Annotated in this window: 56 protein-coding genes (2 of these 56 running past the window's edge); 27 read left to right on the forward strand and 29 right to left on the reverse strand. The window is 53.9% G+C overall.

Translation table 11 applies throughout. From position 1 onward, the window contains the following. Both GO984_RS06775 and GO984_RS06780 read left to right on the forward strand, forming a co-directional pair. Positions 1-1315, forward strand: partial view of an aldehyde dehydrogenase family protein gene (locus GO984_RS06775; protein WP_157021764.1) — the 3' portion only. Its footprint begins 143 nt before the window's first position; only the last 1315 of its 1458 coding nucleotides appear in the window; its start codon lies beyond the left edge, outside the window; the stop codon is at positions 1313-1315. A gap of 3 nt (positions 1316-1318) precedes the next feature. After that, a complete protein-coding gene (locus GO984_RS06780; protein ID WP_245231016.1) occupies positions 1319-2260 on the forward strand; it encodes a DMT family transporter in 942 nt (313 codons plus the stop codon). Here the strand turns inward: GO984_RS06780 and pncB are convergent. The 3 genes from pncB to pncA form a co-directional block, all read right to left on the reverse strand. Beyond that, on the reverse strand, positions 2257-3546 hold the full coding sequence (gene pncB / locus GO984_RS06785; RefSeq protein ID WP_167740245.1) for a nicotinate phosphoribosyltransferase: 1290 nt from the start codon (positions 3544-3546) through the stop codon (positions 2257-2259). The genes GO984_RS06780 and pncB overlap by 4 nt on opposite strands. Positions 3547-3607: 61 nt before the next feature. Then, positions 3608-5854 carry an ATP-binding protein gene (locus GO984_RS06790; RefSeq protein ID WP_157021766.1) on the reverse strand — a complete coding sequence of 749 codons (2247 nt, stop codon included), beginning with the start codon at positions 5852-5854 and terminating at the stop codon, positions 3608-3610. Positions 5855-5919: 65 nt separating this feature from the next. After that, positions 5920-6519, reverse strand: a complete 600-nt coding sequence (gene pncA, locus GO984_RS06795; protein WP_167740246.1) for a bifunctional nicotinamidase/pyrazinamidase — start codon at positions 6517-6519, stop codon at positions 5920-5922. Positions 6520-6617: 98 nt separating this feature from the next. Here pncA and trhO point away from each other — a divergent pair, with 98 nt between their 5' ends. Further along, positions 6618-7529: an oxygen-dependent tRNA uridine(34) hydroxylase TrhO gene (gene trhO, locus GO984_RS06800; protein ID WP_157021768.1), complete on the forward strand. Its 912-nt coding sequence runs from the start codon at positions 6618-6620 to the stop codon at positions 7527-7529. 52 nt (positions 7530-7581) lie between these two features. On the opposite strand, the gene gyrB is transcribed toward trhO, so the two are convergent. Together gyrB and GO984_RS06810 are read right to left on the reverse strand one after the other, a co-directional pair. Next, on the reverse strand, positions 7582-9999 hold the full coding sequence (gyrB, locus tag GO984_RS06805) for a DNA topoisomerase (ATP-hydrolyzing) subunit B (protein ID WP_157021769.1): 2418 nt from the start codon (positions 9997-9999) through the stop codon (positions 7582-7584). Between the two features lie 84 nt (positions 10000-10083). Continuing rightward, positions 10084-10677 carry an NAD(P)H-dependent oxidoreductase gene (locus GO984_RS06810; protein ID WP_157021770.1) on the reverse strand — a complete coding sequence of 198 codons (594 nt, stop codon included), beginning with the start codon at positions 10675-10677 and terminating at the stop codon, positions 10084-10086. Positions 10678-10763: 86 nt separating this feature from the next. Between GO984_RS06810 and GO984_RS06815 the strand changes: the two genes are divergently transcribed. After that, complete coding sequence (locus GO984_RS06815; RefSeq protein ID WP_167740247.1) at positions 10764-11360, forward strand: TetR family transcriptional regulator; 597 nt, start codon at positions 10764-10766, stop codon at positions 11358-11360. On the opposite strand, the gene GO984_RS06820 is transcribed toward GO984_RS06815, so the two are convergent. From GO984_RS06820 to mutM, 7 genes are all read right to left on the reverse strand, one after another. Then, entirely contained in the window at positions 11357-11977 is a 621-nt protein-coding gene (locus GO984_RS06820; RefSeq protein WP_157021771.1) for a LysE family translocator, read from the reverse strand. The two genes, GO984_RS06815 and GO984_RS06820, sit on opposite strands and share 4 nt — an antisense overlap. Further along, positions 11974-13071, reverse strand: a complete 1098-nt coding sequence (gene recF, locus GO984_RS06825; protein WP_157021772.1) for a DNA replication/repair protein RecF — start codon at positions 13069-13071, stop codon at positions 11974-11976. The genes GO984_RS06820 and recF overlap by 4 nt, the downstream gene beginning before the upstream one ends. Positions 13072-13131: 60 nt before the next feature. Beyond that, complete coding sequence (dnaN, locus tag GO984_RS06830) at positions 13132-14250, reverse strand: DNA polymerase III subunit beta (RefSeq protein WP_157021773.1); 1119 nt, start codon at positions 14248-14250, stop codon at positions 13132-13134. A 206-nt stretch (positions 14251-14456) separates the two neighbouring features. Next, positions 14457-15884, reverse strand: a complete 1428-nt coding sequence (dnaA, locus tag GO984_RS06835; protein WP_157021774.1) for a chromosomal replication initiator protein DnaA — start codon at positions 15882-15884, stop codon at positions 14457-14459. A 557-nt stretch (positions 15885-16441) separates the two neighbouring features. Continuing rightward, positions 16442-16705, reverse strand: coding sequence for a 30S ribosomal protein S20 (gene rpsT / locus GO984_RS06840; protein ID WP_138160972.1), 264 nt, complete (start codon positions 16703-16705; stop codon positions 16442-16444). Between the two features lie 222 nt (positions 16706-16927). Further along, entirely contained in the window at positions 16928-17704 is a 777-nt protein-coding gene (locus GO984_RS06845; RefSeq protein ID WP_157021876.1) for an enoyl-CoA hydratase, read from the reverse strand. 62 nt (positions 17705-17766) lie between these two features. Continuing rightward, positions 17767-18618, reverse strand: a complete 852-nt coding sequence (mutM, locus tag GO984_RS06850; protein ID WP_157021775.1) for a bifunctional DNA-formamidopyrimidine glycosylase/DNA-(apurinic or apyrimidinic site) lyase — start codon at positions 18616-18618, stop codon at positions 17767-17769. Between the two features lie 84 nt (positions 18619-18702). Here mutM and ubiE point away from each other — a divergent pair, with 84 nt between their 5' ends. Continuing rightward, positions 18703-19455, forward strand: a complete 753-nt coding sequence (gene ubiE / locus GO984_RS06855; RefSeq protein WP_138160969.1) for a bifunctional demethylmenaquinone methyltransferase/2-methoxy-6-polyprenyl-1,4-benzoquinol methylase UbiE — start codon at positions 18703-18705, stop codon at positions 19453-19455. A 3-nt stretch (positions 19456-19458) separates the two neighbouring features. After that, positions 19459-20988 (forward strand): 2-polyprenylphenol 6-hydroxylase, encoded by a 1530-nt coding sequence (ubiB, locus tag GO984_RS06860; protein ID WP_157021776.1) that lies wholly within the window; start codon positions 19459-19461, stop codon positions 20986-20988. A 113-nt stretch (positions 20989-21101) separates the two neighbouring features. On the opposite strand, the gene GO984_RS06865 is transcribed toward ubiB, so the two are convergent. After that, entirely contained in the window at positions 21102-22277 is a 1176-nt protein-coding gene (locus tag GO984_RS06865) for an acetyl-CoA C-acyltransferase family protein (protein WP_157021777.1), read from the reverse strand. Positions 22278-22388: 111 nt separating this feature from the next. Here GO984_RS06865 and GO984_RS06870 point away from each other — a divergent pair, with 111 nt between their 5' ends. Beyond that, positions 22389-22955, forward strand: coding sequence for a helix-turn-helix domain-containing protein (locus GO984_RS06870; protein WP_157021778.1), 567 nt, complete (start codon positions 22389-22391; stop codon positions 22953-22955). Between the two features lie 22 nt (positions 22956-22977). On the opposite strand, the gene GO984_RS23905 is transcribed toward GO984_RS06870, so the two are convergent. From GO984_RS23905 to GO984_RS06880, 3 genes are read right to left on the reverse strand one after another with little or no spacing between them, the layout of a single operon-like run. Next, the gene (locus GO984_RS23905; protein WP_425339642.1) at positions 22978-23217 is read right to left on the reverse strand and encodes an AAA family ATPase; all 240 of its coding nucleotides are present in this window, start codon (positions 23215-23217) and stop codon (positions 22978-22980) included. Continuing rightward, entirely contained in the window at positions 23123-23530 is a 408-nt protein-coding gene (locus tag GO984_RS23910; RefSeq protein WP_342448062.1) for an AAA family ATPase, read from the reverse strand. Before GO984_RS23910 ends, GO984_RS23905 begins: the two co-directional genes overlap by 95 nt. A gap of 56 nt (positions 23531-23586) precedes the next feature. Further along, positions 23587-24081 (reverse strand): GAF domain-containing protein, encoded by a 495-nt coding sequence (locus GO984_RS06880; protein ID WP_157021779.1) that lies wholly within the window; start codon positions 24079-24081, stop codon positions 23587-23589. Between the two features lie 181 nt (positions 24082-24262). On the opposite strand from GO984_RS06880, the gene GO984_RS06885 reads away from it, so the two are divergent. Next, positions 24263-25450 carry a glycine C-acetyltransferase gene (locus GO984_RS06885; protein ID WP_157021780.1) on the forward strand — a complete coding sequence of 396 codons (1188 nt, stop codon included), beginning with the start codon at positions 24263-24265 and terminating at the stop codon, positions 25448-25450. Continuing rightward, a complete protein-coding gene (tdh, locus tag GO984_RS06890) occupies positions 25447-26505 on the forward strand; it encodes an L-threonine 3-dehydrogenase (RefSeq protein ID WP_157021781.1) in 1059 nt (352 codons plus the stop codon). The genes GO984_RS06885 and tdh overlap by 4 nt, the downstream gene beginning before the upstream one ends. 167 nt (positions 26506-26672) lie before the next feature. On the opposite strand, the gene GO984_RS06895 is transcribed toward tdh, so the two are convergent. The 4 genes from GO984_RS06895 to GO984_RS06910 form a co-directional block, all read right to left on the reverse strand. Further along, positions 26673-27425, reverse strand: a complete 753-nt coding sequence (locus tag GO984_RS06895) for a metallophosphoesterase family protein (RefSeq protein ID WP_157021782.1) — start codon at positions 27423-27425, stop codon at positions 26673-26675. 98 nt (positions 27426-27523) lie between these two features. Continuing rightward, positions 27524-28117, reverse strand: a complete 594-nt coding sequence (locus tag GO984_RS06900; protein ID WP_245231017.1) for an ATP-dependent Clp protease proteolytic subunit — start codon at positions 28115-28117, stop codon at positions 27524-27526. Positions 28118-28267: 150 nt separating this feature from the next. Continuing rightward, a complete protein-coding gene (gene serA, locus GO984_RS06905) occupies positions 28268-29863 on the reverse strand; it encodes a phosphoglycerate dehydrogenase (RefSeq protein WP_157021783.1) in 1596 nt (531 codons plus the stop codon). A gap of 138 nt (positions 29864-30001) precedes the next feature. Then, positions 30002-31147, reverse strand: coding sequence for a phosphoserine transaminase (locus tag GO984_RS06910; RefSeq protein WP_157021784.1), 1146 nt, complete (start codon positions 31145-31147; stop codon positions 30002-30004). 225 nt (positions 31148-31372) lie between these two features. Between GO984_RS06910 and GO984_RS06915 the strand changes: the two genes are divergently transcribed. The 6 genes from GO984_RS06915 (at position 31373) to GO984_RS06940 (ending at position 35316) form a co-directional block, all read left to right on the forward strand. Continuing rightward, a complete protein-coding gene (locus tag GO984_RS06915) occupies positions 31373-32413 on the forward strand; it encodes an AI-2E family transporter (RefSeq protein WP_167740248.1) in 1041 nt (346 codons plus the stop codon). 93 nt (positions 32414-32506) lie between these two features. Next, positions 32507-33382, forward strand: a complete 876-nt coding sequence (gene serB, locus GO984_RS06920; RefSeq protein WP_157021786.1) for a phosphoserine phosphatase SerB — start codon at positions 32507-32509, stop codon at positions 33380-33382. A gap of 5 nt (positions 33383-33387) precedes the next feature. Next, positions 33388-34146, forward strand: a complete 759-nt coding sequence (locus GO984_RS06925; protein WP_157021787.1) for a TSUP family transporter — start codon at positions 33388-33390, stop codon at positions 34144-34146. Positions 34147-34209: 63 nt separating this feature from the next. Beyond that, positions 34210-34530, forward strand: coding sequence for an ArsR/SmtB family transcription factor (locus GO984_RS06930; RefSeq protein WP_157021788.1), 321 nt, complete (start codon positions 34210-34212; stop codon positions 34528-34530). Then, a complete protein-coding gene (locus GO984_RS06935) occupies positions 34527-34955 on the forward strand; it encodes an SRPBCC family protein (RefSeq protein ID WP_157021789.1) in 429 nt (142 codons plus the stop codon). Before GO984_RS06930 ends, GO984_RS06935 begins: the two co-directional genes overlap by 4 nt. A 46-nt stretch (positions 34956-35001) precedes the next feature. Continuing rightward, on the forward strand, positions 35002-35316 hold the full coding sequence (locus tag GO984_RS06940; protein WP_157021790.1) for a YciI family protein: 315 nt from the start codon (positions 35002-35004) through the stop codon (positions 35314-35316). Between the two features lie 35 nt (positions 35317-35351). On the opposite strand, the gene GO984_RS06945 is transcribed toward GO984_RS06940, so the two are convergent. Next, positions 35352-36350 carry an asparaginase gene (locus GO984_RS06945; protein WP_157021791.1) on the reverse strand — a complete coding sequence of 333 codons (999 nt, stop codon included), beginning with the start codon at positions 36348-36350 and terminating at the stop codon, positions 35352-35354. Positions 36351-36519: 169 nt separating this feature from the next. On the opposite strand from GO984_RS06945, the gene GO984_RS06950 reads away from it, so the two are divergent. The 3 genes from GO984_RS06950 to GO984_RS06960 all read left to right on the forward strand — a co-directional run bounded on the left by GO984_RS06950 (position 36520) and on the right by GO984_RS06960 (position 38855). After that, entirely contained in the window at positions 36520-37056 is a 537-nt protein-coding gene (locus GO984_RS06950) for an invasion associated locus B family protein (protein ID WP_157021792.1), read from the forward strand. 150 nt (positions 37057-37206) lie between these two features. Further along, positions 37207-38394, forward strand: coding sequence for a dual-specificity RNA methyltransferase RlmN (gene rlmN / locus GO984_RS06955; protein ID WP_157021793.1), 1188 nt, complete (start codon positions 37207-37209; stop codon positions 38392-38394). A 251-nt stretch (positions 38395-38645) separates the two neighbouring features. After that, the gene (locus GO984_RS06960) at positions 38646-38855 is read left to right on the forward strand and encodes a hypothetical protein (protein ID WP_138160931.1); all 210 of its coding nucleotides are present in this window, start codon (positions 38646-38648) and stop codon (positions 38853-38855) included. A gap of 42 nt (positions 38856-38897) precedes the next feature. Here the strand turns inward: GO984_RS06960 and GO984_RS06965 are convergent, their stop codons facing one another. After that, on the reverse strand, positions 38898-39746 hold the full coding sequence (locus tag GO984_RS06965) for an LOG family protein (protein WP_157021794.1): 849 nt from the start codon (positions 39744-39746) through the stop codon (positions 38898-38900). 75 nt (positions 39747-39821) lie between these two features. On the opposite strand from GO984_RS06965, the gene GO984_RS06970 reads away from it, so the two are divergent. The 3 genes from GO984_RS06970 to dapD all read left to right on the forward strand — a co-directional run bounded on the left by GO984_RS06970 (position 39822) and on the right by dapD (position 42469). Continuing rightward, entirely contained in the window at positions 39822-40742 is a 921-nt protein-coding gene (locus GO984_RS06970) for a threonine/serine dehydratase (protein WP_157021878.1), read from the forward strand. A 38-nt stretch (positions 40743-40780) separates the two neighbouring features. Further along, the gene (locus GO984_RS06975; protein WP_157021795.1) at positions 40781-41380 is read left to right on the forward strand and encodes a GntR family transcriptional regulator; all 600 of its coding nucleotides are present in this window, start codon (positions 40781-40783) and stop codon (positions 41378-41380) included. 261 nt (positions 41381-41641) lie between these two features. Beyond that, a complete protein-coding gene (gene dapD / locus GO984_RS06980) occupies positions 41642-42469 on the forward strand; it encodes a 2,3,4,5-tetrahydropyridine-2,6-dicarboxylate N-succinyltransferase (protein ID WP_157021796.1) in 828 nt (275 codons plus the stop codon). Between the two features lie 136 nt (positions 42470-42605). Here dapD and hutU read toward each other — a convergent pair whose 3' ends face one another. From hutU to hutI, 4 genes are read right to left on the reverse strand one after another with little or no spacing between them, the layout of a single operon-like run. Next, positions 42606-44273, reverse strand: a complete 1668-nt coding sequence (hutU, locus tag GO984_RS06985; protein ID WP_157021797.1) for a urocanate hydratase — start codon at positions 44271-44273, stop codon at positions 42606-42608. Further along, complete coding sequence (hutG, locus tag GO984_RS06990) at positions 44270-45052, reverse strand: N-formylglutamate deformylase (RefSeq protein WP_157021798.1); 783 nt, start codon at positions 45050-45052, stop codon at positions 44270-44272. Before hutG ends, hutU begins: the two co-directional genes overlap by 4 nt. Continuing rightward, positions 45049-46572, reverse strand: coding sequence for a histidine ammonia-lyase (hutH, locus tag GO984_RS06995; RefSeq protein WP_157021799.1), 1524 nt, complete (start codon positions 46570-46572; stop codon positions 45049-45051). The genes hutG and hutH overlap by 4 nt, the downstream gene beginning before the upstream one ends. Continuing rightward, positions 46569-47783, reverse strand: coding sequence for an imidazolonepropionase (hutI, locus tag GO984_RS07000; RefSeq protein ID WP_157021800.1), 1215 nt, complete (start codon positions 47781-47783; stop codon positions 46569-46571). The genes hutH and hutI overlap by 4 nt, the downstream gene beginning before the upstream one ends. A 74-nt stretch (positions 47784-47857) precedes the next feature. Between hutI and GO984_RS07005 the strand changes: the two genes are divergently transcribed. Beyond that, the gene (locus tag GO984_RS07005; RefSeq protein ID WP_157021801.1) at positions 47858-49225 is read left to right on the forward strand and encodes a formimidoylglutamate deiminase; all 1368 of its coding nucleotides are present in this window, start codon (positions 47858-47860) and stop codon (positions 49223-49225) included. On the opposite strand, the gene GO984_RS07010 is transcribed toward GO984_RS07005, so the two are convergent. Then, complete coding sequence (locus GO984_RS07010; RefSeq protein WP_157021802.1) at positions 49222-49755, reverse strand: HutD/Ves family protein; 534 nt, start codon at positions 49753-49755, stop codon at positions 49222-49224. The two genes, GO984_RS07005 and GO984_RS07010, sit on opposite strands and share 4 nt — an antisense overlap. A 78-nt stretch (positions 49756-49833) precedes the next feature. On the opposite strand from GO984_RS07010, the gene GO984_RS07015 reads away from it, so the two are divergent. Beyond that, entirely contained in the window at positions 49834-50535 is a 702-nt protein-coding gene (locus GO984_RS07015; RefSeq protein ID WP_167740249.1) for a histidine utilization transcriptional repressor HutC, read from the forward strand. A 4-nt stretch (positions 50536-50539) separates the two neighbouring features. Here the strand turns inward: GO984_RS07015 and GO984_RS07020 are convergent, their stop codons facing one another. Further along, the gene (locus GO984_RS07020) at positions 50540-52114 is read right to left on the reverse strand and encodes a choice-of-anchor L domain-containing protein (RefSeq protein ID WP_157021803.1); all 1575 of its coding nucleotides are present in this window, start codon (positions 52112-52114) and stop codon (positions 50540-50542) included. Positions 52115-52270: 156 nt separating this feature from the next. Between GO984_RS07020 and GO984_RS07025 the strand changes: the two genes are divergently transcribed. After that, positions 52271-52618, forward strand: a complete 348-nt coding sequence (locus GO984_RS07025) for a hypothetical protein (protein ID WP_157021880.1) — start codon at positions 52271-52273, stop codon at positions 52616-52618. A gap of 15 nt (positions 52619-52633) precedes the next feature. Here the strand turns inward: GO984_RS07025 and GO984_RS07030 are convergent, their stop codons facing one another. Next, complete coding sequence (locus tag GO984_RS07030) at positions 52634-53689, reverse strand: transporter substrate-binding domain-containing protein (RefSeq protein WP_157021804.1); 1056 nt, start codon at positions 53687-53689, stop codon at positions 52634-52636. A gap of 288 nt (positions 53690-53977) precedes the next feature. On the opposite strand from GO984_RS07030, the gene dapE reads away from it, so the two are divergent. The 3 genes in view from dapE to rnr are tightly spaced (at most 45 nt apart) and all read left to right on the forward strand, a layout consistent with a single transcriptional unit that may run on beyond the window. Further along, positions 53978-55123, forward strand: a complete 1146-nt coding sequence (gene dapE / locus GO984_RS07035) for a succinyl-diaminopimelate desuccinylase (protein ID WP_157021805.1) — start codon at positions 53978-53980, stop codon at positions 55121-55123. Positions 55124-55134: 11 nt separating this feature from the next. Continuing rightward, positions 55135-55725: a TIGR04282 family arsenosugar biosynthesis glycosyltransferase gene (locus GO984_RS07040; protein ID WP_157021806.1), complete on the forward strand. Its 591-nt coding sequence runs from the start codon at positions 55135-55137 to the stop codon at positions 55723-55725. A gap of 45 nt (positions 55726-55770) precedes the next feature. Then, a protein-coding gene (rnr, locus tag GO984_RS07045; RefSeq protein ID WP_157021807.1) for a ribonuclease R crosses the window boundary here: on the forward strand, positions 55771-57671 show its 5' portion. The gene runs 361 nt beyond the window's last position; the window shows 1901 of its 2262 coding nt (coding positions 1-1901); the start codon lies at positions 55771-55773; the stop codon falls past the right edge of the window.

Raw genomic sequence — 57671 nt, forward strand, 5'->3', positions numbered from 1 at the left:
AAGTGACATTGACGCCGCAGTGCAAGCCGCAGAGGCAGCCTTGGGTGGCGACTGGGGCCGGATGACCGCACTGGAGCGCGGCCGTATTCTGACCCGCATCGGTCAATTGGTGCTAGAGCGTGTTGATGAACTGGCAGCGCTTGAAGCGATGGATGTTGGCAAGCCGCTGACCCAGGCACGGGCAGACGCTGTTGCTCTGGCACGGTACTGCGAATTTTACGGCGGTGCCGCTGATAAGGTGCACGGAGAAACCATTCCCTATCTGGATGGCTATACCGTCTACACCCTACGCGAACCGCATGGGGTGACCGGCCATATTGTCCCTTGGAACTATCCGATGCAGATCATCGGTCGCTCCGTTGGAGCGGCTTTGGCTATGGGAAATGCCTGTGTGTTGAAACCTGCCGAGGAAGCTTGCCTGACAGCGCTGGCTTTTGCCCACATTGCAGTAGAAGCAGGATTGCCCGCTGGCGCCTTGAACGTGGTGCCAGGACTGGGGGCAGAAGCTGGCGCCGCGCTATCATCACATCCAGGCGTGCATCATATTTCATTCACCGGTTCTGTGGCTACAGGTGCATTGATCCAGCAGGCGGCTGGTAAAAACGTTATCCCCGTGACGTTGGAGCTGGGCGGCAAATCCCCCCAACTGGTGTTTGATGACGCAGATCTGGATGCAGCGCTGCCGTTTCTAGTCAACGCTGGATGTCAGAATGCCGGCCAGACCTGCTCAGCCTCCTCTCGTATTCTGGTGCAGCGTGGTGTCTACGACGAGGTCGTCACACGTATGAGTGCGGCATATGGCGAATTGACCGTTGGGCCAGCCACAGATGATTTGCGCGTCGGGCCACTGATTTCAAATCGACAAAAGCAGATCGTTGAGGGGTTCCTTGAAAAAGGATCGGATCTAACTGTGGCAGCACACGGGGTTATCGTAGACGGGGCGCCAGACACCGGGGCCTATGTACGCCCGACGTTATTTAAAGATGTCCCCTCTGATCACTCCCTAGCGCGGGATGAAATCTTTGGTCCAGTGCAGGTCATCATCGTCTTTGACACCGAAGAAGAAGCTCTTGAGATTGCCAATTCCACCGACTACGGCCTTGTCGCCAGCGTATGGAGCCGTGATGGCGCCCGGCAAATGCGGTTGGCGAAAAAACTGCGTGCCGGACAGGTATTCCTGAACAACTATGGGGCCGGAGGTGGTGTTGAACTGCCATTTGGTGGTGTTGGAAAATCCGGCCACGGCCGCGAAAAAGGGTTTGAGGCGCTGTATGGGTTTTCACAGCTGAAAACCGTCGCAGCGCACCATGGCTAAGCCTTGAAGGCCTCGGTTGGACTTGCCATCACGCTGGCCCTGACAGCGGTGATCCTGTTCGATGTTATGGGGCTAATTATCAAGCACCTGTCGCTCCGTTATGGTGCGGCAGAACTATCTGCCTATCGCAACTTCTTTGGCATTTTCCCTTCGGTCCTTGCCCTTTGGTCATCACGCCAGTGGCACGCATCTGGTTGCCCCTTGCGATTGCGACAATGGAAACTTGGATTGATGCGCGGGCTTTACGTCACGGTGGCGCAGTTCCTGTTTTATTACTCACTGGGCGTCCTGCCTTTTGCCACCGCGTCAACCATCACCTATGCCAATGCTATATTTGTCACTGCCCTTGCCGTTCCCCTACTGAGTGAACGCGTGGGTTGGATACGCTGGGCAGCGGTCTTGATGGGGTTTGGCGGTGTCATCATGGTCATGCAGCCCGGCAGTGACAGCTTCACCTATGTTGCAGTTGCGCCGCTGGGGGCAGCGTTTCTGTACGCCCTTGCTGGCGTAACCGCGCGGTTAATGGACACGGACGTCCCCAGCCCGCTAATCAACCTGTATTCTACGATTGCCGCCCTGATAGGATCTTTGTGCCTTGCTCTGGCGATTGGAAATTTCACCCCAATTGCAAGCCTGTCCGATTTGTTCTGGATTTTTGCCATGGGCGCGGTAGGTGGCACGGCTGTGTTGTGCATGGTGGTGTCATACAGAATGACCGAGCAAAGTAACCTGGCACCCTTCAGCTATTTCGGCATTCCAATCGCCTTTGTCCTCGGGTGGATCTTCTTTGACGAGACCCCTTACAATGCTCTGTTTCCCGGCGTATTTCTGATAATTGGCGGTGGGTTACTGGTCATCTGGCGCGAACGACGACTGCGCGCCGCCTCTGCCCCAGCACAGCTAGGAGACAAATCCCAAACGTCAGCCAAGCTGGGTGACGTTTAGACTACCACTTTAATCCGTTCTTGCTCACCAACACCAAACACCCGTTTGTACCGGTCAATCTCGTCCTGCGGGCCCATTGCTTTTTCCGGGTTATCCGACAGTTTGACCGTTGGACGCCCGTTGGCCGACACAGCTTTGCAGACCACAGAGAACGGCGCCAAGCCATCGTTTGGCACCAAGCCGCGGAAATCGTTGGTCAACAGGGTGCCCCAGCCAAAGGATACATTTACCCGGCTCGCAAATTTTTTCTGCAGCTCGGCAACTTTTTCCACATCCAAGCCATCCGAGAAAATCACCCGTTTTTGACTGGGGTCTTCACCGCGCTGCTGCCACCACTTGATCGCTGCCTCTGCCGCACTAGCAGGATCACCACTATCGATACGAATGCCTGTCCAGCCCGCCAGCCAGTCAGGTGCACGATCCAAAAATCCTTGGGTGCCATAGGTGTCTGGCAAGATGATACGCAGGTTACCATCATGTTCTTCGTGCCAATCCGAAAGCACATCATAGGGTGCCTGCGCCAATGCGGCATCGTTCTGGGCTAGCGCAGAATAGACCATCGGCAGTTCATGTGCGTTCGTGCCAATCGCCTCTAGCTCTCGGCGCATAGCAATTTTACAGTTGGAAGTACCCGTAAACTTGTCGCCCAGCCCTTCGCTCATCGCCTGTACACACCAATCCTGCCACAAGAATGAGTGACGTCGACGGGTACCGAAATCAGCAATCGACAATCCATCGATTTGACGCAAGCGTTCGATTTTTTCCCAAACTTTGGTCATACCGCGGGCATAGAGCACCTGAAGTTCAAACCGATCCATATTGTTCAGGACCGCTCGACTGCGCAGTTCCATCAGGACTGCAAGAGCGGGAATTTCCCACATCATCACCTCGGGCCAACTGCCCTCAAAGGTCAGCTCGTACTGGTCGCCCTTGCGCTCCAAATGGTAGGCCGGCAAACGCAGGTTTTCAAACCACTCCATAAAGTCTGGGCGGAACATTTGCCGTTTGCCGTAAAAGGTATTACCCCGCAGCCAAGTACTTTCGCCACGCGACAACGACAGGGTCCGAATGTGATCTAATTGCTCCCGCAATTCACTCTCGTCGATTAGATGGGCCAGCGGCACATGCACCGAACGGTTAATCAGTGAAAACGTCACCTGAGTGTCGGGCTTATTGCGGAACACCGACTGGCACATCAAGAGTTTATAGAAATCGGTATCGATCAACGATCGCACGATCGGATCAATCTTCCATTTATGATTATAGACCCGGGTAGCAATATCCACAGGCGACCTCATGCGTTGGTTCACTGTTTGATAGGACAGCACCGCGCCGGGAGCAAGAGAATCAGCTACCTGTCAGAACCTGGTCGCTATTGTCGTGACGCCGAAGCACTGCCAGAACCTCGCTGCGGTTCAATGGCTTGCGCAGAAACTCATCCATCCCCGCCTGCAAGCAGGCCGTACGATCACTATCAAACGCATTCGCGGTCAATGCCACAATGACAGGCTGTTCCTTGCCATTCCCGCGAATAGCTAAAGTTGCATCTATCCCGTTCATCAGCGGCATAGACATATCCATAAAGACCAGATCCGGCTTCATCGTCTCAACCATTGCAACAGCATCTTTGCCGTTGTGAGCGAACTCCAACTCAACTGGTACATCACGCAAAAACTTGCGCATTACCAGCCTGTTCACTTTGTTGTCTTCTGCAACTAAAATCCGCATTCCGGCGCGGGGGAGAGCTATTGGCATTTCGGTTTCAGCTGGAACTTTTTGGGGAATTTTTTGTTCCTGCACTGTCCCCAGCTCAAGAGTTACAAAAAAACTGGACCCCTTACCCTGTTTGGAACTGACGGTGATTTCCCCGCCCATTGCGTTGGCCAACTTGCGAGAAATAGTCAGTCCAAGGCCTGTACCGCCAAACCGACGGGTGGTGGCAGATTCAGCTTGGGAGAATCGTTCAAACACGTGGTCAAGCTTGTCTGCTGGAATACCAATGCCTGTGTCTTTTACCGCGAACACTAGCAGTAGGCCATTCCGGTCTTCCTTGACGCTCAGTGTCACCCGGACCTCGCCGAGTTCAGTAAACTTTATAGCGTTACCGACAAGGTTCAGCAAAATCTGGCGAATTCTGACGTCATCCCCATGAACCAACTGTGGGACCTCACCCAGTATATCTAAGACGAGTAGGATATCTTTTTGCCGGGCTTGAACCTGTAAAAGATGAAGCGTCTCCTCGAAACATGTGCGGATGTCGAAATCAACAAGTGAGAAGGACACTTTATCAGCGTCCAGCTTTGACAGATCCAGCACGTCATTGATCAAGGCGAGCAGCGTCCGAGATGAACTCAGGATTGTATCGGTGTACAACCGCTGATCGGTGTCCAGTGTTGTACTTTCAAGCAATTGGGCCATGCCGATCACACCATTCATAGGGGTGCGGATTTCATGGCTCATCGTTGCGAGGAATTCAGTTTTGGTCCGCTCTCCTTCTTCAGCAGAACGGCGAGCGTCTTCCAGTTCTTGTGCATGTTCACGCGCTTTGGTGATGTCACGCTCAATCACAACAACGGTGCCAACTTCACCGTTTATGCCACGAACCGGAACCTGGCTTGTCTCTAGCCAAATGTATTGGCCATCCTTACGCTGGACGTAGATTTCTGTCCGACAAGCGACACCTTTGATACGGTCTTCCAAAAGTTTTTTGGCCGTCTCGGGGTCCGTTGTCATGCTGTTAAACAGATCGCGTGGGCGGCGTCCTACTGCTTCAGAGAAGCTATATCCAGTTATCCGGGTGAAGGCATCATTGGCCCAGGTAATGTGCTCATCCACCCCCATCAAGAACACACTATCATTGGCGTGTTCTGCCACCATGGCCAACCTTTGGGCTTGTTGCTGCTGTTCTAACAGCAGTGCGTTGTTCACTTCCAATTGTTGCCGTTGATCAACTTGTGCAAGCACATGATCCTTATTTCGACCAAAGCTCATTGAGACAAAGTTCATAAACCACATCAACGAGGAATACAGCATGATCAGCCCGGCTAGATCCATCCGGACTTCGTGTGCTGCATGTTGATTGGTCCAGAATTGCACACCGATCATAGCCAAGGGAACCAGACCATAGATTGACAGCTTGGCTACCGCTGCATAGCGGTGGAATGGCAAAACAAGCCCGGCATTGATCGCAGCACTCGTCAGTACTCCAATAGCAAACAGAGGCTCTCCGTGATCAGGACGCAAAGCCCAAGTCAGCCCTGCACAGATCGCAATTGGCATCGCCTGCAGTAGTGCAGTCAGTACACTAACAAACTTCAACCAGTGCAATGATCGCCCTTGCTGAAGCATCTTGGGTGCTTGGCGAAGGAAGAGACAATCAACAATTTCTCCAAGTATGATGAATGAAACTGACAATAGGCCTGCCCCGAGCGGCACCAGCCCCAACAAGAGTAATCCTGCCGCCAGGATGAAAGCCAAACGAGCAAAAAAATACTTCACCCGCCCCTTGGCGTAGCGAAGGAATAGTCCCTCAGGACTATAGATCTGGCTATAGTCAGCCAGATTTCCAGATGAGGTTGCCCCCGTTTTGGTCATCGTCTTGCCTTGGATTTTTGCCACTACACCCCATTGCTAGACTAACGATCTTAACAATTGGAGACTCAAAGCTGACCTATAATAATCCCAGCATTTTGCATTTTTTCTAATGCCGCTTTCAACGATCCCTCCATATCGATGGCACGGCAGGCGTCCAACTCAACCTTAACGGAAAACCCCAAGCGCACTGCATCAAGCGCTGAGAATGCAACGCAGAAATCTGTTGCCAGACCAACAAGAGTTAGATCCTTGATATTTCGCTCTTTCAGATATCCAAACAACCCGGTGGGAGTGGATTGGTCGTTCTCAAAAAACGCAGAATAGCTATCAATCTGGGGGCGAAACCCTTTGCGTATAATCAAGTCAGCATCGGTTCGTAAGTCGGCATGAAACGCTGCCCCGTTTGTCCCCTGAACACAATGATCAGGCCATAGAACCTGAACCCCATATGGCATGGGGGTGGTGTCAAACGGTGATTTGTCCGAATGTGAGGACGCGAAAGACGAATGCCCCTGGGGGTGCCAATCCTGAGTGAGAATCACCGTCTCATAGTGCGCCATCATCTGGTTGATCACGGGTACGATTGCGTCGCCACCTGGTACAGCCAAGGCACCACCAGGGCAAAAGTCGTTCTGAACATCGACAACGAGTAAGGCTTTGGTCACTTGAATCTCCCGCTTTATCTGCACAGGCCTAGGCAATGACTCCCCTCAGGTCAACGTGGGCCTTGATCCCAGGGATGCCGAGGACTAACTGCTGAACCATGTATGTTATTTGCGCCCTATACCACTTCGCCCACGTTCCCGACCCAGCTGCCGTCAAACCGGCGTTGCTGGAGCTTTGCTTGACCCAAAAGGTCAAAGGATCATTGTTGCTGGCCCACGAAGGCATTAACGGCACAATTGCCGGTTCGCGTTCAGGGATCGATTCGGTTCTTAATCACATCCGCTCCCTGCCCGGTTTTTCTGATCTTGAGTGGAAGGAAGCCCAAGACGACGAGCCTCCATTTGGTAAAATGAGGGTTCGGCTTAAAAAAGAGATCGTCACTATGGGGCAACCTAATGTCGATCCTAAAGCCCATGTTGGTCATTACGTCGAACCGCAAGACTGGAATGATCTAATACAGGCCGAAGACGTAGTTGTGATCGACACGCGCAACGATTACGAGGTGGGTATCGGAACCTTTGAGGGTGCAATTGACCCTAAAACTGAGAGTTTTCGCGATTTTCCCGCTTGGTGGGCCAACAATAAGGATCGGTTTCACAACAAACGTGTAGCCATGTTCTGTACCGGTGGTATCCGCTGTGAGAAATCGACCAACTACTTGATCAGCGAAGGCATCGAGGATGTCTATCACCTGAAAGGCGGCATCCTGCGCTACCTCGAAGAAGTGCCCGTTGAAGACAGCACCTGGCAAGGAGACTGTTATGTTTTTGACAACCGCGTATCGGTGGGGCATGGCCTGAAAGTCGGGCCTCACAAGTTGTGCCACGGTTGCCGCCGACCAATCCTACCCGAGGACACCAAGCATCCTGGGTTTGAGTATGGTGTGTCCTGCCATCAATGTTTTGATGAAACCTCAGATTCCGACAAAATGAGATTTCGCGAACGCCAGAAGCAAATGCAGTTGGCCCGTGAGCGCAACGAAAATCACCTTGGCAGCATACAGCTGTAATAGGAAAGGCCACCCAAAATGGGTGGCCTTGTTCATAGCGATTAAGCCTAAATCAGAAGTCCAGATTTTCTACACTCAGCGCGTTTTTCTGAATGAATTCCCGACGTGGTTCAACAACATCGCCCATCAATTTGGTAAACAGGTCATCGGCTTCGACTAGATCATCCACACGAACTTGCAACAAGGTGCGCGCATCCGGATCCAGGGTGGTTTCCCACAGCTGGTCAGGGTTCATTTCCCCCAAGCCCTTGTAGCGTTGCAGCGACAGACCTTTTTCACCCTCGTCCAGGATCGCTTTGAGCAATCCCAATGGACCATGGATCGCCTGATTGCGATCACGGCGTATCAAAGTGGCTGAGGTGGAATAAACCTCCTGCAAGCTTTGAGTGAAACTGCCGGCTTTGCGTGCCTCGCCCGAGCGAAGCATTGGGCCATCCAATGTACGCACCTCTTCAACACCGCGAAGGATACGGGCAAGACGGATCCCATGATCCTGCGTGATGCGCCCTTGCCAACCTTGTTCGTATTCTAATGCGATCTGGTTCAGTCGTGTCGCAACCTTGTCAGCCACGCCCTGCAAATCAGTGTCCACAGCACCCGGTACAAAGCCACCAGCCACTGCTGCCTGCTCCAGAATATGGCGCGGGTAATGGGTTGGAAATGCATCCAAAACCCGCTTCAGCTTGCGTGCCTCGTCAACGACGCGGGTCAGATCCTGACCGGCAAGTTCTTCACCGGTCCCCAGCCGTAGCACGGCGCCTTCGACACCCTGATTGACCAGATAGTTATCCATTTCCGCCTGATCTTTCAGGTATCTTTCGGACTTGCCACGGCTGACTTTATACAGGGGCGGTTGGGCGATATAGAGATAACCGCCCTCGATCAATTCAGGCATCTGCCGGAAGAAGAAGGTCAGCAACAGGGTACGGATGTGTGCACCGTCAACGTCCGCGTCGGTCATGATGACGATCTTGTGGTACCGTAGTTTGTCGATATTGAACTCATCACGGCCAATGCCGGTACCCAGCGCCATCACCAGGTTGCCGATCTCCTGGCTGCCCAGCATCCGGTCAAACCGGGCCCGCTCAACGTTTAGGATCTTACCCTTCAGCGGCAAAATCGCCTGTGTCTGGCGGTCACGGCCTGTCTGCGCCGATCCCCCGGCCGAGTCACCCTCCACCAGGAAGACTTCGGTTTTGGATGGGTCTTTCTCGGAACAGTCTTTCAGTTTTCCAGCCAGAAAGTTCACATCCATCGCCGTTTTACGACGAGTCAGTTCACGGGCCTTGCGGGCGGCTTCACGAGCATGAGCAGCCTCAATGATCTTACCGACGATCTGCTTCGCCACATTGGGGTTTTCTTCAAACCACTCGGCAAGCTTTTCGTTCATCATACCCTCAACCGCCGGGCGCACCTCGGAGCTGACGAGTTTATCTTTGGTCTGCGAGGAGAATTTCGGATCCGGCACTTTCACCGACAATACGCAGGTTAAACCTTCGCGCGCATCATCCCCGGTAAAGCTGACCTTTTCCCGCTTTGCAATGCCGCTGGACTGGGCATAGTTGTTGATGGTTCGCGTCAAGGCTCCGCGAAATCCGGCTACGTGAGCCCCTCCATCGCGTTGCGGAATGTTGTTGGTAAAAGGCAGCACCGTTTCGTGGTAGCTATCGTTCCACCACATCGCGACCTCAACACCAATGTCGTCGCGTTCACCCTTTATATAGATCGGCGCTTCCATGACGGAAGTTTTGTGACGGTCCAGGTATTTGACGAACTCGTTGACGCCCCCGTCGTAGTACAGTTCGGATTCCAGCCGCTCAGCCGGACGTTCATCAATCAAAATGATCTTCACACCCGAGTTCAGGAACGCCAGTTCGCGAAGGCGTTTTTCCAGCGTTTCAAACGAGTATTCCAGATTACTAAACGTATCGGTCGAGGCCATGAACCGAACCTCGGTACCGGTTTCATCGCCACATTCACCAACAACTTTTAGATGCTCAGCAGTATCACCGCGCTCAAACCGTGCGACATGTTCTTTGCCATTGCGCCAGATCCGCAGTTCCAACCAATCAGACAGTGCATTCACCACCGACACACCCACACCATGCAAGCCGCCGGAGACCTTGTACGAGTTGCTGTCGAATTTGCCGCCAGCGTGCAGCTGGGTCATGATGACCTCGGCCGCTGACACGCCTTCTTCGGCGTGGATATCTACCGGAATTCCGCGACCGTTATCAAAGACCGAAACCGAACTGTCAGCGTGGATTTTGACCCGCACGTGATCCGCATGATTGGCCAGCGCCTCGTCGATACCATTATCGACCACCTCATAAACCATATGGTGCAGACCCGAGCCATCATCCGTGTCACCGATGTACATACCTGGCCGTTTTCGGACCGCTTCCAAACCCTTGAGAACCTTAATTGAATCCGCGCCGTATTCTGCGGGGGCTTGCTCGGTTCCGGACATTCGCGACTTCCTTTTACTCTTTGTGAATTTATACGGAATTCAGGGGGGATTGTCACGCATATACCCCCCTTTTTATGCCCGCGGTCAGGTCGCCTTAGCGCCTAAAATCTCTACCTTGCTCAACCAGGTTTTTACCGTTGTCTCAACAGCATCAGTGGCTGGCGCAAATGTTGTGAATTTGGTTGGCTTGATCCCAACAAATCCCATGATCTGACGGCTGATGAACTTCTTCACTGCATTGCCATAGAATAGGCGCAAGAAAATTGATGGAGTGTCGGACGTCAGCAAAACTCTTGCGGTTTTGCCCTTCAGCATTGGATAAGGCAGCCCCATAAAGTTCACCTTTCGGGTATCAAAAGCCCGCCCTGGCAACAGCGCCCGGTCAAACAATCCCTTTAACTTAGCCGGGATTGCCCCCCACCAAAGCGGAGTCGCCAGCACAACATGTTCAGCCCATTCCAGATCTGACAAAAACGCGTCCAACACAGGTTCAAGCGGTTTGGAATCCTGGTAACCGCTTTGGCCATAATCTTGATCAAAAGACATCTCTGACAGATCATGGTACCGCACCGCATGGCCTTGTGCTTTGGCGGCACCTATATAGGCTTGGCACAAAGATTTCGACAACGATGTAGCACCGGGATGTCCGTTAAGAACAATGATTTTACGAGTTGGCATGGCGAGCTCCTGAACTAAATTGACCTTGGTCACATTTAGATGCAAATTAAATTGACCGTGGTCAATATATCTGAGGTAACGTTTCCGTGAAAACACGCGCACCGCAAAAAAGACGTCTGCAAACTCGCGCACGACTACTGAGCGAAGCTGAGAAAATAGTCACAACTCAGGGCTACTCCGCATTGCGGGTCGAAGATGTTGTGGCGCAAGCAGGTGTCGCCAAAGGTACCCTGTTTTCACATTTCAAAGACAAAGACGGACTGTTGGCTGTGCTAATTGGTGCACGGGTGATGGAAGACCTTGAGCAGATGGAAGCCTTGCCAACACCTAGATCTGTTGATGACCTTATTCAAAAACTGGAACCCTGCTTGAGCTTTGTTGCACAGGATCGGGTAATTTTTGACGTTCTACTTCGTTACTCCGGATCAACGGGTTCCGAAGTCAACGAAGTGGTTACAGAAAGTTTTGTACGCCAGATCACCCTTTTTGCGCGCTGGCTGGGGCAGATGCAGAAGGTCCAGAAAATCCGCAGTGATGCCCCTGCAGAAGTCTTGGCGGAGGGCATTCAGGCATTTCTGAATCACGTACTAGCCCTGTGGTTTTGCGCAGAACACGCCAATGATGACAGCCCAGCAAAAGCATTGACCCCGCTCCTACAAGTCTGGTTGAAGCCCCTTGACTAAAGAAGTGGGATTGCCAACCCCACACAGATCAACAAGACGGCCGACACCAAATTTATCTGGCGTAGAACTGCTGGATTTGTAATCACACCGCGCAGATAGTGGATCGAGCCCGCCATCGCCAAATTTCCCAATAGGGGGACAAGAAACGATAAGGCAACAATCGCTACTACGTCCCACTTGCTCAGCTGTGACAGGTCAAAAAATCCAGGTAATAGCCCCATGTAGAACAAAACCGCTTTGGGATTACTCAGAATTACGGCAACCCCTGCCAAGAAGCCTGCCCATGTACCTGGCCGGGTCAACGCACGGTTTTCTTGCACGCCATCGCCAGCGTGACGGATCAACATCACCCCCAAGACAATGAACATCAGGCTGGCAACCCAGCGCAGCAAGCCTAGTAGGCCCTCCACCTCGGATACCAGCCATGACATCCCAACCACTGCGGTCAGTGGCCACAGAATATCACCGCAAGCCACGCCAAGGGCCAGAGGCCACGCAGCACGGAATCCACCCGACACCGATCGCGCTATTACTGCAAGCCAGACCGGCCCCGGCGTCAGAAACAACACAAACAGCGCGCCAGCATAAAGCGCCAAATCGCCGATAGACACACTCATGACTGGCGAACCTGTGACAACCCATCGGCCTCGGTCACCTGTAACACCTGTGCTCTTGCTCCCAACGCGGCAAACAACTCAGGTCCCGTACCTGTCATCCAGGCCTGCACACCAAGACTGCAAATCTCATCATATAACGCAGCACATCGGTTGGCATCCAAATGGGCTGACACTTCGTCAAGCAGCAACATGGGTGGTGCACCTTCCCGTTGCGCTAACGCACGAGCATTGGCCAAGATTAGTGAGACCAGCAGTGCCTTTTGCTCGCCTGTCGAGCAATCCTTGGCGGCGACACCCTTGGCAGCATAGGTGCCAATCAGATCGCTGCGATGTGGCCCAATCAAGCTCCGGCCAGCTGCCAAATCGCGAAAACGGCTTTCGGCTAATGCATCCCGCAAGTCGCTCTCACCTATGGGCATCGTCCCTTCGCTCTGAACCAAGTCCAGTTCAGCAGTTGGAAAGGAAGTTTCGGACTCGGCCTGGGCTAGGCGTAAAAAATCCAAAGTTTGCAACCGCACCTGATGCACTCGATGACCCGCTGCGGCCATCTGTGTTTCCAGCACGCGGTACCAGGCCGGATCTCGCACCTGCTCCTTCAACAGCCTGTTACGCTCACGCATCGATTTTTCGTAGGTCAATGCTGCTTCGGCATGAGTTGGGTCAAAACTAAGTGCCATCCGGTCTAAAAACCGGCGCCGACCTTCAGCCGCCTCGATCCATAACCGGTCCATCGCTGGCACCAGCCAAACCACGCGACAGATTTTTCCCAGCGCAATCTGATTTGCAGCCTTGCCGTCAATTCGTATTTGCCGCGCAGCACCAGCCTCGGACCAGATATCGATTTCATAAATCTGACTGGGCGATTGCAGTTGTCCGGTCAGCTTCCAACCCAATTGCTCGTCACGGCGGGCCATGTCAGCTGCCCCTGCGCGGCGCAAGCCACGGCCTGGCGAAAACAGCGATACGGCCTCCAGAATGTTGGTTTTTCCAACTCCATTGGCGCCATGGATGGCCACGGGTCGGCCATCCAGTTCTAGCTCCGCCCTCTTGTGCGAGCGAAAATGCGAAAGGGTCAACGCGGTCAGAGCGAGCATCGCCCGGCCTCATTTCTTCTGGTTAAAAAAACCTTTACCAGCGTCACCGACGACAGGCGATTAAACCCGCATCGGCATGACAACATAGACTGCGCTCTGGTCACTGCCTTCACGCATCAAGGTCGGATCCCCGGACGAGTTGAACATGAAGACTGCATTTTCACGATCTACCTGGTTGGCAATTTCCAACAGGTACTTGGCATTGAACCCGATCTCGAGCCGTTCATCGCTATAAGCAACGGCCAGCTCTTCTTCAGCCGCACCACTATCGGGCGCATTGACTGACAAAACCAGCCTGTCTTCGTCCAATTGCAACTTTACGGCGCGTGAGCGTTCTGACGACACTGTTGCGACGCGATCTACAGCCTGCGCAAACTCTTTGGCATCCACTTCCAGACGACGGGTGTTGCCCTGCGGAATAACGCGCGTGTAGTCGGGGAAAGTACCATCGATCACTTTTGACGTCAGGGTGATATCTGGCGTGGCAAATCGCACCTTTGTCTCACTGACCGAAACGGCGATTTCCATTTCGTCATCGTCCAGCAACTTGCGCAATTCACCGACAGTTTTGCGTGGGACAATAACCCCTGGCATATCAGCGGCCCCTGCGGGAAGGTCAGCGTCGATGCGAGCCAGGCGGTGACCATCGGTGGCCACACAGCGTAACGCCTTGCCCTCATCACCATCAGCCACATGCATGTAGACACCATTCAGGTAATAGCGGGTCTCTTCTGTGGAGATGGCAAACTTCGACTTGTCGAAAAGACGTCGCAGCATACCAGCCGGAGAGGAAAAATTTGATTGATATTCAGATGAGGCCATCACCGGGAAATCTTCGCGCGGCAAGGTCGCAAGCGAGAAATTGGAGCGTCCAGCTTCAACAGTTAGGCGCCCAGTTGCCGCATCAGCGGTCAGCGACACCAGCGCCCCGTCCGGCAGCTTGCGAACGATCTCGTGCAGCGTGGTCGCAGCAACCGTAGTGGCGCCAGCCCGTTCGACTTGCGCAATGGCCTTATCAACCACTTCGATATCCAAATCGGTGGCACGAAACTGAACGTGCTCACCCTCGGCCTCGATCAAAACATTTGCGAGGATCGGAATAGTGTTGCGGCGTTCCACAACAGATTGGGCTTGAGACACCGCCTTAAGCAGGGTGCCACGTTCGATACTTATCTTCATTCCCTCAATCCTCTGCGAATGGCCGGGAAGGGCAAAATAACGTTTTACCCAAGCGGCACAAGGCTTTTCATGGATTTGTTCAGGGGAATGCTCCTGCCGTCAAGAGGCCCCGGGATACATCTGCCCCATTGCTTAACAACCGTTGCGTTCTGACACAGAAAAAGGGCCCCGGATTACATCCGAGGCCCTCAAATCAAACAGGTATCTCACGCTTCCAGAGCGCGGCGCAGCATTTCGACGTCTTCGGCAATTTGCCCGTCGGTCTGCTTCAGCTCTTCGATCCGCTTAACCCCGTGCATCACGGTAGTATGGTCGCGACCACCAAACCGGCGGCCAATTTCTGGCAGAGACCGGCTGGTCAGTCGTTTGGACAGATACATAGCCACCTGCCGCGGCCGCGCAAAAGAGCGCAACCGTTTCGGGCCGATGATATCTGACATCCGGATATTGTAATAATCGGATACCTTGCGTTGAATTTCCTCGACCGTGATCTTGCGTTCCGAAGCGCGCAGAACATCCGCCAAGCAGTCCTGTGTCAGCTCCATGTCAATCTCACGCCCAACCAACGAGGCAAAGGCGAATAACCGGGTCAAAGCGCCCTCAAGCACGCGGACGTTGGTTGAAATACGGTGTGCCAGAAATTCCAAAACACCATCAGCAATCTGGAGCCCGGGATAGGTGGTGCCATACTGTTTGACCTTGGTCTGAAGGATACCAAGACGCAGTTCATAATCAGTGGGATGAAGGTCAACAACCAGGCCACATTGCAGTCGTGACTTAACGCGGTCTTCCAGATCTTTGATCTCACCCGGGGCGCGGTCCGCGGAAATGATGATCTGTTTATTCTGATCTACCAGAGCGTTAAAGGTGTGGAAAAACTCTTCCTGAGTTGAGCCTTTGCCGGCGATGAATTGCACATCATCAACCATCAACACGTCAACAGACCGGAACAGATGTTTGAAATCCATCATCCGACGTTCACGCAATGCCTGCACAAACCGATACATGAATTGTTCAGCTGAAAGGTACAGCACATTCAAGTCTGGGTTCCGCGCGGTCAGCTCCCAAGCAATTGCGTGCATCAGGTGTGTTTTACCCAAACCAACACCACCATACAGTACCAGTGGGTTAAAGGTGACGGGTCCACCTTCACCGACTCGACGTGCCGCCGCATGGGCCAGCTCGTTTGGTTTACCAACTACAAAACTGTCAAACGTGAACCGTGGATCAAGAGGTGCGGCCTGCAGCGATCCCATCGTGTTCTGCCCAGTCGTGTTCGACGCAGCAGTCGAAGTTGGTGATGTAGCGGTGTCGGCACCTTCATTTAGATCGGTCAGCTCCACAAACGGCTCCTCGGCACGCTCAGGTGCGCGGGCCGGACGGACTGGTGAGTTGGCTGCAACTTTAAACGACAAGCGCTGGACAGGCTCACCTGACAGGGTGAACTCATGCAAGATAAGATCTGCAAAATTCTGGCTAACATAATTGCCCATAAAATTGGTAGGCACATGGAACACCGCCACGCCGCCCTCTAACTCGTCAAATTCAAGTGGTTCAATCCACGTTGTGTAGTTGTTTTGTCCAACTGTCTTGAGCAACCGTTGCCTCAGTTGGCTCCATTTTTCTTGTGTCATTCCGCGCCTCATACGTCCCGTTTTTGGTGGCCTAAACTGGCCATGCACTCACCCTCACAATCGCATCAAACGCCAATGGCCAGGCACAACCATACCGCGTGCTGACCATCCCAAGTCGGCCAACACTATCCCAAACAAGGGATAGGCTCACTAAACGTTCGCATAGTAAAAAATATCCATGTTGCCACATGGACTTAGTCAACATTACACAATGCGACTGGGCTGCTGTTCGGAAACGCCCGAAGCAGTTTCATTCAATCCACGCAACAAACACACGTTGCATTTCTGAACTTTCAGTCACGAAAAGATTCCCGATGCCCATCAGGAATTTCGCGAGCAGCCTAGTCCCCCCAGCGAATGAATCGCTGTATCATTGGTAGCAAAATCGAGGGTCGTCCATCAACGAAACTCTGATGTTGACTCGGGGATTGTGGATAAAGAATCTCTCCCACCCGCTATGGATGCAAAAAAGCGTGTCAAAAAAGCAAAGGGCGCTGAAAATTTCAGCGCCCTTCACGGTAATTTCACTTTGGCCTAACGACCATAAAAGAAAAGAATCAGCTAAGTGCTTTAACGCGTGCTGCCAGGCGTGACACTTTACGTGATGCTGTGTTTTTGTGGTAAACACCTTTGGTAACGCCGCGCATCAGTTCAGGCTGAGCAGCGCGCAGGGCAGCGATTGCGTCGTCCTTGTTGCCGCTCTCCAGAGCTTCTTCGACTTTACGTAGGTATGTACGGATGCGCGAACGACGGGCTTTGTTTACAGCAAAGCGCTTCTCGTTCTGACGGGCGCGCTTTTTTGCTTGTGGTGTATTTGCCATGGTATTGGACCTTACTCTCGGGTTTATTTCTCTGACGCGCAATGTCAGCCAACCCGGATTGATCCACCGGTGTGATTCTAGCCAAGCGGGCTGCACGCGCATTTATTCTGGCGTCATCTACCCAGAAACGACCATGTTGGCAAGGTGAGTCTTTGCCCCTTGCAGAAAATGAAAAAGCAGGCCGTCAGACCTGCTCATTACTCAATCATCTGGACAAACTGCTTACTTGTCCCGGAACTGTGCCTCGCGCTTCTCCAAGAATGCAGCCATGCCCTCTTTTTGATCTTCGGTCGCAAACATCGAATGAAACACCCGGCGTTCGAACAACATACCTTCGCTTAATGTCAATTCGTAGCTGCGATTCACCGCTTCTTTAGCAGCCGCAGCTGTCAGCAGCGACTTCTCAGCGATTTTTTGTGCAGCCCCCATGGCTTCTTCAATCAGCTTCTTGGCTGGCACAACACGTGACACCAACCCAGAGCGCTCTGCTTCTTCTGCGCCCATGAAACGCCCAGTCAAATTCATATCCATCGATTTGGATTTTCCAACAAACCGGGTCAACCGTTGGCTGCCACCCATACCCGCGATGACACCCAGGTTGATTTCTGGCTGGCCAAATTTGGCAGTGTCCGCTGCTATGATAAAGTCGCACATCATCGCGACTTCGCATCCACCGCCCAGCGCATAACCACTCACTGCTGCAATGATTGGTTTACGGATCGCCGCAATCCGGTTGTTGATGTCAGCGAACAAGTTGCTGGTGAACACATCAACAAAGCTCATCTCCGACATCTCTTTGATGTCGGCACCAGCTGCGAATGCTTTCTCGGATCCGGTAAGCACGATGCATCGCACCTTGTCATTGGCATCCGCCTCTTCCAAGGCTGAACCCAATTCCTGCAACAGCAGCGTATTGAGCGCATTCAACGCGTCAGGCCGGTTCAGCTTGATAAGGGCAACGTGGTCCTGCACTTCGACGTTGATCGTCTCAAAGGCCATACTGTGAACTTTCATTATTCCGTTAAGAACAATTTCTTATCACGCAGAACATCTCGTTCAAGCTATCTTTGGCACTTGCCACAGAAGAAGGTTGAGCGACCTGATTGGGTGATTCTATCTATTATACCGCTACAACCATCACGCTTGCAGGCGCCTCCTTCTCGCCCATAAACATCAAAGCTGTGCTGAAAATATCCAAGATTTCCATCGGCTTGCCGGAAATCTTTTAGCGATGATCCTCCTGCTTTTATCGCATCCGTTAGAACGTCTCGGATCACCGGAACCAGCCCTGCCACACGACTTGCAGAAATTTGCCCCGCTTTACGACGTGGCGATACTTGTGACCGGAAAAGAACTTCACACACATAAATATTGCCCAGGCCAGCGATGATTCCCTGATCCAGCAGCGCGGATTTCACCGGTGTATTTCGTCCCTTGAATGCCTGGACCAGGTAGTCTTCATGGAAATCATTCCCCAATGGTTCAGGGCCTAAGGCCGACAGCAATTTATGTTGATTGGCAGTTGCCGTGTCCAAAAGGTCCATCGCCCCAAATCGGCGCGGATCGTTAAACGTGATGCGCGCTCCGTTGGTCATGTCGAACACTACGTGATCATGTTTCTGCGCTGCCGGGTGATCATGCACAAATTGGCCTAATGGGTCGCCTGACACTGTCATCCGTCCTGACATGCCCAGATGAACCAATAATGTCTCGCCACTGTCGAGATCAGCCAACAGATATTTGGAACGCCGCCGTAATGTTAAAACACGCGTCCCCGTCAGCCGCGCAGCCATGTTTTCAGGGAATGGCCAACGTAAATTTGGCCGATTGACCTGTGCCTGGGCTATCACCGCGCCTTCCATTGCCGGGCTCAACCCGCGGCGCACTGTCTCAACTTCGGGTAATTCCGGCATGTCATCGCTCCCAATCCAAACCGCCGCATTGTACCTGCCTGTCAGCACCTTATAACAGGGGCGAAATCAGAAAATGGCAGCCCCATGGCAGACACACAGCAGAACACCACACATTTTGGCTTTGAAACCGTCCCTGAGACCGAAAAAGCCGGTCGTGTTCAGGGCGTATTCAACTCGGTAGCCTCTAAATACGACATCATGAACGACGTAATGAGCGTTGGCATCCACCGGGTCTGGAAAGATGCGATGATGGATTGGCTAGCCCCCCGCCCCGGACAGCGCCTGCTGGATGTCGCCGGTGGTACCGGCGATATCTCGTATCGCTTTCTGAAACGTGCTGGCCGTGGTCACTCAACCGTTCTCGACATAACAACACCAATGCTTGAAGCAGGGCGCACCCGTGCCGAAGCCGACCAAATGGCTGACAGTTTAGACTGGGTCACCGGCGATGCCATGGCCCTGCCCTTCAAGGATAACACCTTTGACGTTTACACCATTTCATTTGGCATCAGGAACGTCACCCGTCCGCAAGAAGCCTTGAACGAAGCCTATCGTGTGTTGAAACCCGGTGGACGCCTGATGGTGCTGGAATTCAGCCAATTGCCCAACCCAGCGATGCAAAAGGCCTATGACCTGTATTCGTTCAACGTGATCCCACGCATGGGAAAATTGATCGCCAACGACTACGACAGCTATCAATACCTCGTCGAATCAATCCGCAATTTCCCGGATCAGGACACGTTTTTGGGAATGGTTCGTACTGCAGGTTTTGAGAACGCCAAATATCGCAATCTCAGCCTCGGCATTGCCGCCCTGCACTCCGGCTGGAAAATCTAAACTATGCGCGGTCCACACAATATTATTCGCCTGATCCGAACAGGCGCAACACTGGAACGTACGGGTGCCATGAGTGTCGTTCTGGATGCTTTTGAAGCTCCAAAGCCACTACGCATTCTCGCACACACGCTGGGTTGGCCGTTTAAGTGGCTAGGCTACAAAGGCAACCCTGATATGCCGCCTGCAACACGGGCGTTAACGGCACTGGGCCCTGCCTATATCAAGCTAGGGCAGATGCTTTCGACCCGACCCGATCTGGTAGGTGAGGATCTGGCCCTGCAATTGCGGGTGCTTCAGGATAAACTGCCGCCTTTCTCCAAATCCGAGGCCATGGCCGAGGTAGAGAAGGAACTGGGCTTGCCTGTTGATCAAGTTTTTTCCGAATTCAGTGAGCCAATCGCCGCTGCTTCGATCGCCCAAGTTCACCGTGCCCGTCTGGCCGACAGTGGTAAAGAAGTCGCGGTCAAGGTCCTGCGCCCCGGCATCGAACGCGCTTTCAACAAAGACGTTGACGCCTTTTACTTCGCCGCACGCATCGTCGACCTCTTCGCCCCCGGCGCCCGGCGCCTGCGACCAATGGAGGTGATTGAACACTTTGATGGCGTGGTACAGGCCGAACTTGACCTACGCCTGGAAAGTGCCTCGGCTTCCGAGTTTGCTGCCAATACTGGCTCTGATGAAGGCTTCCAACTTCCTTCGATACAATGGAATTACTCTGCCCGCCGGGTGATGACCTTGGATTGGGCTGATGGCGTTGCCATGGGCGACAATGTTGCACTGGACGCAGCGGGGCATGACCGTCGGGTGTTAGGCAACCGCGTGCTCAGCCTGTTCCTGCGTCACGCTCTGCGCGATGGTTTTTTCCACGCGGACATGCACCAGGGCAACCTCAAGGTGGCCGCCAATGGCGATATCATCGCCTATGACTTTGGCATCATGGGGCACATCGATGAATATACCCGCCGGGTCTACGCCGAAATCCTGTTTGGTTTTATCAAACGCGATTACAAACGCGTTGCTGAAGTGCATTTTGAGGCGGGCTATGTCCCTGCCGACCGCGATGTCGACGAATTTGCACGCGCACTGCGCGCCGTCGGTGAACCCATATTCGGTATGGATGCCAGCAGCATCTCAATGGGACGTCTTTTAAACTATCTCTTTGAAGTCACTGAACGTTTTGGAATGGAAACCCGCACCGAGCTGATTCTGTTGCAACGTACAATGGTAGTGGTTGAAGGCGTCGCCCGTTCACTGGATCCACATATCAACATCTGGGAAACCGCCCACCCCGTGGTGGAGGATTACATCAAAAAATCCATTGGTCCACGCGCTGTGGTCAAAGATTTGATGTCAACAGCGCAGGTAATGGCCCGATTTGGCCCCCGGTTGCCTGCCTTGGTCGAAGCGGCGCTGATCGCCCAATCCAGCTCTCCAGAATCGCGCGGTCGTGTTGGCACGAACTGGATCGCACCTGCACTGACCGGCGTTGTGGTTGGCGCCAGCCTAATTGCAATTGCCAGTCAATTTTTCTGAGTCGGGATCTCGCTGTCTATTTACCTGTCTTCATCTAGCCAAAAATATCCTAGGGGGTGAATTGGCCATTCAGCCAAGAGGGGGCATACAGCCCCCTCCTCCGCCTTGAGATATCAGAGCAGTTCTATCGCCAATGCGATACCCTGTCCGCCGCCGATGCACATGGTGATCAACCCTTTTGATCCACCACTTCGTTCCAACTCATACAGGGTTTTCAAGGTGATAATGGCGCCCGTCGCCCCCACTGGATGACCCAGTGCAATGGCACCGCCGTTGGGGTTCACCTTTGCAGGATCAAGCCCCAGCTCTTTGTTCACCGCCAACGCTTGAGCCGCAAAAGCCTCGTTGCTTTCAATCACGTCAAAATCACTTGCTGAAAGACCCGTTTTCTTCAACAAGGCCTGAACGGCAGGGACCGGGCCGATGCCCATCACTTCAGGGCGCACTCCAGCATGTGCGTAACCCAGAATACGCGCTTTGGGCTTCAGCCCAGCGGCCTCAGCAACGCTGGCCGTTGCCAGAACCATAGCCGCAGCCCCATCGTTGATCCCGCTGGCATTACCGGCTGTCACGCGACCGTCTTTTTGAAACACGGCTCGCAGCCCAGCCAGTTTTTCCATATTGCTGACGGTGGGATGCTCATCCACTTCAAACGGTACCATGTCCCGCTTCACCTTCACCTCAACCGGCGTGATCTGGCTTGCAAAATATCCCGCTTCAATCGCGGTTGCCGCACGGGTCTGGCTAAGCAATGCAAACTCATCCATCTGGGCACGGGTGATTTCATGTTCATCCGCAACGTTTTCCGCGGTTACACCCATATGCCCAGTGCCAAACGGGCAGTTCAACGCACCCAGCATCATATCCAGCGATTTCACATCGCCCATCTTTGCGCCCCAGCGTTGCTGTTGCATGATGAATGGGCTGCGCGACATGTTTTCCGCACCACCTGCCAAGGCAAAATCCGCATCACCTAGCATCAAAGACTGCACGGCAGAAACAATGGCCTGCGCCCCCGACCCACACAAACGATTGACGTTCATCGCCGGGGTCGCGTTTGGCACGCCCGCCTGCAGTGCCGCGACCCGGCTCAGATACATATCGCGCGGCTCTGTATTAATCACATGGCCAAACACCACATTGCCGATTTGCTCTGGCGCCACACCTGATCTCTCCATCGCAGCCTTGGAAACCGTGGTCGCGAGATCAATCGGTGCTGTATTGGCCAATGCTCCACCAAAAGTACCGATAGCTGTCCGTGCTCCGTCCAGAATGACAATCTCTGTCATGGTTTCTCTCCTCATGAAATCCGTTGCCTGCACTATGCAGCCGCAGCATCGCCAAGTCTTCCGGGACGCCCCGTCATTGACAAAAGTCGCTATGAAGCGCAGGACTCCGCTATGACGGAAAATACAGACGATATCCTGACACTGCTCCCCGCCCGCCTGAAAGAGGCCCGCCGGGCCCAGGGCCTGAGCCTTGAGGCAGTGGCCAACCTGTCGGGCGTGTCTCGGTCCATGGTCAGCCAGATAGAGCGCGGTGAAAGCTCGCCCACCATTTCCACCCTATGGAACCTGACCCGCGCGTTGCAGGTCGATTTCGCCGGATTGTTAGAGGCCAAAGATACTCAGGACAGGATTGACGTGCTTCGATCAGACGATGTACCAAAGATTGAGAACATGGGCCACGGCTGTCGCATCCGCATCCTTTCGCCGCCTGAAGAGGCTGGCGGCCACGAGGTCTATGATATTCGGTTCGACAAAGACGGCGCATTGAACAGCCAGCCACATACCCGTGGCACGCTTGAGCAACTCACCGCATTGGAAGGCGACATTACCGTCATATCAGGTAATGCCCGCAACCAGCTAAAGGCGGGCGACACCGCCCGCTATGCGGCAGATGTGGACCATTCGATTACTGCACCAAATGGCCCAGCGCGGGTGTTTTTGATTGTGAAGAATGCCTAAATACATTCCCGCCTTCCCAACCTTAATCTGGGAAAACTTGGGACTTGCGTAGCGTAGAAATTATGAAGTTGCCACGCGCCCCGATGCTCACCTTAGGAAGTAAATAGACATCATAGCCCAAAGTGGGGAGGGCTGCACTGATCCGCTCAAATTCTTCGACTGCATCGTCATACCCATGCTGACGTTCTGCATCGAACACATAAATTTCTGGCCATGGAAGAACGAGAAAAACTTGACGGTTGTACTGCCGAACATTTCCCAGCGTTTCTTTTGGCTGTGAGCCCCGAGCAACTCTCAAGAGCTATCGCGGCGTCAACCAAGCCCCTGTCAAAAAACGTGAAACCTGAAGGTTCACTCATCAAGGCTAGATCTGCGCGCGCCATATCAATGGCTCGATGGGCAAATGCAACGGCTTCAAACCAAGGAAGCATCCTCCCACCCTTGGCAAGCTCTTCCTTGACGATTCTCCTCCCCGGTTCTTCAACCGTTTTATAGCCTTTGCTCCCGAGCTCAGAGAGCACGGAAGACTTTCCGCCTCCCGAACAACCGCTAGTCAATATGAACTTGTTCACCACAGCTACAGCCGAACCAAATTAGATTATTGTGGAGCTTTAGGGACATAGAGAACCGGTCACGACAACCGTTGTGCCACACACAACGCCGCCAAAGACGGTAGGGCTAACAAATCCTTGGCGCTTTGAACGCGATCCTCAGTATAATATCCCGCTTCGTGTAGGACATTCACGGTCGCTGCCAGCGTACCACCGATTACAATGGGCAGGTTGACCACTGACTGACAGCCAAGCGAGTTGATCAGCTCATAGTCTGGAAAGACCTCTGCAATTTCCTCAATGGAATTCGCAACAAAACACTCATGCCGTTCGTGAACCACGGAAAACCAGCTATTTCGCGTGATCGGCTTGGTACCAGAGGTCGGATAGTTGACTGGGTCATTTGTGTAGGGGCGTTGCGCCAGTTCAGTTTCCAGATCAACCGTCATCACAGTGAACAGTTTTGCGCCGACAACATTTTGCCAAAGATCACTGAGCGCCGCATAGGCTTGATCCGACGTCGTAGCCGCAGACAATGCGCTCTCAAATTGAGCTAGTGCGGCATCTTTAGTCATTCAATTTCTCCAAGTACATTATATCGCTAACAATCGCTGCGATGGCGCTTGCGTTCAAGATGTTTCACTTAGTTCGTTCAAAAATCCTATTTCACGGATTTTTTTCCAAAATAGTGAATTCTCCTATTTGGGAATCTTATCCGTTATGGTAGATGCGATTCTAAGGATAAGGAGTTCGCCCATGACCACTGCATTTCTGAATGACATCTCGAACACGCTGGCCCAGATCGAGTCTGATGGATTGTATAAACGGGAACGAATGATCACCTCGCCTCAGGGCGGCAAGATTACGGTTGGTGAACAGCAAGTCATCAACCTCTGTGCCAACAACTATCTGGGTCTGGCCGATCACCCCGACCTGATCGCCGCCGCGCGCGGTGTGATGGATGACAAAGGGTTCGGCATGGCCTCGGTCCGGTTTATCTGCGGCACCCAGGATATCCACCGCGAGCTAGAGCAGCGGCTGGCCAAGTTTCTGGGTAAAGACGATTCGATCCTGTTTGCCGCCTGTTTCGACGCCAATGGCGGGTTGTTCGAACCCCTGCTTGGACCCGAAGATGCGATCATCTCGGACAGTCTGAACCATGCCTCGATCATCGACGGTATCCGGCTGTGCAAAGCCAAGCGCTATCGCTATCTCAACAGCGACATGAACGATCTTGAGGCCTGGCTGAAACAGGCCCGCGAGGACGGCGCGCGCCACATCATGATCGCCACCGACGGTGTGTTCTCGATGGATGGCTATCTGGCCAAACTTCCAGAAATCCGCGCATTGGCCAACAAATACGATGCAATTTTGATGGTCGATGACTGTCACGCCACCGGGTTCATGGGGCCAAACGGTGCTGGCACGCCAGATCACTTTGACATCGATGTAGACATCGTGACCGGAACATTGGGCAAAGCACTTGGGGGGGCCATCGGCGGTTATATCGCCGGGCCGCAGCCAGTGATCGACCTGCTGCGGCAGCGGGCGCGGCCCTATTTGTTCTCCAATTCGCTGCCGCCATCTATTGTTGCTGCTGGCCTAGAGGCCATCCGCTTAGTTGAGGAAGGCGCCGATCTGCGCACCCAGCTGTTCGAGAACACCAAATTCTGGCGCGCCGGATTGGAAGAACTAGGTTTTGACCTGCTGCCCGGGGAACATCCGATTGTTCCGGTCATGCTGGGCGAAGCGCAACTGGCCCAGGACATGGCCACCCGGCTGTTCGACGAAGGCGTCTATGTGTCCGGGTTCTTCTTCCCTGTGGTGCCTCGCGGCCAGGCCCGCATCCGCACCCAGATGAACGCGGCACTGACGCGCGAGGAACTGGAACGTGCGCTGGCGGCGTTTGGCAAGGTGGGCAAGGATTTGGGGATCATCAAATGACCAGACCAAACACAATGAAGGCGCTGGAAAAGACCCATCCCAAGGAAGGCCTGTGGATGACCCGCGCACCGGTTCCGGAAATCGGCCCGGATGATGTTCTGATCAAGATCAACAAAACCGGCATCTGCGGCACCGATGTGCATATCTGGAACTGGGATGCTTGGGCGGAAAAGACCGTACCCACGCCCCTGATCACCGGTCACGAGTTTGCCGGTGAGATTGTCGAGTTGGGTCGCAATGTCACCGACCTAAAAATCGGCCAGCGCTGTAGTGGCGAGGGCCACCTGATCGGCCATCACTCACGTCAATCCCGCGCTGGCAAGTTCCATCTGGACCCAGAAACCCGTGGCATCGGTGTGAATGAACAAGGTGCCTTTGCCCAATATCTGCGCCTGCCTGCGTTCAATGTGGTACCTTTGCCCGATGAAGTGTCCGACGACATCGGCGCCATTCTGGATCCGCTTGGCAACGCCGTTCACACAGCGCTGAGTTTCGACTTGGTGGGTGAAGACGTGCTAATTACCGGCGCAGGCCCCATTGGCATCATGGCCGCTGCTGTGGCCCGTCACGTTGGTGCGCGTCATGTGGCCATCACCGATGTGAACCCAGATAGGTTGGCGTTGGCGGAAAAGGTCGCAAACGTTCGCCCGGTCAACGTCGCCGAGGAAGACCTGAGCGATGTGATTGCCGAACTGGGCATGTCCCAAGGGTTTGATGTCGGGCTTGAAATGTCCGGCAATCAGGCTGCGATGGATCAGATGGTTGAGGCTCTGGTGATGGGGGGCCACATTGCCCTGCTGGGGATTCCTCCAGGCAAGTCACCCGTGGATTGGAGCCGCATTGTGTTCAAAGCGATCACCATCAAAGGCGTTTACGGACGCGAGATTTTTGAAACCTGGTATAAGATGATCGCGATGCTGCAAAACGGGTTGGATGTCAGCAAGGTGATCACTCACCGGTTTGCAGTGGACGACTTTGAGCAAGGGTTTGCAGCTATGAAGTCCGGGCAAAGCGGGAAAGTCGTTTTGGACTGGCGCGTCGCGCCGGAAAATTGAAACACCGTTAGCGATTTCGAGCAGCTCAATGGAGCTTCATGACTGGGGGCCACAAATGTCTTCTGAGGTCATCAGAAGGTACACAAAAAATAACTAATTAAAAATGTGGCCTCCAGCCACATCTAAAGGATAGTACACCTATCTTTTAGATAGCTATGATTCATGCATTAAAAATGTGCGTTATTCGCCCACTTAGGCAAAAGGGCAACACGCCCGCGCTCCCCAAGCACCCAGGCCTCGCCATTCTCAAACACAGCTGCCGTCAACGGACGACCGAATCCAGCACCCGAATCCAAATTGACCCTATTACCGTGATGTTCGGGCTGCGGCACATGAGTGTGGCCATGCACAACCAACCAAGGATGTAGGGCACTGTGGTCTAAGAACTCTCTTCGTATCCAAATCTTGTCGTTCTCACTCTGCTTCTCCAACGCGATGTCGGGGCGGATACCAGCGTGTACAAACAAAAGCTTCCCTTCCTGATGGTGACTGGGAAGGCTGGCAAGGAAATCTAAGTGAGTTTGCGGAACCGCTGCCTTAGCTCGGGCATGAACCTCATAGGTTCGGTCACCTTCAGCAACTTCGACGCCGTATGACTCCAGCGTCTGAACGCCACCAATTCGAGGGTGCAGCCAGTGAAAGCCAACCAACAACTGGGAATCGATTCTCGGGTAGTCCTCCAGATACATCGAAAACATCCGGTCATGATTGCCCAGCAAAGCGGTCCAATTCCGGCCTTCTGCTTGACCTTGTTGTAAAAGTTCGATCACACCGCGGCTGTTGGGTCCTCTGTCGGTATAATCACCAAGAAAGACAATTCGTGCATTGGGGCCGCCGTCCACTTCGATCCGGTGCAAAGCGGTTTCGAGCATTTCAAGCTGCCCATGAATGTCGCCGATTGCGTAGATGGGGGAGGTCATAAAATGGTTCCAATATGCGCAATTGCGAGACAGGCGGTGAAGGTCAGCCTACAGGGCCCGATCTATCCAGTTGCGGGCCCTGATGTGAGGTAGAAAGCTTAAGCCAGATCATTCGAGGAGTTGATGATCTTACCGGCAAGACCATAGTCAATGGCCTCTTGAGCTGTCAGCCAAAAATCCCGCCCGGTATCGGCTGCGATTTTCTCAGCGGTCTGACCTGTAGCTTCGGCAAACAGGTTATCAAATCGCTCGCGCATGATACGGATTTGCTCGGCTTGGATCATCATGTCAGTCGCCTGACCACCGATCCCACCGGACGGTTGGTGCAGCAGGAAACGTGTGTTGGGCAGGCAGAAACGATTCTCTTTACGGGCACCGACATAAATCAATGCGCCGGCGCTCGCGACCCAACCGGTGCCAATAGTACGCACCTCGGGACGGATAAACCGAATGACATCGTGCACCATGTCGCCGCTTTCCACATGCCCACCGGGCGACGAGATAAACATATTGATAGGGTCGTCATTCTCTTCGGCCAACGCAAGCAGGTGCGCGACGGTTTTTTGCGCGAGTTTGTCGTTGATTTCACCAGTGACAATCACGGTTCGGCTTTTGAAAAACAGCGTGTCTATCTTGCCAGAGGTCGGGGCATCCTCAGATGTTTTGGAATCGTCCTGCATTTTGGAAAGCATGTCTGTCACCTATTTTTTCTACGAACCAATGCGGTTGGTAATTGGCGCCATAGCAACAGGAGATCGCAGGATCTGCAAGGGTGGTTTCAACAAAAAAGGGAACCGCCGTCATGGCAGCTCCCCAATACTGGTTAACTTGTGACGCTGAGGTTAGGCGACATCAAACTCCAGTGGTTTGATCTGGGTGAAATACCCGGTTTCAGCCAGCTTGGCACGGGCCTCGGCAGGCACCTGACCATCCACATACAGCAGGGCAATCGCCTCGCCACCGGCAGCGGCACGACCCAGGGTAAAGTTGGCGATGTTGACGCCATTTTCGCCCATGGTCTGACCCAACGTACCAATGATACCCGGTACGTCTTCGTTGGTGGTGTAAAGCATATGCGCACCGACCTCGGCATCGATATTGATGCCTTTGATCTGGATAAACCGAGGCTTACCGTCGCTGAACACTGTCCCCGCAACCGAACGCTCGCGCTTGTCTGTGACAACCGTCACTTTAATATAGCCATCGAATGAGCCCGATTTGTCCTGATTGGTGGTCGAGATCTGAACACCACGTTCCTTGGCCACGACCGGGGCCGAGACCATGTTCACGTCAGGATTGGCACGTTTCATGATGCCAGCCACAACGGCACAGTTCAGTGCCGCCAGGTTCATTTCAGATGCGACCCCATCATAAAGAATGTTGATCGCTTTAATCGGCTCGTCTGTCATTTGACCGGTAAAGCTGCCTAGATGATCAGCCAGCTTGATCCATGGTCCCATGACCTTGGCTTCTTCAGCTGTGACCGACGGCATGTTCAGCGCATTTTCAACGGCACCAGTCAGCAGATAGTTCGACATCTGCTCGGCCACCTGCAAGGCAACGTTTTCCTGTGCTTCGGTGGTTGCCGCGCCCAGATGCGGGGTGCAGACCACGTTGGGCAGGTTGAACAGAGCGTTTTCCTTGGCGGGCTCTTGGGCGAACACGTCAAAAGCAGCACCGGCCACATGGCCAGATTGTAGCAGCTCAGCCAGTGCCTCCTCGTCAACCAGACCACCACGGGCACAGTTGATGATGCGAACGCCTTTCTTGGTCTTTGCCAGGTTCTCACGCGACAGAACATTGCGCGTCTGGTCAGTCAATGGAACGTGCAGGGTGATAAAGTCAGCGCGGGTCAGCAGCTCGTCCAGCTCAACCTTTTCAACACCCATCTTGTCGGCTTTTTCTTCACCCAGATAGGGATCGTAGGCGACAACTTTCATTTTCAGCCCTTGCGCACGGTCGCAAACGATACCACCGATGTTGCCTGCCCCAATGACACCCAGTGTCTTGTTGGTCAGCTCAGTCCCCATGAACTTGGACTTTTCCCATTTACCGGCATGGGTCGAAGTGCTGGCCTCTGGGATCTGACGTGCCACAGCGAACATCATCGCAATAGCGTGCTCGGCAGTGGTAATCATGTTGCCGAACGGCGTGTTCATGACGATCACGCCCTTTTTCGACGCGGCTTCTTTGTCGATGTTGTCGGTGCCGATACCTGCGCGTGCGATCACTTTTAGGTTGGTCGCCGCTTCCAGAATGGTTGGAGTGACGCGAGTGGCCGAGCGGATTGCAAGACCATCGTATTGGCCGATCACTTCCGCCAGCTTGTCTTTGTCCTTGCCAAGATCAGGCTGGAAGTCGACTTCGATGCCGCGGTCGCGGAAGATCTGAACTGCGGTTTCGCTGAGTTTGTCGGAGACGAGTACTTTGGGAGCCATGATATTGGTCCTTTTAACGGGGGCCACATTGGGCCTGAATGAGGTTCTTTTAGGGGAGCGCCTGACCCTGGGTGGGTGCAAAGCGCCCTCCTGTGGGGAGGGTCGGGCGCTGCCCGGCGGTGCCGCCGGGCGACTGACTTATCCTTGAGCTTCGATTTCTGCTTCGAACGCCCAGGCCAACCAAGGCAGCATGGCCTGAATGTCCGAGGTCTCAACCGTGCCACCACACCAGATCCGCAGACCGGCAGGCGCATCGCGGTAAGCGCCGATGTCATAGGCAATGCCTTCGACATCCAGACGTTTCGCCACCGCCTTGGCAAAGGCAGCACCGTCCTGAATGCGATCATCGGTGAACTTCAGACAGACCGATGTGTTCGACCGTGTCGCGTCATCTTCAGCCAGATTGGCGATCCAGTCGTTGGCGTCGCAGAAATCAAACACAGCCTGCGCATTGGCATCAGCACGGGCTTTAAGCCCCTCTAGGCCACCAATCGAACGCGCCCAGTCCAGGGCGAACAGGTAATCCTCGACCGCCAGCATCGACGGGGTGTTGATGGTCGCACCGGTAAAGATACCCTCGATCAGCTTGCCACCTTTGGTCAGGCGGAAGATCTTGGGCAGAGGCCAGGCCGGGGTGTAGCTTTCCAGACGCTCAACAGCGCGCGGGCTTAGCACGATCACACCGTGGGCTGCTTCGCCACCCAGAACCTTTTGCCAGCTGAATGTGGTCACATCCAGTTTGTCCCAGGGCAGGTCCATCGCAAAGGCAGCGGATGTCGCATCACAGATGGTCAGGCCCTGACGGTCATCGGCGATCCAGTCACCATTGGGAACCCGCACACCCGAGGTGGTGCCGTTCCAAGTGAACACAACATCATTGGCGAAATCGACAGATGCCAGATCGACGATCTGACCGTAGTCAGCCACTTTGGCCTCAGCTTCGATTTTCAGCTGCTTGACCACATCGGTGATCCAGCCGGCGCCGAAGCTTTCCCAGGCCAGCATCTCGACCTTGCGCTCACCGAGCAGCGACCACAGAGCCATTTCAACAGCACCGGTGTCCGACGCAGGAACGATACCGATACGATAATCAGCGGGGATGCCCAAAATCTCGCGGGTGCCTTCGATGGCATCCTTCAGCTTGGCTTTGCCAGGGGCTGCGCGGTGGCTGCGACCCAGTGGGGCGTCGGCCAGTTTGGACAGTTCGAATGTAGGGGGTTTGGCACAGGGGCCAGAAGAAAAACGCGGATTGGCCGGCCGCGTAGCCGGTTGCTGAGTAGCCATTGATGCTATCCTTACAGATAAATGCCCTTCGTTGGGGAAGGGTGTCCCACCGACAGAGCTAGGGGGTTGAGATGCGGCACGCAACCGGGAAAATTCACGATAGCGTCGATTTATCGCGCAATTGCGACACCCGATGACTACGATCGGAAACTTTCCACAATACATTGCCCGGGACCCCAGCACTGTATTAACTCGCGCTTAGAGATTTGGAATCGGGTGTTGATTATGAGCAGACTGGCAATGGTAACCTTTTCGGTTGCGCTGATGCTGATGCTGGGCTGGTTACTGCAGGCAGGGCAGTCGATTGTGCTACCTGTGTTAGTTGGCATCATCGCTGTCTATATTTTGACCACAGCTGCCGAGGCACTTGTACGAGTACCAGTTCTGGGCTTGCTACCGCGACGCTGGCGAAGAGTGTTAGTCTTGCTGGCCTTCACCTTCGCAGTGCTGGTGCTGGCGGGATTTATCACCAGCAACGCAGCGGCGATTTCAGGCGCCATTCCGGGGTATGCCGAGAACTTTGACAAATTGCAGGACAAGCTAATCAACATGTTGGGCGTGCACGAACTCCCAAGCTGGGCCAATTTGGGTGAACGGTTGTTGGATCTGGTCGATGCCACCACATTGATGCCAGCCGCCCTTGCCACCATCAGCAATGGTGGCACTGTGATCGTTGGAGCTGCGCTTTATGCGGTGTTCATACTGGCCGAGCTGGACAATCTTCCCAACAAGACCAGACATGCGATGGGTGATCCGGAAAGGGCTGAGCACGCCTTGGAAATGGCCCGTAAGATCAACGAAAAGATCGGTGGGTATTTGGCCGCCAAAACACTGGTGAATGTGATCCTTGCCTTTGTTTCCTATGGTATCTTGCTGCTATTGGGCATTGAGCAGGCAGCGTTCTGGGCGATCTTGATCGGGCTGCTAAACTATATCCCCTACATTGGTTCAATCATCGCCGTGGTTTTTCCGGTGACCATGAGTCTGGTGCAGTTTGCCTCGTTTGGTCACACAGCGCTGGCTTTGTTCACACTGATGGTGCCGCAGATTGCGGTGGGCTACTATATTGAGCCTAAATTCTTGGGCCGGTCGGTAAACCTCAGCCCGTTCACAGTACTATTGTCGCTGGCGATCTGGACCGCGCTTTGGGGCATGATGGGCGCAATTTTAGCGGTTCCTCTGACTGCAATGGTAATGATTATTCTGGCGGAAATTCCCAATGCCCGGTTTATCGCAGTGATGATGTCCGAATCTGGTGATCTTTAGGCCGGCTAATTCAGGGGGGCTGGTTCCCACAGGCAACCGTGGCTATTAGGGGCATAACAGCGCCCTACCCTCTTCCGCCGATGGAGACCGCCCATGTATACAGTCACTCTGCTCTGCAATCCCGCGAAGCCATCGTTGGATCCGGCACTGGTCGAATCACTGCGAAACGCCTGGGGAGGTGGGGACGCGTTTTGGTTGGCACCAGATGAAGCTGCCGAATTCACCATTGAAACATCGCCTGACAATCAGTGGCAAGTTTGGGAAGACCTGCAGGGTATGGGTGTCGACCTGGTGATCCAACAAACCGAAGGTCGCCGTAAGGCAATGCTGCTGGCCGACATGGATAGCACCATGATCCAGCAGGAATGCATTGACGAATTGGCCGATGAGGCAGGAGTCGGTGACCACGTCAAAACAATTACGGCCCGCGCGATGAATGGTGAGCTCGATTTTGAGGCCGCGCTGATTGACCGGGTTGGCCTGCTGGCTGACCAGCCCGAAAGTATAATCGCCAAAGTTTTGGCCGAGCGCATCACCTTGATGCCCGGAGGCAAATCGCTTTTGGCCACGATGAAAGCAGATGGCGCTTACACAGCACTTGTGTCGGGTGGCTTCACCGCCTTCACCGCCAAGGTCGCTTCCACATTGGGCTTTGACGAAAACCGCGCCAACACGTTCATCATTGATGCAGGCAGGCTGACTGGCGATGTTGGCCGCCCGATATTGGGACGCGAAGCCAAGGTTGAAGCCCTAGAGCAAATCACCACACGATTGGGCATCAGTGATTCAGAGGTGATGGCTGTTGGCGATGGTGCCAATGATCTGGGTATGCTGGGTCGTGCCGGATCTGGGGTGGCATTACATGCTAAACCTTCAGTTGCTGCGCAATGCGACCTCCGCATCAACCACGGCGACCTGACCGCCCTGCTGTATGTGCAGGGCTACAGCCGCGACGAATTCAAAGGTTAAATACTATGCTCGAAGTGGGTTTTGAGACCCTGCTGCTATTGTTGGCGGCAGGCTTTATTGCGGGGTTCATGGATGCGGTTGCCGGTGGTGGAGGGTTGGTTACGGTACCGGTTCTGCTGCTGGCTGGCGCCAATCCGATCACCGCTCTGGCCACCAACAAAATTCAGGGTTTGTTTGGCGCAGGCACCGCAGCGTTAAGCTATGCCCGTGGAGGGCATGTAAATTTGCGTGAGCAAGGCGGAGCTGCCGCGATTGCCTTTGGTGCCTCAATTGCTGGGGCGCTACTGATTTCCGTGCTGCCAACGGGCTGGATCAGAATGATACTTCCATTGCTGCTAATTGGCATCGCAGTGTTTTTTGCCACCAAAAAAGGGTTGGATGACGGCGACCACGTACGCCGCCTTTCACCCATCATGTTTGCAGCAACGATGGTGCCACTATGCGGAGCCTACGACGGATTGCTTGGCCCTGGTGCTGGCAGTTTCTACATGCTCGCCTTTGTATCAATGGCCGGATACGGCATCCTTAAGGCAACGGCTCATACCAAATTACTGAACTTGGCGTCGAACGCTGGAGCGCTCTTGGCCTTTGCCTTTGTCGCGACCCCCTGGTGGATCACCGGATTGGCTATGGGTGTGGCCCAGATTGCCGGGGCGGCTGCAGGTGCCAAGATGGCCCAAAAACAAGGGGCCCGGTTGATTAAGCCACTTCTAGTGATCACTTCGGTTACCCTAGCGGTAAAGTTGCTTTGGGACATGCTTTGAAACATCCCAGCTGAACTCAAATTTAATCTTTACATTAATTAACATTTGGGTTAATTACCCTCTATGACACCGCTATTAAAATCATTTTCAGCACTGTCTGATGAAACCCGTATGTCGATTGTGGAACAGCTGATGGACCACGGCGAATTGCCGGCAGGCGATCTGGTACGTGGCTCTGGCATCACAGCACCAGCCATTTCACGGCATTTAAAAGTCCTGCGCGAGGCTGGCCTGATCCAGCAACGTGCCGTGGGTACAAAGCGGCTGTATTCCGCCCGCCCCGAGGGACTGCAACTAATTGCAACTTGGACAAAATCAAAGCGCGAGTTCTGGGAAAGCAGTCTGGACCGGCTCGAAGCTGCGATGATGGAGGACGATACATGACCGACCTAAGGTTGGAACGAGACTTTTCAGTCACCCCAGATCGATTGTTTAAGTGGATTAGTACACCGGAAAAATTGCTAAAATGGTGGGGGCCCGAAGGCATGGATGTGCCTGTGCACGAACTTGATTTCAGCCGCACAGGTCCATGGTTTTCGATCATGCGAAACGGCGAAGGCCAGCAGTTCAAGGTTTCAGGTCATGTGACCCACGTGGACGCGCCAAAATCCGTTGGTTTCACATGGGGTTGGCATGATGAAAACGATCAGCGCGACACCGAAAGCCATGTGACTTTTACCGTGGTTGCCAATGACTCTGGCGCGCGACTGCTCATTGATCACCGCGAGCTGGGTGACGACGACATCAGCGCCCGCCATGAACAAGGCTGGACCTCGTCGTTGCGCAAGTTGGCGGCAAACATCACCTAACAACAAAGTACTTTTTCTAAACCCGATTCAGCAAAGGAACTTCGACATGGCTCAATTCATTTTCGCCTACCACGGCGGCAAGAAACCCGACACACCCGAAGAAGGTGCCAAGGTCATGGATGCCTGGAAAAGCTGGATGGCTTCAATGGGTGATGCCCTGATCGTGCCTGGCGCCCCTGTTGGCATGTCCAAGACCGTAAGTGCGGATGGTATCACCGATGATGGCGGCTCCAACCCACTGTCCGGCTACACCGTCGTCGAGGCCGCCGACATAGCAGCCGCCAGCGAACTGGCGAAAGGTTGCCCAATGGTGGCTGAGGCCAGCGGATCGGTAGAAGTGGCTGAAATTCTCGAAATGTAACGTAAACGCCCGGCTTTTCAGCCGGGCGTTCTGATTCAGAACAACAGTTCGGTTGCAGGCCGTACAATGCCGGCCTCAATTCCACGCCGACTCCGAATTGGCGTATTCATATACTTCAGAGTTTCTGGGTGATTGGCATCCAATACTCCCAGTGACACCAATATTGCCGCAATTGCACATTCACTGGCACGGGTAGCACCATCGACAATCTTCAGTGCAACGCCCAGACGCTTTTCTGGAATAATGGCAATGAATACAGCTTCGGCCCCGGTCTTAATCGCGACCTTTCCGTCCATGGCCCGCATCAGGTTGGTACACGCACGGGTTTCACCGGCTACCAGATCAGGGTGCGTAGTCATAGCAGCAACCAATTGCTGCGCTGCGCTGGACGAACGGTCGGACCGATCCGAAGCCGAAGCAAACCAAGCCATTGACCGTGCCAGACCTGTAACCGTGGTGGCAAAGTTTGGCGCCGAGCAGCCATCAATTCCAAAGCAGGGACTGTCCTGCCCTGTGGTTTCCTCAAACGCTGTCAAGCAGGCTTGCTGCACCGGATGGTCCATCTCGACATATTCAGGACCTGCGCCCATATGCTGGGCTAGCGTTAGGAAGCCGGCATGTTTGCCTGAGCAGTTATTATGCACCTGACAGGGACTGGTGTCGGTCTTGATCAATCCGTTGCGAGCCGGAATATCATTGGGCAATTGTGGCCCACAGCGGAAGTCACTGTCAGTTAGGCCCAGTTGCGTCAGCCAGGAATTGACTCGGCTCGTATGAATCTCAGCCCCATTATGCGAAGCACAGGCTAGGGCCAGTTGCTCGCTGGTCAGGCCAAATTTTTCAGCCGCCCCCGAGGTGATCAATGGCAGTGCCTGAATCATCTTGGCGGAGGAACGTGGATAGATCACCGCATCGGGATCACCCCAACTACGGACCACCTGACCACTGTCATCACAGACAACAGCATGCCCTTGGTGAAGGCTCTCAAGTAACTGGCCACGCCAGATTTCGGCCATCGGAACCGGATTTGTCATGATATTAGACCTTTTTCTTGGCGATTTCCTGCCAATCGCACTTTCACCAGTGGTGCTAATGACGTTAGTATGCTTGTGTCAACATGCGAGGGATACAAGTCTAGACAGTGGGTAACACTGCGGGCACTCTGGCGTTATTGAGGTTATGACAGTCTTGGAGTCGGGACAAATGGCATCGAAATTTGCCCATGCAGTTATGAGCCTGTGCCTGGCAGGCATGGCCGCCACTACTGCATATGCACAACAAACCCAAAGCACCAACCGCGTTGCCGCCAACGTGGACTGGAGTGTTTTTCAGGGGAATGACCCGGTTGAATGTTGGGGCGTCTCTGCCCCCAAGGAATCGGTGAACACCCGCGATGGACGCGTTGTAGCCGTGCGGCGCAGCGAAATTCAGCTTTTTGTGTTCTACCGCCCAGACGGTGGCGACAATGGCCAGGTGACCTTTACCGGCGGCTATCCATTTGCCCCGGGATCAACCGTGAATATGACGGTCGGCGAAACAGAATTTGAGCTGTTTACAGATGGTGAATGGGCCTGGCCTGCTACTGCAGCGGATGATGCAAAGATCATTACCGCAATGAAGCGCGGTTCTCAGGCGGTGTTAACTGCACGTTCCGCACGCGGCACCCAGACCCAGGACAGTTTCTCGTTGCTGGGCTTTACCGCAGCAATTGAAGACGCCGACAAACGCTGCTCCAAATAGGTTGCAAGCCAGTGAATTCGAAACAGCCTCGGCACCACTAGGTGACCGGGGTTTTCTTATTCTGGATCACAATATGCACCGAATTCTTTTGATCTTGGTGCAAACTCCTATATAGAGCCGCATCCGCCCCTTATTGCCGAGTTCCGAGCCATGACTGCTGACGCACCAATTACCCAAGATGTTCTGACCCTGCCGCGCAAGCTGCCAGAGGGTGGCAAGATCAATCTTGTTGGCCAAACTCGTGAACAACTACGCGAAACTCTGATCAAACTGGGTACCAAAGAAAAGCAGGCCAAGATGCGGGTTGGGCAGATCTGGCAGTGGATCTATCAGTGGGGCAAACGCGACTTTGCCGACATGACAAACCTGTCCAAGGCTCTGCGAGCGGACCTGGCCGAGCACTGCGTCATCGAAATCCCCGAAGTGATCACCAAGCAGGTATCCGAGGATGGCACCCGCAAATATCTGGTGCGTATCGCCGGTGGCCACGAGGTCGAGGTGGTTTATATCCCCGAAACAGACCGCGGCACCCTGTGCATCTCGTCTCAAGTGGGCTGCACCCTGACGTGTTCGTTCTGTCATACCGGCACACAGAAACTAGTACGCAACCTGACTTCGGCTGAAATCATCGGCCAAGTGATGATGGCGCGGGATGATCTTGATGAATGGCCTGTGCCCGGCACGCGGTCGGATGATCGCACCCGACTGCTGTCAAACATTGTACTGATGGGCATGGGCGAGCCGCTGTACAACTTTGAAAACGTCCGTGACGCGATGAAGATCGCTATGGATCCCGAAGGCATCCAGCTCAGCCGTCGCCGCATCACCCTGTCCACCTCTGGTATCGTTCCCGAAATCATTCGCACCGCAGATGAGATCGGTTGCCTGTTGGCGGTGTCGTTCCACGCCACCACGGACGAGGTGCGCGACAAGCTGGTGCCGATCAACAAGAAATGGAACATCGACGCCCTGCTCGAGGCGTTGCGCGCCTACCCGCGCCTGTCGAACTCGGAACGCATTACTTTCGAGTACGTGATGCTGGACCGTGTGAACGACAGCAAGGAAGACGCACACCGTCTGGTCAAGCTGATCAAGGGCATCCCGGCCAAGATCAACTTGATCCCGTTCAACGAATGGCCCGGTGCTCCGTATAAACGCAGCTCGAACAACCGGATCCACACCTTTGCCGATATCATTCACGATGCCGGCTATGCCTCACCCATTCGTCGCCCCCGTGGCGAAGACATCATGGCGGCCTGTGGTCAGTTGAAATCAGCCACAGAACGCGCCCGCAAAAGCCGTAAACAGATTGAGGCCGAGGCTGGGTTGTCTTCCTGAAGCGACAATCAGATTAGGGAGCGCCTGATCTTGGGGAGATGCAAGGCGCCTTCTCCATTTTGACGGGGAGGCTAGGTGCTCCCGGCCTAACGGTCGGGATATTTATCACCGTCGATAGATCTAAACACTTTTTTCACACCCAAGGCGACCCGCCTTATTTGCCTCAAACTTTCCTCAAATCCGGTAAACTTCCGCCATTCTGAACAATCAGTTTCCTTCCTGAGAACAATCAAAGTCAGGAGAACTGAACAATGGCACAGGCAGATATTGGCGGCAGCATGATCGAAGACGGCGTACTGGCCCTAGTACGTGACGAAAAAGCAAAAGCACTGAGCGCGCGCGAGTGGAAATTCCGGCTCAAAGGATATGGGTATGCAATCAAAGATGTGAGCGGCAAACAGGTGCTGACTAGCTTGACCCAAGGCATTGAACTGGGTGTATTGCCAACAGATATGGGTTGATAGCGACACAGATCTTTGATTGCAAAATAGATTTGGGGCGGACTATTTTTCCCGCCCAGGAAGACTATCGCGCGGCGGTGCGGGCTCCCAGTTTTCAATGAGCTCCATCGCCTCTTGCGCCGAATCAACAAACCGGAACAGGTCAAGATCCTGATCTGAAATGGTGCCTGCATCCGCCAGCGCATCCCAGTTGATAACTTTATGCCAGAACTCTTTGCCAAACAGCAGGAACGGGACACGTTCCATCCGGCCCGTCTGGATCAAGGTCAGGCTTTCAAACAGTTCGTCCATCGTGCCAAAGCCACCGGGGAACACACAGATCGCCCGAGCGCGCATCAAAAAATGCATTTTTCGAATGGCAAAATAGTGAAAGTTAAAGCTGAGATCAGGCGTCACATATTCATTCGGCGCCTGCTCGTGCGGTAATACGATGCTCAACCCAATAGAGGCCCCGCCCGCATCCACAGCACCACGGTTACCAGCCTCCATCACACCAGGTCCGCCCCCGGTCACGATCACATTTTCACGGCCACCGCTCTCTTTTGACTTCAGCGTCATCAAGCGGGAAAATTCGCGTGCTTCGTCATAAAAATCAGATAAATCCGCCAATGTCTGGGTTCGGGCCTTATCCTTATGTTCGGGATCGGGAATACGGGCACCGCCAAACAACACAATGGTGCTTTCGATACCACGCTCATCCAGCAACAACTGCGGCTTCAATAGCTCCAACTGTAGCCGCACCGGACGCAATTCTTCACGACAGAGAAAATCCTCATCTGCAAAGGCTAAACGATACGCTGGCGCATCAGTCTGCGGTGTTGACGGAACGTGTCCAGCCTGATCCCTGTCAGAATGGGCATCGCGGAAACGGCTGTGGCGGTCATCATTCATTTTTTGGATCCTGCTTGCTTGTTTTCCCTCAGCCTATAATGTCCATTGCCGCAACACTAGGCAAAGGCGTGAATGATGGGTTGGAAAAGTAAAATTGAGGCAGCGGCGGACCGCATTGCAGGCCACACACAAACTACACCAACAATGCAAGTCAATGGCTTAGGGCTGAATTTTCCGGTCGAACTAAAGCTGGAGCACATGCAACACACCGGAAGTTTTAAGGCGCGTGGAGCATTTAATACGCTACTAAGTGAACCAGTTCCAGCAGCTGGACTAGTGGCCGCATCAGGCGGCAACCATGGCGCCGCAGTAGGGTATGCAGCGCATAAACTGGGCCACAAGGTGCGTATTTACGTTCCTGAAATGGCAGGTCCTTCCAAAATCGCACTGATCAAAAATACAGGCGCTGATCTGCAAGTGGTGCCGGGGGCATATTCCGATGCCATGGAGCTGGCCCAGAAATACGAAGCCGAAACGGGTGCGATGCAGGTGCATGCTTATGACGCCCCTGCCACAGTTGCCGGGCAAGGAAGCTGCTTTTCCGAATGGCAGGCCCAAGGCTTTCAAGCCGACACCTTGCTAATTGCTGTGGGCGGTGGCGGGCTAATCTCTGGGGCAATGGCTTGGTTTGGTGGTGAGAAAAAGGTGGTGGCCGTTGAACCGGAAACATCAAAGGCCCTAAATGCCGCTTTGCAGGCCAAAACACCCGTCGATGTTGAAGTGTCTGGCGTAGCTGCAAATGCGCTAGGGGCCAAACGTATTGGCGGGATCTGTTTTGATCTGGCACTTTCCCAAGGCATCGAGTCGCTTACAGTCAGTGATGCAGCGATCACCAAAGCTCAGCAAGCCTTGTGGTCCCAACACCGTATCCTAGTCGAACCAGCAGGTGCCACCGCTTTGGCAGCCCTAATGTCAGGAGCGTACAGTCCGGCAGAAGACGAACGTGTAGCTGTGTTGATTTGCGGCGGAAATATCGCACCTGATCCGCTAGGATAGCGCTTGCAGGTCGGCGGCGTCGATTTTATCTATTATCTATGACAGCGACAATTGCCGACACAATCTACCACAGTCTGAGCGAACGTATTGTTGCGGGTGACTTACCTGCAGGTGAGAAATTACGCCAAGACCATATCGCCCGCGAATTCGACACCAGCCATGTGCCGGTGCGCGAGGCATTGTTGCGGTTGGAGGCCCATGGGTTAGCGCAGTCCATTCCCAGACGCGGCACACGGGTGACAGCGCTGGATCCAGGGGAAATTCTCGAAGTCATCGAAATGCGGGTTTCATTGGAGATATTGGCTCTGACACATGCCATCGCCAAACAGACGCAGGATGATGTGGATGCAGCCGAAGCTGCCCGTCTCGCTTGTGATGAAGCCGAGGATATGCAGTCCTGGGAGGTTCTCAATCGAAACTTCCACCGAGTCATCCTAACCCCCTGCGCCATGCCAAGGTTGCTGGCAGCCATTGACGACCTGCATATCGCCTCCGCACGCCATCTTTTTGCCAACTGGAAACATCGCTGGACTCGCCGCGTTGACAAGGATCATGCAGCCATTGTTCAGGCGATGGGCCGCCGGGACACGACTGCTGCCTGTGAAATACTTCGCCGACATCTACGTCGTGTTCGCTAGCCGCGATAGGCGACACGTCTAACTAAGCTGTTCACTCCTACATCAACAGTTCAGATCTGTGATTGCCATGTCTACGCTGGCTCAGCTTTACCGGCGCAAGCAGTCGCAGCAATGCCAACGCCGCAAGTAGATCCACTCCTAAAACTGAAGGAAGGCGCTATTTGTCGCCCATCAACACCTCTTTCGGCGCAATCCGGCAATGACCTCCCCCACAATTGCAGCTATGAAAGCCGAAACCATTCTGTTTTCGGAGCTAATCACATGTCCAACACCCAGCTGGAAACCGCAATCGAAGCCGCTTGGGAGGCACGCGATAGCATTTCTCCTGCAACAACCGGAGAAACCCGGGAGGCCATCGAGGATACACTGAATGCACTCGACAGCGGCAGCTTGCGTGTTGCTGAGAAAATGGAAAACGGCGAATGGCATGTAAATCAGTGGGCCAAAAAGGCTGTTCTGCTAGGCTTCCGCATCAAGGACATGGAAATGCAGTCCGGCGGTCCACAGGGTGGCGGCTGGTGGGACAAGGTGGACAGCAAATTTGCGGGTTGGGGTGAAAACCAATGGAAAGCCGCCGGCTTTCGCGCAGTCCCCAACGCCATTGTTCGGAAATCTGCCTTTGTTGCACCTGGCGTTGTTCTGATGCCTTCGTTTGTAAACCTCGGCGCCTATGTCGATGAAGGCACCATGGTGGACACCTGGGCCACCGTTGGTTCCTGTGCTCAGATCGGTAAAAATGTGCACCTCTCTGGAGGTGTTGGCATTGGCGGCGTGTTGGAGCCAATGCAGGCTGGCCCAACCATCATCGAAGACAATTGCTTTATCGGCGCGCGTTCTGAAGTCGTCGAAGGTTGCGTTGTACGAGAAGGCGCCGTACTGGGCATGGGCGTCTACATTGGTCAGTCTACCAAAATCGTTGATCGTGAAACCGGTGAAGTCATGTATGGCGAAGTCCCACCTTATTCGGTTGTGGTATCCGGCTCGATGCCGTCTAAAAATGGTATCAACCTATATTGCGCTGTTATTGTGAAAACCGTCGATGCAAAGACACGTTCCAAGACTGGCATCAACGAATTGCTACGTGACTAATTCTTTGGGCCGCGGCGGCTGGGGCTTTGCCCCAGACCCCAGGATATTGTCGGCTAGATGAAGCAAGGATCCTGCATTCATCTAGCTATAAATATCCCGGGGGAGCTGCTTGCAGCGGGGGCAGAGCCCCGATTGGTTAGAGAATACCTGGTAGGTTCAACCCATGCTCACGGGCGTGATCTTTGGCTATGTCGTATCCTGCATCCGCATGGCGCATGACACCTGTAGCAGGATCATTCCATAGCACACGGCCTACGCGGCGGTCGGCATCTTCTGTCCCATCACAACATATGACCACACCCGAGTGTTGCGAGAAGCCCATACCAACACCACCACCATGGTGAAGTGAAACCCAAGTGGCACCAGATGCGGTGTTCAGCAACGCATTTAGCAACGGCCAGTCAGATACGGCGTCTGACCCATCCATCATAGATTCGGTTTCACGGTTGGGTGAGGCTACAGACCCCGAATCTAGGTGATCGCGACCAATCACTACCGGCGCGGACAACTCACCAGTGCGCACCATTTCATTGAAGGCCAGCCCCGCCTTATGCCGATCCCCAAGACCAATCCAGCAGATCCGTGCTGGCAGACCTTGAAACGCGATACGATCCTGCGCCATGTCGAGCCAGTTGTGCAGATCTTTGTTATCCGGAAACAGCTCTTTCATTTTGGCGTCAGTCTTGCGGATATCTTCTGGATCCCCTGACAGAGCTACCCAACGAAACGGGCCAATTCCACGGCAAAACAGTGGTCGGATGTATGCAGGGACAAAGCCAGGGAAATCAAAAGCGTTTTCCAAACCTTCCTCTAACGCCATCTGCCTGATATTATTGCCATAGTCGACGGTTGGAATGCCGCGAGCATGAAACTCGCACATCGCCTCAACCTGTACCTTCATGCTGGCACGAGCAGCTTTATCCACTCCTTTAGGATCACTTTCGCGACGGGTTTTCCATTCTCCCATGGTCCAGCCCATCGGCAAATAGCCATTTACCGGGTCATGTGCCGAAGTTTGATCTGTCACGATATCTGGGCGCACACCGCGTTTGACCAGTTCAGGGAAAATCTCGGCAGCATTGCCCAAAAGGCCGACCGACTTAGCTTCACCTGCTGCGGTCCAGCGGTCGATCATTTCTAGAGCTTCGTCGAGCGTTTCTGCCTTTTCGTCCAAATATTTGGTACGCAGACGGAAGTCGATGCTGTCGGGATTACACTCCACCGCGAGACAACTTGCCCCTGCCATCACAGCTGCCAAAGGCTGTGCGCCACCCATACCACCTAGACCGCCGGTAAGAACCCACTTGCCGGTCAGGTCACCGTTGTAGTGCTGACGACCCGCTTCTGCAAAAGTTTCATAGGTACCCTGCACGATGCCTTGGGTGCCGATGTAGATCCATGACCCTGCGGTCATTTGGCCGTACATCATCAGGCCCTTTTTATCGAGCTCATTGAAGTGATCCCAATTGGCCCAGTGTGGCACCAGATTTGAATTCGCGATGAGCACCCGTGGCGCGTCTTTGTGGGTTTGAAAAACCCCAACCGGCTTACCGGATTGGACTAGAAGGGTTTGATCCTCCTCCAGTGATTTCAAGCTGTCGACAATCATGTCGAAATCTTTCCAGGTGCGCGCCGCGCGGCCAATACCGCCATAGACGACCAGCTCATGCGGGTTTTCTGCAACATCTGGATGTAGATTGTTCATCAGCATCCGCATTGGTGCCTCAGTCATCCAGGACTTGGCCGTGATTTCAGTGCCGGTTGGTGGATAGATGTCGCGAGTGTTTTTGCGGGGATCGCTCATGTCGGTCTCCAGTTTTTCAGGTCAGTGAGAATGTCGGTGAGATGGGTGCGCAGAGTGTCAGCCCTGTCAGGAATCATAGCCCAGGGTGGTATTTCGGCGCAGTATGTTGCCTGCGCCAGTTCCATCTGGATAGCATGTTGCCCCTTGGCTGGATGGCCGTAGTGACGTGTGGTCCAGCCGCCCTTAAAGCGGCCATTTTGAACACTGGAATAGCCCGATGCTGCGGTACATCTGTTTGCCACCAGTGTTTCGATTGCACCATCACATGTCGTGCCCAAATTTGTTCCTATATTGAAATCTGGCAACCGCCCCTGAAACAGAAACGGGATGTCACCGCGGATCGAGTGACAGTCATACAGAATGACAAATCCATGGATCGCCTTGACCCGTTCCAGCTCACCCTGCAAAGCCGCGTGATACGGCGTATGATAAAGATCACGGCGCCGCGAAATTTCTGTTGCAGTTGGTTCAGCACCAGATTGATAAATTGACTGGCCATCAAAGTCAGTGAGCGGGCACAACGTAGTCGTATTCTGTCCGGGGTACAGGGACTCTCCTGCCGGGTCACGGTTTACATCGATCACGTAGCGGTGGATGGGCGTACGTACGCTGGTGATATCGGCAACCAGCCCTGCATAAAGTTCATGAATATGCCAGTCAGTGTCCGCAAGCGCCTGTCCGGTCTCGTTCAACCCACCCCAGATTTCAGGTGGCACCTCGGTTCCTGTGTGAGGCAACCCCAACACCACTGGGCTGCTGCCTTGGATCGTTTCGATCATGCGGCGACCTCCAACCCGGCAGCTGTCGCCACCTTTCCATCGCGCACCATTGTGCTGGCGGTTTCGATGTCCGGAGCCAAATACCGATCTTCCCCCAGTGTCGGAACTTGGGTCCGCAACATGGCAATCACATCGTTCAGTTTGGTTGATGTAGCCAGAGGTGCACGGGCTTCGACCCCTTGTGCAGCGCAGAGGAATTCAACGCCCAATATCACCGATAGATTGTCATTCATGCGTCCTAGCCGCAGCGCACCATGGGCGGCCATCGAAACATGATCCTCTTGGTTGGCCGAGGTGGGCGTGCTGTCGGTAACACACGGGTTGGCGAGATGCTTGTTCTCACTCATCAATGCAGCGGTGGTGACTTCAGCAATCATAAACCCAGAATTGAGACCTGGATTCGGTGTCAGAAATGGCGGTAGGTCGTAGCTGAGAGTTGGGTCAACCATGAGAGCCACCCGGCGTTGGGCGATAGCGCCAATCTCTGCCAGAGCCAGCGCAATCTGGTCAGCTGCAAAACCTACATATTCCGCATGGAAGTTTCCGCCCGAGACAATACGGCCTTCATTTACCAAAACGAGCGGGTTATCGGTCACTGCGTTAGCTTCGATTTCGAGTGTATTGGCGGCCATTCGCAACACATCTAATGCAGCGCCTAAAACCTGTGGCTGACAACGAATGCAATATGGGTCCTGTACCCGAGTGTCATCTTCGCGGTGACTTTCGCGGATCTCAGATCCTTCCATAACTGTTCGCATTTCGCGAGCAACATCGATCTGTCCAGCATGTCCACGCAATGAATGAATGTCAGCCAACAGCGGCGCAGTTGAACCCATTATCGCGTCAGTACTAAGCGCAGCAATAACCATTGAGGCCTCGGCCATACGCCAGCCATCGAACAGCCCAGCAAGGGCGCATGCAGTCGAAAATTGGGTTCCGTTAATCAGGCCCAGACCTTCTTTTGGACCCAGAACTATTGGCTCTAAACCGGCTTTTTCCAGAGCCTCTTGGCTGGTCATGCGGATGCCTTCATAGGTGGCTTCGCCCGCGCCAATCATTGCCGCCGCCATATGTGCCAGTGGCGCCAAGTCGCCTGAAGCCCCGACCGACCCCTGTGAGGGGACAACGGGAATGACCCCATGCGCCAGCATCTGTTCAATCTGTTCTATTACCAGCCACCGTACGCCGGAAGCGCCGCGCCCCATCGACAGCAGCTTGAGCGTCATCATCAACCGCACCTTGTCTTCGGGCAGTGAGTCGCCAACGCCACAGCAATGCGACAGGATCAAATTCCGCTGCAGTGTGGTCGTATCTTCGGGCGCAATTTTTTTGCTGGCGAGTTTCCCAAAACCGGTGTTGATGCCATAAACAGCCTCTTCCCCAGCCGCAGCGTTTGCCACCATTTGTGCAGCGGCTTCAACAGCCGGGCGTGCGCTGTCATGCAGCTGTGCCGAGGTTTGATTACGGTAGATGTCTTTTAGCGTGGCAAGGGTTACCGCGCCGGGCATTAACGAGATCATAGTTCACCTTTATGGATACGTGCGTAGAGCGGATTAAAGCCAATCCGATAAGCGAGCTCTGCCGGGGTTTTGACATCCCAGACCGCCAAATCAGCCTGCAATCCCGGCGCAACTTGGCCCCGGTTAGCCATACCCAGAGCACGAGCTGCATTGCAGGTTACACCAGCCAATGCCTCTGCCGGGGTCATGCGGAACAAGGTGCACCCCATATTCATTGCCAATAGCAGAGAGGTCATCGGCGAAGAGCCGGGGTTGCAATCGGTTGCCAATGCCATTGGCACACCGTGGCTGCGAAAGTGTTCAATTGGTGGGGCCTGCGTTTCGCGCAGGGTGTAAAAGGCGCCGGGCAGTATCACTGCAACAGAGCCAGAGGCCGCCATTGCCTCTGCATCTTGTTCATTGGCGTATTCTACATGGTCAACAGACAGCGCGCCATATCGGGCAGCCAGTAAGGTGCCACCCTGATGGCTTAGCTGTTCTGCGTGCAACTTGACTGGCAGGTCTAATTCCTGCGCTACCTTGAATACCCGCTCGATCTGTTCCGGGCCAAAGGCGATACCTTCGCAGAATCCGTCAACAGCATCTACCAGCCCCTCTGCATGTGCAGCGCGTAGTGCTGGAATGCAGACCTCGCTGATATAGTCATCATCGCGACCTTTGTATTCGGCAGGAGCCGCGTGGGCCCCAAGAAACGTGGTTTTGATGGTCACGGGGCGCAGCTTGGCCAATTGCCGCGCTGCTCGCAGCATTGTCAGTTCGGTATCGTGGTCCAGACCATATCCGGATTTCACTTCTACCACAGTGACCCCTTCAGCGATCAAAGCATCGAGACGCGGCAATGCTGAGGCCACCAAGTCATCTAATGTCGCCGCACGGGTGGCCGAAACGGTTGAAACAATACCACCGCCTGCCCGCGCCACTTCTTCGTAGCTGGCTCCGTTCAGGCGCATTTCGAACTCTTGCGCCCGATCGCCCCCAAACACCACATGGGTATGGCAATCAATTAGACCGGGCGTGACCAGTCGACCGCCCATATCCCTCACCGTCCAGTCGGCATAGATTTCGGGCAAATCAGCCGCCGCACCAACCCACCGGATCTTTCCATCGGCAACAACCACCGCTCCCGCAAGTATCATTCCGTACGGCTCGACTTCTGGTGTCATCGTGGCCACGTTTACATTGGCCAGAACATACTGGGATGTTTCTTTCATTCCGCCCTCGCAAATCTCTTGATGAGGGGAAGGTATGAGATTAACATCATTATGTCTATACATAAGAGGGTCACATGCAGACTATATTCGCCAAACGCGCCTGTACTCCTGACGGCTGGGTTCACGACTTGCGGCTGACCCACGATATGGGGCAGATCACTGCACTGCAGATCGACACAGCTGCGCAACCTGGCGATATGCTTGTCGACACCCTACTCCCCTCGCTGGGAAACCTGCATTCACATAGCTTTCAGCGGGCAATGGCAGGGATGACCGAAGTTCGAGCCGCTGGAAAGGATAGCTTCTGGACCTGGCGGAAGCTGATGTACCAATTTGTGGAGCATGTAACTCCGGAACAATACCAAGCTATAGCGGCCTTAGTGTTTATGGAGATGCAGGAAGCTGGTTATGCTTCAGTCGGTGAGTTTCACTATGTGCATCACCAACCCGGTGGGACACGGTATGGTTCGGTAAGTGAACTGAGCCAGAGGGTCTTTGCCGCTGCCAACGAAACAGGAATTGGTCTAACTCATCTGCCAGTTCTTTATAGCTATGGCGGTGCGGGTGAGGCCGAATTGGGTGGCGGTCAAAAGAGATTTGGAAACACCGTCGACCAATATAGCAATCTGGTAACTGAGACCCGACAGCTTGCAACGTCCCTTTTACCCGGCGATGCCCGAGTGGGTATCGCACCACATTCCCTTCGGGCCACCTGCCCCAATGATCTAAAAGAGGTTTTGGCACTTCAACTTGGTAACCCTGCACACATCCACATCGCAGAGCAGCCCAAAGAAGTTGCTGATGTTGAGGCTTGGCTGGGTGCAAGACCAGTAGAGTGGCTGTTACAGAATGCACCGATTGACGACACATGGTGCCTGATCCACGCCACCCATATGACCAAAGCAGAAACTCAAGGTATGGCACAGTCTGGCGCTGTGGCTGGCTTGTGTCCAATCACCGAAGCCAACCTGGGTGACGGCCCATTCAACGGCGTTGAATATCTGGCTCACGGCGGTTCTTTTGGCATTGGTTCAGATTCAAATGTACGGATTTCGCTGCCTGAAGAGCTGCGAATGCTGGAGTATTCACAGCGGTTACGTGATCTCAGTCGTAACGTAATCATCCCCGGCGAGGGCTCGGTGGGCGAAACCCTTTATCTGGGCGCGGCTGCCGGAGGCGCCCAGGCACTCGGCCGCAAGGCTGGGCAGATCGAGGTGGGCGCATTGGCAGATCTGGTAGCAATTGATAGCACCACTCCTGCACTATGCGCGCTGCGCGACGATCAGATTCTCGATGGTCTATGCTTTGCCTCCGGAGATAACCTTGTCACCGATCTATGGTCTGCGGGGCGCCACCAAGTGCAGAGCGGACGTCATGTGTCGCGCGAGGCCATTGTCACCAAATATCGTCAGGCTATCCACAGCTTGCTGTCGGCAATTTAGGTCTGCACGAAACAGATATGCAGCACCACCCCGCCATCGGATACTTCACCGGTGGCGGGACCGTTCAATACCAATCCTTCGTACTTGGAAAAACATCCAGCTGCACCAAGGTCCATCTCTCCTGCCAAGACGAATAGGGCGTGCTCTCCGACATCCGCAATCATGGTGCCTGTGGTGTGTAGATGAGCTGTTGCCTGAACCCGTCTGGGGTCGAAAATTACGTTAAAGGCCCGACATGGACCATCTGCCAGCTGCGCATCAAGCTTAAGGCCCCCATCAAACGACACAGGCTGAAATGGCTTAGCCAAAAGGGTATTGCCATCACCTGAAAGACAAAGCCCCTGTCCCGCTACTATCGTGTGGATTCGGCACAGACCTGGAAAGATCGAAAATGGGCCGTCTTTTTCGATATTCGCCAAGCTTAGCCGCCATATTAGTTCCGCCGCCTCGACACGCTGACCCAACTCATGAGTAGTTCCACCACCGTTTTTCCACTGTACCGCTGCAGATTGGTTGATAGATAGGCGCATTTGGGTTCCTTTACATTCCCACTTTAATGCAGACATAATGCCATTAAGCCAGAGCTAACTCCAGTGGTAGGGCAACCAGTGACACAACGAAAGAAAACCGGATTTCAGGATGTCCGCAACGAAGTTTTGCGGCGCATTGAAGACCGGCACTGGCCGCAGGGTGCGTTGTTGCCAACCGAACTGGAACTGGCAGCGGAGTTTGGCTGCGCCCGCGCCACCGTAAACAGGGCGCTGCGTGAGTTGGCTGATCGCGGCATAATTGATCGCAAACGTAAAAGCGGTACACGGGTGGCTATGACGCCTGTTAAGCAAGCCAAACTGGATATCGCAGTGGTCCGGCAGCAGATCGAAGAGATCAATGCGACCTACCGTTACGCATTGGTGATGCGACAGCAAATTACCGCGCCAGCTTGGCTAGCCTCGCAGGTCGGCTTGCAGGCTGGTGCACAGGTTCTACATTTGCATTGCATGCACTATGCTGACAACAGACCGTTCCAATTCGAAGAACGCTGGATCAACATCGCTGCCGTTCCTGAGGTGGCCGAAGCCGATTTCAAGGCAATTGGTCCAAATGAATGGTTACTTTCAGAAGTGCCGTTTTCAAACGCTGAAATTACCTTTCTGGCCATTGCTGCAAATGATCAAATGTCGGAATTTTTGACCTGCCCCCCGGGCGCACCACTATTCCAAATGGAACGCACCACGTGGTTTCAGCAACAACCGGTGACTTTTGTAAGAATGACTTTTCATCCCGGTTATAGGATGAGCACACAATACTGATCGCCTAGTGTAACAACAGCAGACTTTCATGTGATTTCAATGCTGGACGCGCAGAAGGGCCGTACCCCTGCCATTTTTCAATTAGATCTATGACTTCAGCCTGTGTTTCAGGATCAAAAGCACCCAGCGTTTCAGCACCAGGATGGTAGCTTTCACTCTCTAACCCGTTACCGCAGATGATCTCATGTTGATCAAAAAGCAAATGCACATAAACCACAGGTCTGCCATCGGCCTGCACGCGAATCGAACAGTCATTGACCAGGTGCTTGGCTTTGATCAGGACTTCGGACTGACCAAACAAAAGCTCCGCACGTTCTGACGCAATCATCACCCGGTGGTTAGGAGACAAGGCGATACAACGGTGATTGCCCAGCGCACCTGCAGCAAAAACGACCGGCGCGTCTGCCCCCTCGGCGCGGCGGGGGCTGCGACCAATCCAACGTAGCGGTTGTGGCCCATGATCACGTGTCTCAACCAAGCATCCGGGTTCCAGCTCTTCAACTGCTATTGGCCCTTCCACCGTATCAATCAAAGTTCCCGCGACAAAACATGCAGCCCCGGGCAGGCTTGTGTCGGTTGTAACTTCAACAATACCAACATCTGTATTTCCCAAGTCATCTGCGACCGTATAGGTGAAGGTGTTAGCTTCATCGACATCTGTGTCGTTGGAAATTGCCAACGTACCATCAGCATTCAAGGTGATCTCTTCGCCCGTTGGCAGGACCAAAGTATCACCAGAAGATACAGGATGGCCGTTGATATGGGTGATGGTTAATGACGTACCTTCTTCGCTGATATCATTGCCCAGAATGTCCAAAGTTTCTGATCCGTCTCCGGAAATGGTTAGGTCGTCATCTAATGCAATAAGTTCGACCTGAACGGAATCCCCTGCGATCAACAGGTTAGAATCATACACACCATCACCGGCGTCTGCGATGCCGATACGAATAGTGTTTTCCTCACCCGCAATCACAGGTGCCTTAAGGGTCATTGTAATAGTGAACCCGTCCATTTCGGTATTATAAGTATCGTCAGAAGCAGCATTGTCGACATAGAGGTTTTGGTTCGAACTATTGTTAATATTGTCGATGGAAATATCACCGTCACCAATGGTCAACTCCGCCTGCACGCCATTGACCCAGATACCAACAACATCATTATATCCAGCGTTCACATATTCCAGATACTCCTCCGACGAGAAGGTAATCTGCATCGTCAGGACCGAGCCTTCAGGTACAAAAGTGGCATCAAACACTGCAGCATCGAACGTTTCCATGCCCGCTAACGCGTCCAGCTCACTGGTTCCATCCAAATGGTTGTTGGTTGATGTATCAGCGCGTAAATTCGCATCTCCGGAACTATTGGTAATATCAGCAGCATTGCCGGTCGACAGAATGACACCCGTGTCAGATGGCGTGATACCTGACGCCACTGTATCGCCATTGCTATAAATTCCCGAGGCAGACTGCGCGCCTGAATAGCTAGCGTCGACGATAGAAACGCCATTGCCGAACATGGAATTAGCCATATCCATTGCAGTAGCAGTGGTATCAATTGGGAGCTCTGAAGCGATGGCCATAACAAATTCCTGATTTAATGCTTTGACCCAATTCCTAGACTACAAAAGTTTCATATTAGAAAACTGCACGACCAGGTCTGCACATTGGACTGTCCGTCGCAGACCTTTTTGGGACCCTAGTTGACCGCAGCCCCAGTACAAGGGTATGGCAGCGGCATGGAAAAGAAGAAAATATCCCGCCAGCAGGTCTACACGCTTGTCGTTCAAATCGGACGCAAAGAGGGCGACGGGCTGCCCAAAGACGCCACTGGTGCGGCTCTAATGATCTATGCCTCGGGCATCGACGAAGCCGAAGCCGTGCGTGAAACAGTTGCTATTCTAAAGCAAGCTGACACCTCACCGCTGGATGTCACCGGATATGGCACCCTGGCCGAACGTGAAGCCGAGGGTCATGAAATCGAAGATGAAGAACGCGAACTGATGCAGCGGGCTCTGGAAGAGAACTCAGTGATTGTTGCGCAGATGACCCCGTTCTTTGGCGACGAAGACAACACTGTCCACTGAATGCTTGGTACTGGTTTAGTTGCGAGACCCAAACCAATGGCGATAGATGGCATCATACGTCCCATCTTCGCGCAACGCCAAAAGGGCGCGGTTAACATCTTCGACTAAGGGCGAACCTTCCGGGAAAACAATGCCATAATTTTCTTTGAGGAACACCGCACCAACTGTACGACCAAACTGACTGCCCTGGTGAGAGCTGTAATGGCTGAGAATTGGTGCATCAAAGACCACCACTCGAATGTTACCTGCCTCAAAGGCATCCAACAGCTCGGTCAGCCCATCGAAGCTGTTATAGTCAATTTCCCGTCTATCCAGAAACCCAGCGGCTGTTGAGCCGTGGATTGTGCCCACTCGTTTTCCGTACAGGTCATTCACAGAATTGACGCTGCCATTGATGGCATCAACGGTCATCACTGCTGTGATTTTGGCTACAAAAACAGACACCACAAACAGCGACGAAACTACGAGCATCACACCAAACATACGGCCAATTGGAGTACGTGGAACCCGTTCCTCAAAACCACCATTGACCACTAGGTTCAACGCCCACCAAAACGATGGGAACCAAGCCTCTTTCAATGGTCTATCAAAGTAGGGTTGAGCCCTTCGCTCAAATCCCCACATCAGCATGCCACCACCGAGAAGCAGCACAAATGCGATTCCAATGGCTGCTGCTAAGTCCCAGGACAACAGCGCCTTAAGAAGCGACGGCTCACGCACATCCTCCGCCTGCACCATCATCTGTAGACCACTTTCAAAAATGGGATGGCTAAAATCCATCTCAGTTTCGCGGGCTGCGGTGATAGAGATATTCGCGATTGCCAAATCAGCCTGCCCGCTACGCACCAGACTGAGCATATCGGAAAACCCCTCCTGCCGACTGACGCTGTAGTTCCAGTTCAGACGTTTGGAAAGTGCTTCGAGCAGCTCCATTGAAAAACCAGTATCACCGCCACTTTCAACCATGGAAAACGGTGGTCGGGTGACGGTAGCAACCGTCAAGTTCTGCGCTGTCAGGGGCTGGCCCCAAGTCAGTAGCAGAATACAGAAATAAACAATGGATCGGAGCAAGGGGCCATTCAGATCATGGGACTACGTGGTTACCATTTTTCTTAGGCTGAACACCTTCATCAAGCAAGCGTCTCGAACTTGTCCAACTTACAGTCCAACCTTGACTGTGACACCAAAAGCCCGCTGCACAGTACTTGGTGTGTCAATGTGTTGCTGGGCCTGCGGTGCGGATCGCTCCTAAAAGTCATTTATGCGGAAGATCTACGGTGATCGCTTCCGAGTTGGTGAATTGCACCGTGTCTGATTTCACGCTACGCCAAGGCATTACAGATTTACCGGAGCCTACAGATGTCCCTGACCGACCCCGCCCACCTGACCGCTAAACTCATTCGCTGCCCGTCGGTCACCCCAATTGAAGGCGGTGCATTGGTGCTGCTGGAAGAGCTTTTAGGCAAGGCTGGATTCGTCTGCACCCGCGCCGACCGGGGTGAAGTCAGCAACCTGTTTGCGCGCTGGGGCGATAAAGGGCACCCTCGCACTTTTGGTTTTAACGGCCACACCGATGTGGTGCCCTTGGGTGATGAGGCGGCCTGGACCATGCCACCATTTGGCGCAGAGGAAAAAGACGGGTTCATGTATGGCCGCGGGGCCACTGACATGAAATCGGGGGTCGCTGCATTTGCTGCTGCAGCAATTGATTTTGTACAGTCCACGCCACCTGAAGGCGCCGTGATCCTGACCATTACAGGTGACGAAGAAGGCGAGTCCGTAGACGGCACTACCGCATTGCTAGACTATATGGCCACCGAGGGCGAAGCGATGACCGCTTGTCTGGTCGGAGAGCCCACATGTCCTGACCAAATGGGGGAAATGATCAAGATCGGCCGCCGCGGCTCGCTCACTGCCCGGTTTACAGTTGTTGGTATACAGGGGCATTCGGCATATCCGCATCGCGCTAATAACCCGCTAAACGCCATGGTAAGGCTTATGGACCAGTTGGCCAGCCACGAGTTGGACCAGGGCACTGATCACTTTGATGCATCAACATTAGCAGTTGTCACCATCGATACCGGCAATACAGCGACCAACGTGATTCCGGCGCAGGTGACCTCTGCCGTGAATATCCGTTTCAATGACGCACATTCCGGTGCGAGTTTGACTCGATGGCTTCAGGAAGAAACTGCCAAAATTGCCACTGAATTTGACTTGCAGATCAATGTAGATGTCAAAGTTTCTGGCGAAAGCTTTATTACGCCTCCCGGACCTTTGTCGGACCTTGTGGCCGCAGCCGTTGAAGCCGAATGTGGAGTAAAACCAACCCTATCAACCACCGGCGGCACCTCGGATGCACGGTTTGTAAAAAACCACTGTCCAGTTGTGGAATTTGGACTGGTTGGGCGCACCATGCACCAAGTGGATGAACGCGTTGAGGTCGCCCAAATACACCAGCTAAAAGCGGTATACAGTCGAATTTTGACAAACTTTTTCTCATAGAGACAATTTGGTTGCCTCGTACTTTGGTGATCATGCTTAAACTTCCACAAGCTGGTCGGGTGAAAACCCGACTGGGACGGGACTTAGGCATGGTGGACGCTGCCTGGTGGTTTCGCCATCAATCTGCGCGTCTGCTTCGGCGCCTGCGCGACCCACGCTGGCGCATTGTTCTTGCAGTAGCTCCAGACTGTGCTGTGCTCTCACCGGTCTGGCCAACAGACCTTCCCCGACTGGCCCAAGGCCGTGGCGATCTTGGGCAGCGCATGGCGCGGATGTTACGGAGTGCAAATGCGGGCTTGCTCGGTGGCCCCACTTGTTTGATTGGCGCCGATATCCCCGGCATCACGCGGGACCATATTGCGCGCGCGTTTAACGGTTTGGGTGATCATGATGCGGTTTTTGGACCAGCATTGGATGGCGGATATTGGCTAATAGGTTTGAAACATCCGCGTCGGCAGCCCCCGGGTTTGTTCTCAAGGGTCCGATGGTCTAGCGAACATGCTCTGGAGGACACTCTGGCCACTCTGCCAGGATATCGAATTGCTTTGACTGATCGCCTGCGCGACGTCGACACAGTTGCTGACCTGCAAAAACTTACCTAGCATTTTTGTCGATGACCTTGCTCGCACACCATGCTAGGCGGAGTTATGAGCCGTATACCTTCCAAGGCAGAAATCCTCGACTGGATTTCAGCCAACCCGACCCTCACCTCGAAACGCGACATTGCCAAAGCCTTTGGTATCAAAGGATCTGACCGTATCGACCTGAAGCGCGCCCTGAAAGAGCTAGAAGCTGAAGGTCATCTGCAAAAACGCAAGAAAAGCTACGGCGACCCGGACCGATTGCCGCCTGTTTCCGTTTTGCTGGTCAAATCACCTGATGCCGACGGCGATCTTTTTGCGCAGCCACTGGAATGGCACGGCGAAGGGGTTGAGCCAATAGTGCTGGTGCTGCCACGTGCCAGCGATCCGGCACTGGGTGAAGGTGACCGCATTCTGGCTCGCCTGACTGTGGTTCAGGAAGAAAGTCACAACTACGAAGCCCGACTAATCCGCCGTATCGGGTCAAATCCCAAACGCGTACTAGGCGTATTCCGCAAGCGATCAGAAGGTGGTCGCATTGTGCCTATCGATAAATCTGCCTCCAATGAGTGGATCGTCGCCGACGATGCCACGCACGGTGCGCGCGACGGCGAACTGGTCGAAGCAGAACAGGCTGGCCCTAAGGGTCGCATGGGTCTCCCCCGCGCCCGAATTATCGACCGACTTGGTGACCCATCGGCGCCCAAAGCAGTATCGCTAATCGCCATCCATCAACATGGTATCCCTGACGCGTTTCCTGATGCCGTTGTTGCTGAGGCTGACGCGGCCAAGCCTATGCCCTTAAAGGGCCGTGAAGACCTTCGCGACATGCCATTGGTCACCATCGATCCCTCAGATGCGCGCGACCATGACGACGCATGTTATGCGCACGCAGATGATGACCCCAAGAACCCCGGTGGTCATGTGGTCTGGGTCGCTATTGCGGATGTGGCTGCCTATGTGCGCCCAGGAACTGCATTAGATCGCGAGGCCCGCAAACGCGGTAACTCCAGCTATTTCCCCGACCGTGTTGTACCCATGCTACCAGACCGGCTTTCTGGGGATCTCTGTTCCTTACACGAAGGTGTTCCGCGTCCCTGTATCGCCGTCCGAATGCAATTGGATGCCGAAGGGAACAAGATTGCCCATAAATTTGTCCGTGGGTTAATGCGATCCGCTGCTTCGCTGCATTACGGCGAGGTGCAAGAAGCCATGGAAGGCGCACCAAATGACCGAACAGGGCCACTTCTACAAGATGTCATCAAACCGCTATACGCAGCCTATGCTGCCCTAAAAGCAGCCCGTGCCTCCCGCCAGCCGCTGGAACTGAACTTACCCGAACGTAGGATTGTTCTCGGCCAGAATGGAGCTGTCAAATCGGTCAACTTCCGCGAGCGGTTGGATGCGCACCGGCTGATCGAAGAATTCATGATTCTGGCGAATGTCGCTGCCGCTGAAACACTGATTGCCAAACGTGCACCACAGTTGTTCCGGGTCCACGAAGAACCGTCTCCAGAAAAACTAGATGCCTTGCGTGAAACCGCTGCGGCTGCAGGACTGACACTGGCCAAAGGGCAGGTTCTGCAAACGCGGCATCTGAACGCTCTTCTAAACGCCGCCGCTGGTACTGATGAAGCCGAGCTGATTAATATATCTACGTTGCGGTCCATGACCCAAGCCTATTATGGTATCGAAAACTTCGGACACTTCGGACTGGCGCTGCGCAACTATGCGCATTTCACCTCACCAATCCGCCGCTACGCAGATTTGATCGTACATCGGGCACTGGTTACCTCACATGGATGGGGTAAGGATGGGTTAGATCCAGCTGAAGTCGATAAATTGGAACAGACTGCCACCCATATTTCTGACACCGAGAGACGGTCGATGATGGCCGAAAGAGATACCACAGATCGGTATCTGGCAGCCTTTTTGTCCGAACGCGTTGGCAACGAATTCACTGGTAG

This window comes from Parasedimentitalea huanghaiensis (assembly GCF_009753675.1).
GTDB classification, from domain to species: domain Bacteria; phylum Pseudomonadota; class Alphaproteobacteria; order Rhodobacterales; family Rhodobacteraceae; genus Parasedimentitalea; species Parasedimentitalea huanghaiensis.

Excerpts from the sequence above, each read along its gene's own strand:
- GO984_RS06895 (WP_157021782.1), bottom strand. The coding sequence starts at position 27,425 with ATGACCTCCCCCATCTACGCAATCGGCGACATTCATGGGCAGCTTGAA.
- tdh (WP_157021781.1), top strand. The coding sequence starts at position 25,447 with ATGACCAGACCAAACACAATGAAGGCGCTGGAAAAGACCCATCCCAAG.
- serB (WP_157021786.1), top strand. The coding sequence starts at position 32,507 with ATGTATACAGTCACTCTGCTCTGCAATCCCGCGAAGCCATCGTTGGAT.
- dapD (WP_157021796.1), top strand. The coding sequence starts at position 41,642 with ATGTCCAACACCCAGCTGGAAACCGCAATCGAAGCCGCTTGGGAGGCA.
- GO984_RS06935 (WP_157021789.1), top strand. The coding sequence starts at position 34,527 with ATGACCGACCTAAGGTTGGAACGAGACTTTTCAGTCACCCCAGATCGA.
- GO984_RS06820 (WP_157021771.1), bottom strand. The coding sequence starts at position 11,977 with ATGAGTGTGTCTATCGGCGATTTGGCGCTTTATGCTGGCGCGCTGTTT.
- GO984_RS06810 (WP_157021770.1), bottom strand. The coding sequence starts at position 10,677 with ATGCCAACTCGTAAAATCATTGTTCTTAACGGACATCCCGGTGCTACA.
- hutI (WP_157021800.1), bottom strand. The coding sequence starts at position 47,783 with ATGAAAGAAACATCCCAGTATGTTCTGGCCAATGTAAACGTGGCCACG.
- GO984_RS06880 (WP_157021779.1), bottom strand. The coding sequence starts at position 24,081 with ATGACTAAAGATGCCGCACTAGCTCAATTTGAGAGCGCATTGTCTGCG.
- dnaA (WP_157021774.1), bottom strand. The coding sequence starts at position 15,884 with ATGACACAAGAAAAATGGAGCCAACTGAGGCAACGGTTGCTCAAGACA.
- GO984_RS07020 (WP_157021803.1), bottom strand. The coding sequence starts at position 52,114 with ATGGCCATCGCTTCAGAGCTCCCAATTGATACCACTGCTACTGCAATG.
- GO984_RS06925 (WP_157021787.1), top strand. The coding sequence starts at position 33,388 with ATGCTCGAAGTGGGTTTTGAGACCCTGCTGCTATTGTTGGCGGCAGGC.
- GO984_RS06865 (WP_157021777.1), bottom strand. The coding sequence starts at position 22,277 with ATGACAGAGATTGTCATTCTGGACGGAGCACGGACAGCTATCGGTACT.
- ubiB (WP_157021776.1), top strand. The coding sequence starts at position 19,459 with ATGCGCGGTCCACACAATATTATTCGCCTGATCCGAACAGGCGCAACA.
- GO984_RS06910 (WP_157021784.1), bottom strand. The coding sequence starts at position 31,147 with ATGGCTACTCAGCAACCGGCTACGCGGCCGGCCAATCCGCGTTTTTCT.
- hutG (WP_157021798.1), bottom strand. The coding sequence starts at position 45,052 with ATGATCGAAACGATCCAAGGCAGCAGCCCAGTGGTGTTGGGGTTGCCT.
- GO984_RS06950 (WP_157021792.1), top strand. The coding sequence starts at position 36,520 with ATGGCATCGAAATTTGCCCATGCAGTTATGAGCCTGTGCCTGGCAGGC.
- GO984_RS06960 (WP_138160931.1), top strand. The coding sequence starts at position 38,646 with ATGGCACAGGCAGATATTGGCGGCAGCATGATCGAAGACGGCGTACTG.
- GO984_RS07005 (WP_157021801.1), top strand. The coding sequence starts at position 47,858 with ATGCAGACTATATTCGCCAAACGCGCCTGTACTCCTGACGGCTGGGTT.
- hutU (WP_157021797.1), bottom strand. The coding sequence starts at position 44,273 with ATGAGCGATCCCCGCAAAAACACTCGCGACATCTATCCACCAACCGGC.
- rlmN (WP_157021793.1), top strand. The coding sequence starts at position 37,207 with ATGACTGCTGACGCACCAATTACCCAAGATGTTCTGACCCTGCCGCGC.
- GO984_RS07010 (WP_157021802.1), bottom strand. The coding sequence starts at position 49,755 with ATGCGCCTATCTATCAACCAATCTGCAGCGGTACAGTGGAAAAACGGT.
- trhO (WP_157021768.1), top strand. The coding sequence starts at position 6,618 with ATGTATGTTATTTGCGCCCTATACCACTTCGCCCACGTTCCCGACCCA.
- GO984_RS06945 (WP_157021791.1), bottom strand. The coding sequence starts at position 36,350 with ATGACAAATCCGGTTCCGATGGCCGAAATCTGGCGTGGCCAGTTACTT.
- GO984_RS06870 (WP_157021778.1), top strand. The coding sequence starts at position 22,389 with ATGACGGAAAATACAGACGATATCCTGACACTGCTCCCCGCCCGCCTG.
- GO984_RS06965 (WP_157021794.1), bottom strand. The coding sequence starts at position 39,746 with ATGAATGATGACCGCCACAGCCGTTTCCGCGATGCCCATTCTGACAGG.
- serA (WP_157021783.1), bottom strand. The coding sequence starts at position 29,863 with ATGGCTCCCAAAGTACTCGTCTCCGACAAACTCAGCGAAACCGCAGTT.
- rpsT (WP_138160972.1), bottom strand. The coding sequence starts at position 16,705 with ATGGCAAATACACCACAAGCAAAAAAGCGCGCCCGTCAGAACGAGAAG.
- hutH (WP_157021799.1), bottom strand. The coding sequence starts at position 46,572 with ATGATCTCGTTAATGCCCGGCGCGGTAACCCTTGCCACGCTAAAAGAC.
- GO984_RS06790 (WP_157021766.1), bottom strand. The coding sequence starts at position 5,854 with ATGACCAAAACGGGGGCAACCTCATCTGGAAATCTGGCTGACTATAGC.
- GO984_RS06845 (WP_157021876.1), bottom strand. The coding sequence starts at position 17,704 with ATGGCCTTTGAGACGATCAACGTCGAAGTGCAGGACCACGTTGCCCTT.
- GO984_RS06915 (WP_167740248.1), top strand. The coding sequence starts at position 31,373 with ATGAGCAGACTGGCAATGGTAACCTTTTCGGTTGCGCTGATGCTGATG.
- GO984_RS06940 (WP_157021790.1), top strand. The coding sequence starts at position 35,002 with ATGGCTCAATTCATTTTCGCCTACCACGGCGGCAAGAAACCCGACACA.
- GO984_RS06900 (WP_245231017.1), bottom strand. The coding sequence starts at position 28,117 with ATGCTTTCCAAAATGCAGGACGATTCCAAAACATCTGAGGATGCCCCG.
- ubiE (WP_138160969.1), top strand. The coding sequence starts at position 18,703 with ATGGCAGACACACAGCAGAACACCACACATTTTGGCTTTGAAACCGTC.
- gyrB (WP_157021769.1), bottom strand. The coding sequence starts at position 9,999 with ATGTCCGGAACCGAGCAAGCCCCCGCAGAATACGGCGCGGATTCAATT.
- GO984_RS06975 (WP_157021795.1), top strand. The coding sequence starts at position 40,781 with ATGACAGCGACAATTGCCGACACAATCTACCACAGTCTGAGCGAACGT.
- mutM (WP_157021775.1), bottom strand. The coding sequence starts at position 18,618 with ATGCCGGAATTACCCGAAGTTGAGACAGTGCGCCGCGGGTTGAGCCCG.
- GO984_RS07025 (WP_157021880.1), top strand. The coding sequence starts at position 52,271 with ATGGAAAAGAAGAAAATATCCCGCCAGCAGGTCTACACGCTTGTCGTT.
- recF (WP_157021772.1), bottom strand. The coding sequence starts at position 13,071 with ATGCTCGCTCTGACCGCGTTGACCCTTTCGCATTTTCGCTCGCACAAG.
- dapE (WP_157021805.1), top strand. The coding sequence starts at position 53,978 with ATGTCCCTGACCGACCCCGCCCACCTGACCGCTAAACTCATTCGCTGC.
- GO984_RS06930 (WP_157021788.1), top strand. The coding sequence starts at position 34,210 with ATGACACCGCTATTAAAATCATTTTCAGCACTGTCTGATGAAACCCGT.
- GO984_RS06885 (WP_157021780.1), top strand. The coding sequence starts at position 24,263 with ATGACCACTGCATTTCTGAATGACATCTCGAACACGCTGGCCCAGATC.
- dnaN (WP_157021773.1), bottom strand. The coding sequence starts at position 14,250 with ATGAAGATAAGTATCGAACGTGGCACCCTGCTTAAGGCGGTGTCTCAA.
- GO984_RS06970 (WP_157021878.1), top strand. The coding sequence starts at position 39,822 with ATGGGTTGGAAAAGTAAAATTGAGGCAGCGGCGGACCGCATTGCAGGC.